At 60.5% G+C, this 57,671-nt stretch carries 47 protein-coding genes (2 of these 47 cut by a window edge); 24 read left to right on the top strand and 23 right to left on the bottom strand.

The genetic code is table 11. The features are described 5' to 3' along the window. The 4 genes in view from FW756_RS00490 to FW756_RS00475 are tightly spaced (each overlapping or abutting the next) and all read left to right on the top strand, a layout consistent with a single transcriptional unit that may run on beyond the window. A protein-coding gene (locus FW756_RS00490; protein WP_446428225.1) for a glutamine synthetase family protein crosses the window boundary here: on the top strand, nt 1-830 show its 3' portion. Its footprint begins 607 nt before the window's first position; only the last 830 of its 1,437 coding nucleotides appear in the window; its start codon lies beyond the left edge, outside the window; it ends in the stop codon at nt 828-830. Beyond that, on the top strand, nt 827-1,555 hold the full coding sequence (locus tag FW756_RS00485; protein WP_446428224.1) for a substrate-binding periplasmic protein: 729 nt from the start codon (nt 827-829) through the stop codon (nt 1,553-1,555). The genes FW756_RS00490 and FW756_RS00485 overlap by 4 nt, the downstream gene beginning before the upstream one ends. Next, complete coding sequence (locus tag FW756_RS00480; protein ID WP_446428223.1) at nt 1,555-2,286, top strand: gamma-glutamyl-gamma-aminobutyrate hydrolase family protein; 732 nt, start codon at nt 1,555-1,557, stop codon at nt 2,284-2,286. The genes FW756_RS00485 and FW756_RS00480 overlap by 1 nt, the downstream gene beginning before the upstream one ends. Next, nucleotides 2,283-3,008 (top strand): type 1 glutamine amidotransferase, encoded by a 726-nt coding sequence (locus FW756_RS00475; RefSeq protein WP_446428222.1) that lies wholly within the window; start codon nt 2,283-2,285, stop codon nt 3,006-3,008. The genes FW756_RS00480 and FW756_RS00475 overlap by 4 nt, the downstream gene beginning before the upstream one ends. 44 nt (nt 3,009-3,052) lie before the next feature. On the opposite strand, the gene FW756_RS00470 is transcribed toward FW756_RS00475, so the two are convergent. The 3 genes from FW756_RS00470 to FW756_RS00460 are packed head-to-tail and all read right to left on the bottom strand — an operon-like array spanning nt 3,053 to nt 8,299. Beyond that, nucleotides 3,053-3,760 (bottom strand): cache domain-containing protein, encoded by a 708-nt coding sequence (locus FW756_RS00470; RefSeq protein WP_446428221.1) that lies wholly within the window; start codon nt 3,758-3,760, stop codon nt 3,053-3,055. Then, entirely contained in the window at nt 3,757-4,608 is an 852-nt protein-coding gene (locus FW756_RS00465) for a FadR/GntR family transcriptional regulator (protein ID WP_446428220.1), read from the bottom strand. The genes FW756_RS00470 and FW756_RS00465 overlap by 4 nt, the downstream gene beginning before the upstream one ends. After that, nucleotides 4,580-8,299, bottom strand: a complete 3,720-nt coding sequence (locus FW756_RS00460; RefSeq protein WP_446428219.1) for a multifunctional oxoglutarate decarboxylase/oxoglutarate dehydrogenase thiamine pyrophosphate-binding subunit/dihydrolipoyllysine-residue succinyltransferase subunit — start codon at nt 8,297-8,299, stop codon at nt 4,580-4,582. The genes FW756_RS00465 and FW756_RS00460 overlap by 29 nt, the downstream gene beginning before the upstream one ends. Before the next feature lie 248 nt (nt 8,300-8,547). Between FW756_RS00460 and FW756_RS00455 the strand changes: the two genes are divergently transcribed. Further along, nucleotides 8,548-9,897, top strand: a complete 1,350-nt coding sequence (locus FW756_RS00455) for a hemolysin family protein (protein ID WP_446428218.1) — start codon at nt 8,548-8,550, stop codon at nt 9,895-9,897. Further along, nucleotides 9,894-10,946 carry a hemolysin family protein gene (locus FW756_RS00450; RefSeq protein WP_446428217.1) on the top strand — a complete coding sequence of 351 codons (1,053 nt, stop codon included), beginning with the start codon at nt 9,894-9,896 and terminating at the stop codon, nt 10,944-10,946. Before FW756_RS00455 ends, FW756_RS00450 begins: the two co-directional genes overlap by 4 nt. A 262-nt stretch (nt 10,947-11,208) precedes the next feature. On the opposite strand, the gene metX is transcribed toward FW756_RS00450, so the two are convergent. Both metX and FW756_RS00440 read right to left on the bottom strand, forming a co-directional pair. Beyond that, nucleotides 11,209-12,420 carry a homoserine O-acetyltransferase MetX gene (metX, locus tag FW756_RS00445; RefSeq protein ID WP_446428216.1) on the bottom strand — a complete coding sequence of 404 codons (1,212 nt, stop codon included), beginning with the start codon at nt 12,418-12,420 and terminating at the stop codon, nt 11,209-11,211. A gap of 188 nt (nt 12,421-12,608) precedes the next feature. Further along, a complete protein-coding gene (locus FW756_RS00440; RefSeq protein ID WP_446428215.1) occupies nt 12,609-13,928 on the bottom strand; it encodes a bifunctional o-acetylhomoserine/o-acetylserine sulfhydrylase in 1,320 nt (439 codons plus the stop codon). A gap of 151 nt (nt 13,929-14,079) precedes the next feature. Between FW756_RS00440 and FW756_RS00435 the strand changes: the two genes are divergently transcribed. Both FW756_RS00435 and FW756_RS00430 read left to right on the top strand, forming a co-directional pair. Next, the gene (locus FW756_RS00435) at nt 14,080-14,901 is read left to right on the top strand and encodes an SDR family NAD(P)-dependent oxidoreductase (RefSeq protein ID WP_446428214.1); all 822 of its coding nucleotides are present in this window, start codon (nt 14,080-14,082) and stop codon (nt 14,899-14,901) included. A gap of 5 nt (nt 14,902-14,906) precedes the next feature. Continuing rightward, entirely contained in the window at nt 14,907-15,614 is a 708-nt protein-coding gene (locus FW756_RS00430) for a uracil-DNA glycosylase (RefSeq protein WP_446428213.1), read from the top strand. A 69-nt stretch (nt 15,615-15,683) separates the two neighbouring features. Here the strand turns inward: FW756_RS00430 and FW756_RS00425 are convergent, their stop codons facing one another. Continuing rightward, nucleotides 15,684-16,148: an Lrp/AsnC family transcriptional regulator gene (locus FW756_RS00425; protein WP_446428212.1), complete on the bottom strand. Its 465-nt coding sequence runs from the start codon at nt 16,146-16,148 to the stop codon at nt 15,684-15,686. Nucleotides 16,149-16,289: 141 nt separating this feature from the next. Between FW756_RS00425 and FW756_RS00420 the strand changes: the two genes are divergently transcribed. The 3 genes from FW756_RS00420 (at nt 16,290) to FW756_RS00410 (ending at nt 19,786) form a co-directional block, all read left to right on the top strand. After that, nucleotides 16,290-16,982, top strand: a complete 693-nt coding sequence (locus tag FW756_RS00420) for a cyclase family protein (RefSeq protein ID WP_446428211.1) — start codon at nt 16,290-16,292, stop codon at nt 16,980-16,982. 65 nt (nt 16,983-17,047) lie between these two features. Beyond that, nucleotides 17,048-18,313 carry a kynureninase gene (gene kynU / locus FW756_RS00415; protein WP_446428210.1) on the top strand — a complete coding sequence of 422 codons (1,266 nt, stop codon included), beginning with the start codon at nt 17,048-17,050 and terminating at the stop codon, nt 18,311-18,313. A gap of 63 nt (nt 18,314-18,376) precedes the next feature. Further along, nucleotides 18,377-19,786, top strand: coding sequence for an amino acid permease (locus FW756_RS00410; protein ID WP_446428209.1), 1,410 nt, complete (start codon nt 18,377-18,379; stop codon nt 19,784-19,786). Between the two features lie 107 nt (nt 19,787-19,893). On the opposite strand, the gene FW756_RS00405 is transcribed toward FW756_RS00410, so the two are convergent. Both FW756_RS00405 and FW756_RS00400 read right to left on the bottom strand, forming a co-directional pair. Next, the gene (locus FW756_RS00405) at nt 19,894-21,348 is read right to left on the bottom strand and encodes an amino acid permease (RefSeq protein WP_446428208.1); all 1,455 of its coding nucleotides are present in this window, start codon (nt 21,346-21,348) and stop codon (nt 19,894-19,896) included. A gap of 12 nt (nt 21,349-21,360) precedes the next feature. Beyond that, nucleotides 21,361-22,320, bottom strand: a complete 960-nt coding sequence (locus FW756_RS00400; protein WP_446428207.1) for an arginase family protein — start codon at nt 22,318-22,320, stop codon at nt 21,361-21,363. 202 nt (nt 22,321-22,522) lie between these two features. Between FW756_RS00400 and hutH the strand changes: the two genes are divergently transcribed. Then, nucleotides 22,523-24,097 (top strand): histidine ammonia-lyase, encoded by a 1,575-nt coding sequence (gene hutH, locus FW756_RS00395; RefSeq protein ID WP_446428206.1) that lies wholly within the window; start codon nt 22,523-22,525, stop codon nt 24,095-24,097. 78 nt (nt 24,098-24,175) lie between these two features. Then, the gene (locus FW756_RS00390; protein ID WP_446428205.1) at nt 24,176-25,018 is read left to right on the top strand and encodes an IclR family transcriptional regulator; all 843 of its coding nucleotides are present in this window, start codon (nt 24,176-24,178) and stop codon (nt 25,016-25,018) included. 34 nt (nt 25,019-25,052) lie between these two features. Here FW756_RS00390 and hutI read toward each other — a convergent pair whose 3' ends face one another. Beyond that, nucleotides 25,053-26,264 carry an imidazolonepropionase gene (gene hutI, locus FW756_RS00385; RefSeq protein WP_446428204.1) on the bottom strand — a complete coding sequence of 404 codons (1,212 nt, stop codon included), beginning with the start codon at nt 26,262-26,264 and terminating at the stop codon, nt 25,053-25,055. Nucleotides 26,265-26,282: 18 nt separating this feature from the next. After that, on the bottom strand, nt 26,283-27,980 hold the full coding sequence (gene hutU / locus FW756_RS00380) for a urocanate hydratase (protein WP_446428203.1): 1,698 nt from the start codon (nt 27,978-27,980) through the stop codon (nt 26,283-26,285). Between the two features lie 200 nt (nt 27,981-28,180). Here hutU and FW756_RS00375 point away from each other — a divergent pair, with 200 nt between their 5' ends. After that, a complete protein-coding gene (locus tag FW756_RS00375; protein WP_446428202.1) occupies nt 28,181-30,235 on the top strand; it encodes a DEAD/DEAH box helicase in 2,055 nt (684 codons plus the stop codon). Nucleotides 30,236-30,307: 72 nt separating this feature from the next. On the opposite strand, the gene FW756_RS00370 is transcribed toward FW756_RS00375, so the two are convergent. Next, nucleotides 30,308-31,003, bottom strand: coding sequence for a TetR/AcrR family transcriptional regulator (locus FW756_RS00370; RefSeq protein ID WP_446428201.1), 696 nt, complete (start codon nt 31,001-31,003; stop codon nt 30,308-30,310). A 150-nt stretch (nt 31,004-31,153) separates the two neighbouring features. Here FW756_RS00370 and FW756_RS00365 point away from each other — a divergent pair, with 150 nt between their 5' ends. Genes FW756_RS00365 through FW756_RS00345 form a run of 5 tightly spaced genes read left to right on the top strand, consistent with a single transcriptional unit; the run spans nt 31,154 to nt 38,032 of the window. Continuing rightward, nucleotides 31,154-32,809, top strand: a complete 1,656-nt coding sequence (locus FW756_RS00365) for an amidohydrolase (protein ID WP_446428200.1) — start codon at nt 31,154-31,156, stop codon at nt 32,807-32,809. A gap of 59 nt (nt 32,810-32,868) precedes the next feature. Then, the gene (locus tag FW756_RS00360) at nt 32,869-34,545 is read left to right on the top strand and encodes an ABC transporter substrate-binding protein (RefSeq protein WP_446428199.1); all 1,677 of its coding nucleotides are present in this window, start codon (nt 32,869-32,871) and stop codon (nt 34,543-34,545) included. Between the two features lie 12 nt (nt 34,546-34,557). Beyond that, a complete protein-coding gene (locus tag FW756_RS00355; RefSeq protein WP_446428198.1) occupies nt 34,558-35,514 on the top strand; it encodes an ABC transporter permease in 957 nt (318 codons plus the stop codon). After that, the gene (locus FW756_RS00350; protein WP_446428197.1) at nt 35,511-36,377 is read left to right on the top strand and encodes an ABC transporter permease; all 867 of its coding nucleotides are present in this window, start codon (nt 35,511-35,513) and stop codon (nt 36,375-36,377) included. Before FW756_RS00355 ends, FW756_RS00350 begins: the two co-directional genes overlap by 4 nt. After that, nucleotides 36,374-38,032, top strand: coding sequence for a dipeptide ABC transporter ATP-binding protein (locus FW756_RS00345; RefSeq protein WP_446428196.1), 1,659 nt, complete (start codon nt 36,374-36,376; stop codon nt 38,030-38,032). The genes FW756_RS00350 and FW756_RS00345 overlap by 4 nt, the downstream gene beginning before the upstream one ends. Before the next feature lie 590 nt (nt 38,033-38,622). Here the strand turns inward: FW756_RS00345 and FW756_RS00340 are convergent. The 4 genes from FW756_RS00340 to hrpA form a co-directional block, all read right to left on the bottom strand. Continuing rightward, nucleotides 38,623-40,392 (bottom strand): thiamine pyrophosphate-binding protein, encoded by a 1,770-nt coding sequence (locus FW756_RS00340; protein ID WP_446428195.1) that lies wholly within the window; start codon nt 40,390-40,392, stop codon nt 38,623-38,625. 116 nt (nt 40,393-40,508) lie between these two features. After that, nucleotides 40,509-41,867, bottom strand: coding sequence for an NAD-dependent succinate-semialdehyde dehydrogenase (locus tag FW756_RS00335; RefSeq protein ID WP_446428194.1), 1,359 nt, complete (start codon nt 41,865-41,867; stop codon nt 40,509-40,511). A 200-nt stretch (nt 41,868-42,067) separates the two neighbouring features. Beyond that, nucleotides 42,068-43,306, bottom strand: coding sequence for an MFS transporter (locus FW756_RS00330; protein WP_446428193.1), 1,239 nt, complete (start codon nt 43,304-43,306; stop codon nt 42,068-42,070). Between the two features lie 38 nt (nt 43,307-43,344). Further along, nucleotides 43,345-47,265 carry an ATP-dependent RNA helicase HrpA gene (hrpA, locus tag FW756_RS00325; protein ID WP_446428192.1) on the bottom strand — a complete coding sequence of 1,307 codons (3,921 nt, stop codon included), beginning with the start codon at nt 47,263-47,265 and terminating at the stop codon, nt 43,345-43,347. Nucleotides 47,266-47,364: 99 nt separating this feature from the next. Between hrpA and argG the strand changes: the two genes are divergently transcribed. Then, nucleotides 47,365-48,786 carry an argininosuccinate synthase gene (gene argG, locus FW756_RS00320; protein ID WP_446428191.1) on the top strand — a complete coding sequence of 474 codons (1,422 nt, stop codon included), beginning with the start codon at nt 47,365-47,367 and terminating at the stop codon, nt 48,784-48,786. Between the two features lie 346 nt (nt 48,787-49,132). Here argG and FW756_RS00315 read toward each other — a convergent pair whose 3' ends face one another. Further along, the gene (locus tag FW756_RS00315) at nt 49,133-49,381 is read right to left on the bottom strand and encodes a WhiB family transcriptional regulator (RefSeq protein ID WP_188022561.1); all 249 of its coding nucleotides are present in this window, start codon (nt 49,379-49,381) and stop codon (nt 49,133-49,135) included. A 202-nt stretch (nt 49,382-49,583) separates the two neighbouring features. Here FW756_RS00315 and FW756_RS00310 point away from each other — a divergent pair, with 202 nt between their 5' ends. Next, nucleotides 49,584-50,027 carry a hypothetical protein gene (locus FW756_RS00310; RefSeq protein ID WP_446428190.1) on the top strand — a complete coding sequence of 148 codons (444 nt, stop codon included), beginning with the start codon at nt 49,584-49,586 and terminating at the stop codon, nt 50,025-50,027. Nucleotides 50,028-50,124: 97 nt separating this feature from the next. Here the strand turns inward: FW756_RS00310 and bcp are convergent, their stop codons facing one another. From bcp to aroA, 3 genes are read right to left on the bottom strand one after another with little or no spacing between them, the layout of a single operon-like run. Continuing rightward, entirely contained in the window at nt 50,125-50,598 is a 474-nt protein-coding gene (bcp, locus tag FW756_RS00305) for a thioredoxin-dependent thiol peroxidase (RefSeq protein ID WP_446428189.1), read from the bottom strand. A gap of 10 nt (nt 50,599-50,608) precedes the next feature. Further along, a complete protein-coding gene (rsgA, locus tag FW756_RS00300) occupies nt 50,609-51,703 on the bottom strand; it encodes a ribosome small subunit-dependent GTPase A (RefSeq protein WP_446428188.1) in 1,095 nt (364 codons plus the stop codon). Beyond that, a complete protein-coding gene (gene aroA / locus FW756_RS00295) occupies nt 51,700-53,130 on the bottom strand; it encodes a 3-phosphoshikimate 1-carboxyvinyltransferase (RefSeq protein WP_446428723.1) in 1,431 nt (476 codons plus the stop codon). The genes rsgA and aroA overlap by 4 nt, the downstream gene beginning before the upstream one ends. 156 nt (nt 53,131-53,286) lie before the next feature. On the opposite strand from aroA, the gene FW756_RS00290 reads away from it, so the two are divergent. Genes FW756_RS00290 through FW756_RS00280 form a run of 3 tightly spaced genes read left to right on the top strand, consistent with a single transcriptional unit; the run spans nt 53,287 to nt 54,775 of the window. Next, nucleotides 53,287-53,892: a sigma-70 family RNA polymerase sigma factor gene (locus FW756_RS00290; protein WP_446428187.1), complete on the top strand. Its 606-nt coding sequence runs from the start codon at nt 53,287-53,289 to the stop codon at nt 53,890-53,892. A 2-nt stretch (nt 53,893-53,894) separates the two neighbouring features. Continuing rightward, nucleotides 53,895-54,194 carry a zf-HC2 domain-containing protein gene (locus FW756_RS00285; RefSeq protein ID WP_446428186.1) on the top strand — a complete coding sequence of 100 codons (300 nt, stop codon included), beginning with the start codon at nt 53,895-53,897 and terminating at the stop codon, nt 54,192-54,194. Continuing rightward, complete coding sequence (locus tag FW756_RS00280; protein WP_446428185.1) at nt 54,191-54,775, top strand: histidine phosphatase family protein; 585 nt, start codon at nt 54,191-54,193, stop codon at nt 54,773-54,775. The genes FW756_RS00285 and FW756_RS00280 overlap by 4 nt, the downstream gene beginning before the upstream one ends. Here FW756_RS00280 and FW756_RS00275 read toward each other — a convergent pair. The 4 genes in view from FW756_RS00275 to FW756_RS00260 are tightly spaced (each overlapping or abutting the next) and all read right to left on the bottom strand, a layout consistent with a single transcriptional unit that may run on beyond the window. Beyond that, nucleotides 54,772-55,593 (bottom strand): ABC transporter ATP-binding protein, encoded by an 822-nt coding sequence (locus FW756_RS00275; protein WP_446428184.1) that lies wholly within the window; start codon nt 55,591-55,593, stop codon nt 54,772-54,774. The genes FW756_RS00280 and FW756_RS00275 overlap by 4 nt on opposite strands. Next, complete coding sequence (locus tag FW756_RS00270; protein ID WP_446428183.1) at nt 55,590-56,387, bottom strand: ATP-binding cassette domain-containing protein; 798 nt, start codon at nt 56,385-56,387, stop codon at nt 55,590-55,592. Before FW756_RS00270 ends, FW756_RS00275 begins: the two co-directional genes overlap by 4 nt. After that, complete coding sequence (locus tag FW756_RS00265) at nt 56,384-57,244, bottom strand: ABC transporter permease (protein WP_446428182.1); 861 nt, start codon at nt 57,242-57,244, stop codon at nt 56,384-56,386. Before FW756_RS00265 ends, FW756_RS00270 begins: the two co-directional genes overlap by 4 nt. Continuing rightward, nucleotides 57,241-57,671 carry the final stretch of an ABC transporter permease gene (locus FW756_RS00260; RefSeq protein WP_446428181.1) on the bottom strand. It continues 523 nt past the right edge of the window, so 431 of the gene's 954 nt are visible here — the last part of the coding sequence; the start codon falls outside the window, past its right edge — the gene reads right to left on this strand; its stop codon occupies nt 57,241-57,243. Before FW756_RS00260 ends, FW756_RS00265 begins: the two co-directional genes overlap by 4 nt.

Raw genomic sequence — 57,671 nt, 5'->3', positions numbered from 1 at the left:
TCGAAAAGATGCGACCGGTGTTTAAGAAGGTCTATGGCTACGGTCAAGCGCTCGACTTCAAGATGATTCAGGGCGACTATGAGGACGATGGTCAAATTGAGCTCAATTGGGACTATGACCGTGCGGACCTCACTGCGGAGCGAATGACGACCTATCGCCAGATTTGCAAGCAGACCGCGCGTGAGCTTGGGCTTCAGGCGAGCTTTATGGCCAAGCCGTACAACGGCAAAATGGGCAACGGCTGCCATCACAACCTCAGCCTGTGGAAGGTCGATGGCGACGGTCCCGCCGAGAACGTTGTCGAGGATGGCCGCGTCGAGCTTCATGCAACCACACTCGCGCGTCACGCCATGGGTGGCATGCTCAGGCACACGCCAGGCTCCATGCTGGTGATGGCGTCGACGGTCAATTCCTACAAGCGGTTCTGGGATGCCGGACAGTTTGCGCCATCGGGTGCCGACTGGGGCCTCGACACTCGTGGGGTTGCGATCCGCATCTCTGCAAACGGACGCATGGAATACCGCTTGCCAGATGCGAGTGTGAACCCTTACCTGTCGCACCTGTACCTGCTTGCAGCGATCGAGCACGGGCTTGAGTCCGAGATCGATCCAGGCGAACCCGGACAGCTCAGCGAAGAAGCAAATGGTGGCTTGGTACCGAACACCCTCGGTATGGCTATCGAAGCGTTCGAGGCAGATGAGTACCTCATGAACGCAATGCCGGAAGAGCTGACGCGAATCTTCGTGCAGCTGAAGCGTGACGAATGGGCACGTTACTGCGGCGTCATTACACAGTGGGAATTTGATCAGTACTGGGAGGCAATTCCGTGAGCAACAACAACGAACGAATCATCAAGCTGGCCTGCATCGACTCAGAGGCGCTGCCGCTGTTCTCGAAGAGCGCGGACGGCAAGACGCGCGGCGGTTACGAACCAGAAGCTGCTGCGCTCGTGATGTCCCGCCTCGCTGGTGGCGCGGCGAACATCGAGTGGATCATGGTTCCCTGGGACGACATGATCCCGACCGTTCGCGCGGGCGGGGCTGACGCGGTGTGGTGCGGACAGGGGATGACCCCAGAACGGGCAGCACTCGTTGACTTCACCCACCCGTACGCAGTGTTCAACGAGACACTCATCGTGCGTGCTGATGATCCAGCGCGGTCCGCTGATGATCTCGCCGGGTACAAGATCGGTGCGATTACCGGCTCAACCAATATGAAACTCGCTGAGACGTTCCCCGGCGTCGAACTCGTGCACTTTGGTGCGAGTGATGACGTGTTCAAGGACATGATCGAGGCGACACGGTCTGGTGAAGTCGATGGCTTCGTCGATGATGACGTCGTCATGATTCCGCTCGGGCAGGAAGATCCCGACTTCGTTGAAGCATTTACGGTGCTCACCGGAAACCGGTGGGGAATCGGCGTTGCACCGGGGAACGATGCGCTGCGGGCCGAGATCAACGCCGCGATCGAATCAGTGATCGCGGATGGTTCGCTTGCAGCTGTGTGGAAGAAGTGGATGCCGCTCCTTCCATTCCCGCTGAAGAACGTGGCGTAATGTCGACCAACATGCAGGCGCAGGCGGTGCCGCGGATCGGTGTCACAGGCATGTGGTCTCAGCAAGTCCACGGTCTCCGGTTCGACGGCAGCGCCGTCGCCGGCGCGGTCCTGAAATCAGTGATCCGCGCCGGCGGTGAGCCGCATACGCTTTTCGCCCTCAGCCGCCTTGAGCCTGCTGAACGTCTCATCGGACTCGACGCATTACTGGTGCCTGGCGGCGCAGACGTCGATCCGGCCCGCTATGGAGAACAGCGAGGCGACGCGACACGCACAGCCGACTTCGCCGCCCAAGACGAGTTCGAAGCCGGGTTGATCGCTGCCGCAATCGAAGCTGACCTTCCTGTGCTCGCAATCTGCCGCGGGTTCCAACTCCTCAACGTCGAACAGGGCGGAAGCCTCATTCAAGACCTCGCGCCTGACAGCGTCCATCGCAACTCGGTGCATGACGTGAGCCTTGAGCGCGACTCGCGCATGGCAGAGGTACTCGGCACGACCCAGCTCCCAGTGTCCTCCTACCACCACCAAGCGATCGGGCGGATCGGGTCGGACTTGCGCGTGGTCGGTCGTTCTCCTGACGGCGTTGTTGAAGCGCTTGAGCATGTGACTGCTCCGCTCCTTGCGATGCAGTGGCATCCTGAGGATACGGCCGCGGAGGACGAACGCCAGCAGGCACTGTTTGACTGGCTGGTGACCAATGCAAAGCGATATCGAAAGGAACAAGGACGATGACGGCTCGGGTACTTGTCGTAGAGCACCAGAAGAATGCTGGCCTTGGGCAGCTCGCACCTCGCCTTCGAACGAACGGTCTCGAACTCGTGACGGTTGGTCCCGACACGGGGGAGTCAGTACCTGATTCGTTACAGGGATTCGACGCGCTGATCGTGCTTGGCGGAGCGATGGGGCCAACAGAGGATGAGCGGGCGCCTTGGCTTCCCGCGACTCGCAGCCTGATCACCCAGGCGATTGACGAAGAAACTCCCATGCTCGGCATCTGCCTCGGGGCGCAGCTGCTCGCAACGGCAGCCGGCGGCCACGTCCGCACGATGCCAGCGGGTCCCGAGGTGGGCCTGTGCAAGGTCGAATTTGCCGAGTCTGCAGGCGCGGATCCCGTCTTCGGGGGGATCGCGAGTGCGTCGTTGCCAGTCGTGCAATGGCACTGGCTTGAGGCAGATACGTTGCCGCCGAACTCCGAGGTTCTGGCTTCGAGTGAGACGTGCTCGAATCAGGCCTTCCGTGTTGGGGCCGCGGCGTGGGGCGTCCAGTTCCACCCAGAAGCGCTTGGCCCCACCGCAAGTGATTGGGTCGACGAAGACCCCGACAGCCTCGATGAGCTGGGGCTCGATCCGCGCCGCATCATCGCTGAGGTGACGGAAGCTGAGCCTCAGCTCGGAGAGGTCTGGCTACCGATCGCGGATCGTTTCGCCGCGATCGTGGCTCAGTCGAGAGCGTAAGCACTCGACGACGGAGTCACTCCAACACCACACGTGCTCATCAGTTATTCGGCGATCAAAAGCTCGAGTCCGATACTCGGCGGTTCCACTGCAATGCGACGGAACCCTGTGAGATCGGAAGGAACTTGCTCACCTGGCAGGTAGCTCGCCGAATTGCTGATGAGCACGTTGTTGTGCGTGCCGATAAGAATTGCGTCAGCAGGGCAACCGAGTAACAACGGAAGCATGCTCTTCTCAAGGTCAGCGAGTTGAATATCGTTGCCGATGACGCCAATGCGGGTGCCGTCGAGAGTTGCGGGGACGGTCAGCGTGGTGACGTATGCCTCGACGCCAAGGTAGTCCAGGTACGGTCCAACAAACACTGGAACATCCTCGTGGAATGCCCGAATGAACCACTCGTGGTGTTCGTAGTCGTAGTATCGGTCGCCCCCGGGAACAACACCGAACGAATAGCGAGCAAATCGCTGTTCGTCCTCGCGGACCCACCATTCGAGGTGCCCGTTTTCTGTGCCCATCGTCGAGCGCGAGAAGATGAGACCGCAACCGTCAACAGCGAGGTTGTCTTCGAGATACTGCTCAGCAATCTGGCGGAGCTGGCGCTGTGTGCTCGCAGCGACCTCAATCTGACCGTTGGAGTTCAACTCGATTCTTGCGAGGAACTGTGCAGACAGCTCTGTCAGCCGCGAGAATCGCTCAGTGAACCACTCGTTGACTGCGTCGACGGTTCCCTGTGTGCGCGATGGGTTGGTCATTGCGTCCCCTTCGTGCCGGTGCTGTGCGAGGGCGGGGTGTCTGGCTCCCCAACGTCGAGTTGCTTACGGTTGAGCGCGAGTTTTCCGTTGATAATCAGACGCATATTGCCGTGCACGTGCTCGATAGCGAGACGCTCTGCCGTGTGCGCATCGCGCTGTTCAATGGCCATCACCATTGCGAGGTGCTCAGTGAACGCCAAATGAGTTGAAGCGCTGCAGACCTCGTCGCACCAGAGGAACGGCGAGAGCTCAGACTGTAGTCGCTGCTCTGAAGCGAGCAAGCGAGCAGACTGGCTGAGGACGGCTATCTCGAAATGGAACCTGCTATCGGCCATCGCCCGATCCCGCATGGTTCGAGCATCCCGTGCTTGGAACGCAAACTCTGCGAGGCGTGTGCGTTGTCCGAGCTGGGTGCGCTCTGCGGCGAGCCGTGCGGCCATCCCTGAGACTGCAGCATGTTCGTCAAAGAAGTCGCGGAGCGCGATGACGCTTGTCTGTACGAGCGATGCACACAGCTCTTCTGGCTTCGGGAAGGGCGTTTGTACGATGAAGGTGCCGCCACTGCGCCCGCGCCGTGTTTCGACAACGCCCTGTTCGCGTAGCTGTGCGAGTGCCTTGCGCAGGGTCGCCACGGCAATCCCGAACTGATGAGCGAGATCAATCTCAGGTGGTAACCGTTCTCCAACGCTGAGCATGCCCATCGAAATAGCCGACGAAATGCTTTGTGCCACACCGGCAACGCTCGACGACTGCGAGTCAGCGTCGAGCGTTGCCGGTGAGTGACCGAGCGACGGAAGGCCCCAAGCGTTCAAGAGCGAATCAGTCCTCGAAGAGCGTTGCCTGCTCAATGATCTGCGCCTGTTCAAGGGCGTGGATCTTCGCAGAGCCGGTTGACGGTGCAGCCGAAGCGCGACGGGAAACTACCGAGAAGGAACGGTTATCGCTGATGTACCGCGGGTACCATTGCGAGATAAACGGCCATGCGCCCTGGTTCTGCGGCTCATCCTGTACCCACACGAGTTCGGCGTTCGGGTACTTCGCGAGTACCTGTGACAGCTCGTCGCCAGGAATGGGGAAGAACTGCTCAAGGCGAACCACCGCAATCCGCGAATCCGGATGCTTCTCAAGCTCGCCGAGAATATCGTAGGTGATCTTGCCAGAAGTGAGGATCACGCGTTCGACCGCTGCGGGGTCGGTGATCCGCGCATCGTCAATCACCGGCTGGAAAGCGCCAGAGGTGAAGTCTTCGACGCTCGATGTTGCGTTCCGCAGGCGAAGCATTGACTTCGGTGTGAAGACGACGAGCGGCTTGCGGGGACGTGCGTATGCCTGACGACGCAACAGGTGGAAGTAGTTTGCCGGCGTCGACGGATGGCACACGGTCATGTTGTCCTCAGCGCAGAGCTGGAGGAAACGTTCGATGCGACCTGACGAGTGGTCAGGGCCCTGGCCTTCGAAACCATGCGGAAGCAGCATCACTACTGAGGAACGCTGACCCCACTTCTGCTCTGCAGACGAGATGAACTCATCGACAACGGACTGCGCACCGTTGACGAAGTCACCGAACTGTGCCTCCCACACGACGAGCGCATCTTCACGCTGCAGCGAGTACCCGTACTCGTACGCGAGTGCGGCATATTCAGAGAGCAGCGAGTCGTAGATCCAGAAGCGTGCCTGTTCTTCTGCGAGGTTGAGCAGGGGGATCCACTCCTGGCCATTCGCGCGGTCATGGAAGACCGCATGACGCTGGGCGAAGGTGCCGCGACGTGCATCTTGACCAGCAAATCGCACCGGCGTGCCTTCGATGAGCAAAGAACCTAGTGCAAGCAGCTCGCCGAAGCCCCAGTCGATACCGCCCGCGCGACTCATCTCGTGGCGCTTCGTCAACAGGCGCTGAAGCTTCTTGTGTACCGTGAAGCCCTGCGGCGGGTTGATATGTGCGTCACCGATTCGCTCAATGACGGAACGATCAACGGCCGTGTCGAGAACGACCGGGGGAGTGACAGGCTCAGGCGTGAGGTTCGTCTCGGGAACGATCGTCTCAATGATCGGGATTGAGCCGGTCTGCGCTGCGTGCGTTTCCATAAACGCGAGCTCAAGCCGACTCTGGAAGTCCTGCTTTGCCTTTTCGTACTCTTCTTCGGTGATGTCACCTCGGCCAACCAGGCCAGCGGTGTACAACCGACGGGTCGAGCGCTTCGCCTCAATGAGGTCGGTCATGAGTGGCTGCGTCATCGACGGGTCATCGCCCTCGTTGTGGCCGCGTCGGCGGTAGCAAATGAGGTCGATGATGACGTCAACGTGGAACCGCTGACGGAACTCGTAAGCGAGTCGAGCCACTCGGACAACCGACTCAGGGTCGTCGCCGTTCACATGGAAGATTGGCGACTGCACAACCTTGCCAACGTCTGACGCGTACACTGCGGAACGAGAATCGCTCGGCAACGTGGTGAAACCGACCTGGTTGTTGATGATGATGTGGATCGTGCCACCGGTGCGGTACCCGCGCAGCTGCGACATCTGCAGAGTTTCGTAGACCACACCCTGGCCCGCCATTGCGGCGTCACCATGAATAAGAATGGGAAGCGTCGTAAACGAGCCGATGGGCTTCAGGTCTTGCTTCGCACGCACGATGCCCTCAAGCACACCATTGACGGTCTCAAGGTGTGACGGGTTTGCTGCGAGGTGAATCGGGACCTGGGTGCCGTTTGGCGCGGTGAAGACACCGGTTGTGCCGAGGTGGTACTTGACGTCACCTGAACCAGTTGATGCCTGCGCGCCTTCGAACTCGCGGAAGATCTGACCGTAGGTCTTGCCCGCAATGTTCGAGAGCACGTTCAAACGGCCGCGGTGTGCCATGCCGATATCGACACTGTCAACGCCGTCTTCTGCTGCATCGATCAGCATTGCGTCGAGGAACGGAATAACCGACTCGCCGCCCTCAAGGCTGAATCGCTTCTGCCCGACATACTTCGTCTGCAAGAAGGTTTCAAAGGCCTCAGCCTCATTGAGCTTCTCAAGGATGCGCATCTGCTCATCGCGATCTGGCTTCGCGTACGGGACCTCGAGCTGTTCGCGGATCCACAAGCGCTGCGCAGGATCTTGAATGTGCATGTACTCGACACCGATCTTGCGGCAGTACGAGTCACGCAGCACGCCCAGAATGTCGCGAAGCTTCATTGACCGCTTGCCGCCGATGCCACCTGTGACGAACTCTCGATCGAGATCCCAGAACGTCAGGCCATGGGACTCAATTTCAAGGTCGGGGTGGGTGCGCTGCACATACTCAAGCGGATCGGTGTCAGCCATAAGGTGGCCGCGAACGCGGAACGAGTTAATGAGCTCCTGCACGCGGGCGGACTTGTCGACGGCGCCGGAAATGTCGACGTGGATGTCTTGGCCCCACTGCACAGGCTTGTAGGGGATGCGGAGTGCAGCAAAGATCTCTTCGTAGAACTCGTGCCCGCCAGTCAGACGCTCGTGGATGAGCTTCAAGAACTCGCCTGACCCAGCGCCCTGGATGACTCGGTGGTCGTAAGTACTGGTCAGGGTGATCGTCTTGCCAATACCGAGATTGTTGAGGATCTCAGGTGAGGAGCCTTGGAACTCGGCAGGGTACTCGAGTGCACCTGCGCCGATGATGCTGCCTTGGCCAGGCATGAGTCGCGGCACGGAATGGACCGTGCCGATGCCGCCAGGGTTCGTGAGCGAGATGGTGGTGCCCTGGAAGTCAGCTGCGCCGAGTTTGCCACCACGGGCGCGCTGCACGAGGTCTTCGTACGCGTCGAGGAAAGCGTTGAACGTGAGCGTCTCAGCACGTTTGATGGAGGGAACGAGCAGTGCGCGGTCGCCGTTTGCCTGTGGCACATCGATGGCGATACCAAGACCGATATGGGCGGGGGAGATGACTGCAGGCTTGCCGTCGACCTCACCATACGCAACGTTCTGCGCAGGGAAGTTCTTGAGTGACTGGATGATTGCCCAGCCGATGAGGTGTGTGAACGAGACCTTGCCGCCGCGGCTTCGGCGCATGTGGTTGTTAATCACGATGCGGTTGTCGATAAGCAGCTTCGCTGGAACCGTGCGCACACTTGTTGCTGTGGGTACAGAAAGGCTCTGGTCCATGTTCTTCGCGAGTGTGCGGGCCATGCCGCGCAACGGAGTCGTCGAAGGTGCTGACTCCTCAGCTGGGTCTGCAGGTGTCGCCTGGACTGCGCCGCGATGGGGTGCGTCAGCCGGGATTGGGGTGAGGCGAGGGGCGGTGTTCGTCGTACGAGCTGGCGTCGCCTGCTGCGTTGGGATCGGCGTTGTTGCCGGGGGAGTCACTGTGGCAGGAGTGACTGGCGCGGCCGGGGTCGCGGGGGATCCGGTTGCCTGCGTGGCTTCGGAGTTGAGCGCTTCAAGGACGGGCCACCACGATGCATCAACGGAATGCTTGTCGACGATGAACTTCTTGTACATCTCATCAACAAGCCAAGCGTTTGCGCCGAAGTCCTCGGCGGACCCGTCGTGATCAGTAGTGCCAGTGCGATCCGCCACAGCTACTTCCTCTCATGTCACGCCCCGCATAGGGTGCGTCTTTGATGCCACAGAAGGAGCTACGGCGCTCCTTCGCGTCTCTAGCCTACGGGGTTTTGGGGCGGAAAAAGTTTGGAAACACCCATCTATCTTCAGGTTCTGACTGGTATTGTTAGGGGAATCATGGACGCAGGCCCTCGAAGATCGTCAGACCCCCCGAGTAGTAGCCGTGCATTTGCGCGGCACCAGTTCCCCCACTGGGGGTGGCGATGAACGAGTGGTGGCTCCTTTTCGTCGGAATTCTCCTCACCCTCGGCACAGGCGTATTTGTCGCAGCCGAGTTCGCGATGGTCGGGCTCGACCGTCATGACCTTGAACGTCGGCGTGACGCAGGTGAGACCGGTCTAGACAGAGTCATTCGTGCGCTCTCGCACACCTCAACAAATCTCTCTGCAGCGCAGCTCGGTATTACGCTGACCACGCTGCTTGCTGGGTACACGCTTGAGCCAGCAGTGAGTACGTTGCTCCAGGCTCCTTTGACGGCGCTTGGTGTCTCTGCGTCGTTCCAGGGCGTGATTACGGTGCCGATTTCGGTGGCGTTTGCGACGGTGTTCTCGATGATCATCGGTGAACTCGTTCCCAAGAACTTTGCGATTGCGATGCCACTCGCGACTGCACGTCTCGTTGTGCCGTTGCAAAGCGCGTTTACTGCAGTCTTCAAGCCAGCCATCGCTGTCTTGAATGGCAGCGCGAATGCGCTGTTGCGATCGGTCGGCATTGAGCCAGTTGAAGAGCTGAGCGGGAGTCGCAGTGCCGAAGAGCTGTCTTCACTCGTGCGTCACTCTGCGAGTGCAGGCCTGCTTGAGGCTGATACTGCCACACTGCTGGATCGCACCCTGAGGTTCTCCGAGCTGACCGCGGCAGACGTGATGACGCCACGACTGAAAATGGAAAGCATTCAGCGTCTTGAGCCTGCGAGTGCAGTGCTTGAACTCTCTGGGCGCACTGGCTTCTCACGCTTCCCCGTCATCGATGAAGATCGCGACGACGTCGTCGGAATCGTGCACGTGAAGCAGGCGGTTGCAGTGCCGCGCGAAAAGCGCGCAGATGTGCCGGTTGCCGCACTAGCTGAAGACGAATTGCGTGTGCCAGAAACGATGCGCCTCGACCAACTGCTTGGTGAGCTTCGTGAGCAGGGCTACCAAACCGCGATCGTTGTTGACGAATATGGCGGTACGGCTGGGCTCGTGACGCTGGAGGACCTCGTCGAAGAGATCATTGGCGAAGTCGCTGACGAACATGACCGTGCTTCTGCGGGAGTCGTCGGATCCGCAGAGGAGATGACCTTCCCTGCTGATTTGCGTCCTGATGAGGTGCTTGCGCAAACCGGCATAGAGATCCCTGACGACGGTGAGTACGACACCGCAGCAGGGTGGGTGCTGCAAGAGCTGGGGCGGATCCCCGAAGCCGGGGCCGAGGTTGAACTGCCGAGCGGTGCCACGCTCCGTGTCGAACGCATGGATGGCCACCGCATTGCGCGGCTGCGTTACATCGCAGCTCCGCTGCCAAAGGAATATGAAGAAGAGCTTGTTGCTGAGCGAGAGGAGGAGCGTCGATGAGTGACTGGGCCGGAATCATGTGGCTCGTTGTGCTGCTCGCCGCGAACGCGTTCTTTGTCGCTGCGGAGTTCGCAGTGATCTCAGCTCGCCGCTCTCAGATTGAGCCAAAGGCCGAGGCTGGCTCAAAGCGGGCAGCGACCGCGCTGTATGCAATGGAACATGCAACGCTCATGCTCGCAACGAGTCAGCTTGGCATTACCGTCTGCTCGCTTCTCATTCTGAACGTGTCAGAACCTGCGATCCACCATCTGTTGCAGGGGCCTCTCGCCTGGACAGGGATGTCAGTAGCAGCGGTGAACATCGTTGCGTTTGTGCTCACGCTCACGCTCGTGTCGTACCTGCACGTCGTGCTCGGCGAGATGGTGCCGAAGAACGCTGCGTTCTCGGTACCCGATCGCGCGGTGCTCCTTCTTGCGCCCCCGCTCGTGTTGGTCTCGAAGGTGTTCAAGCCGCTCATCGCTGGCCTGAACGCGATTGCGAACGGCGTGCTGCGCCTGTTCCGTGTTGAACCGAAGTCCGAAACCAACAGCACGTTCACACTTGAAGAAGTGGCGAGTATCGTCAGCCACTCCACCCGCGAAGGTGTGCTTGAGGACCGCAGCGGTGCCCTCACAGCGGCGTTTGAGTTCACTGCAAAGCATGCGGGTGATGTGCTTGTCCCGCGCGACAAGCTGGTCACTCTGCGTATGGATGCAACGCCGGCAGACGTTGAAGCCGCGGTCGTGAAGCAAGGCTTCTCGCGGTATCCCATCGCGGACGATCACGGTACGCTACACGGATACGTGCACATCAAGGACCTCGTTCGTATCCAAGAATCGCGTATTCACGATCCAATTCCGGCAAAGCGGATCCGCGACATGATGCGCGTGCCGGCCTCGATGGATCTTGAAGATCTGCTCGCCCAGATGCAAGAGAGCGGCATCCACGTGGCCCGCGTAATCGATGACGCGACCGCGGCAGATCTCGGTATCGTCTTCCTCGAAGATGTGATCGAGGAACTCGTCGGCGAGGTTCACGACGCAACGCGACGTCAGAAGTACGACGCCTAGCCCGAAGCTCGGTGGGCTTGAAGGTCTCCCCGTGAAGGTGCCCGGACCCCGCGAAAGGGCCCCGACCCCGCGAAAGGGCCCTGACCCCGCGAAAGGGCCTGTTTCCTGCGAAACAGGCCCTTTCTTGCGCATGAAACGCACGTTTTCGGCAAAAGGGCCCAGTCTCGCGGGTGTGAGCTGTGGCCCTGAGTGAGCGGTGGCCCGGTGTGAGCTGTGGCCCAGAGTCAGCTATGGCCCAGAGCCAGCTGTGGCCCAGAGCCAGCTAGAGCGCGGTCTCGAGAAGTCGAGTGAGCTGCGCACCAACGAAATCAAACTCGATCAAGAAAGCATCGTGGCCAAATGGTGAGTCAAGCCGGACCGCTTGATCGCCATCGAGTGAACCCGGTACGTGCAGCGCAATCTCGTCTTGACCGTCGAGTGTGAACAGGCGGTCACTGGGAATTCCGATGATGAGTGTCGGCATTGTGACGGTCGTGAGTGCCGCGCGCACGCCACCGCGCCCGCGGCCGACGTCGTGAGAACTCATCGCTTGGACGAGTGTGACGTAGCTGTTGGCGTCGAAACGGCGGGTGAACTTGTTGCCATGGAAGTCGAGGTACGACTCCACAGCGAAGCGGCCTCCTTTGCCGAGTGGGCTGACGGCAGACTGCCATGAGCGACCGAATCGCTCATCGAGTTCACGATTGCTTCGATAGTTGAGGAGGGCGAGGCGACGAGCGGTCGCGAGGCCGTGGTGCGGGCCAATCCCGTCTGGGGCGTCGTAGTAGTTGCCGCCACGGTAGGCAGGGTCGGAACGGATGGCTTCCAGCTGCACGAGGTTCAGGCCGATCTGATCCGCGGTGGTGACCGGAGGGGAAGCGATGACCGCGAGTCGATCGGTGCGTTCCGGGTACATGATTGCCCACTCGAGGGCGTGCATGCCGCCCATCGATCCGCCAATCACTGCCGTGAATCGTGAGACTCCGAGCGCCTCTGTAAAGCGGGCTGCTGCCTGCACCTGGTCACGGATGGTGAGGTAGGGGAAGCGTCCGCCCCACTCGCGGTTGTCTGGAGCGAGCGATCCTGGCCCTGTCGATCCTTGGCACCCGCCGAGCACGTTGGGTGCAATGATGCAGTACTTGTCCGTGTCGAGGTGCTTGCCCGGGCCGACGATCTCTTCCCACCAGCCGCTGGTCGCGTGACCTGCGCTTGCCGGGCCGACCAGGTGGCTGTCGCCTGTCAGCGCATGGAAGACGAGGATCGCATTGTCGCCGGTGTCGTTGAGCTCGCCGAAGGTCTCGTAGGCGATACGTACGTGAGGGAGGTGTTCGCCTGCCTCCGTGTCGAGTGAGCCGATGTTGAGGAACTTTCGGTCCCCAACGGGATCGCCATCACGCCATCCGCCAGAGATCGGCGGCCGGCCCATGAGCGCGCGCAACTGTGCGTCGGTGATGAAATCGGTGGGAAATGAATCCTCGGGCGTCTGCCAATCCATAGTTCCATTGTGGCCTGGTTCTGAGAGCCGTGCGGCATTGTTACGAAACCGGCGATGGTGGTGGGTGCGGATCCGCCCCACTACGCAAAACGACGGTGCGGGCAATGCTTACGAACCGGGAGGTTCTCCAGCATTGCCCGCACCGTCGTGTGTGACAGCGATGAGCTGTCCTTGAGCGGAGCTCGAGACTACGCGTTGCTTGCGACGACTGCGCGTGCCGCTGCGAAGCCCTTCTCGAGATCTGCCTTGATGTCGTCGATGTGCTCGAGACCGACCGAGAGGCGGATCAGGCCGGGCGTCACGCCACCGGTGAGCTGCTGCTCAGGGGTGAGCTGCGAGTGGGTCGTCGACGCAGGGTGAATGACGAGTGAGCGCACATCGCCGATGTTTGCGACGTGGCTAAACAGATCGAGCGAGTTCACGAACGCCTTGCCAGCGTCAACGCCGCCCTTGAGCTCGAACGAGAGCACAGCACCGACACCCTTGGGTGCGTAGGTGTTTGCGGCCGCGTAGCTCGGGTCGGTCGGGAGACCCGCGTAGTAGACGGTTGCAACGTCTGCGTGGGTGTCGAGCCACTCCGCGGTGTCCTGCGCGTTCTGCGTGTGACGCTCCATGCGGAGTGACAGGGTCTCAACGCCCTGCAGCAGCTGCCATGCGCTGAGTGGCGCAATCGCCGAGCCGAGGTCGCGAAGCAGCTGCACGCGTGCCTTGATGATGTACGCGATGCCGTCACCGACTGCTCCCGTGTAGCTCACACCGTTGTATGAAGCGTCGGGCTCGGTGAGGTCGGGGAAGCGGTCAACGTGCTGCGACCAGGGGAACTTGCCGCCATCGATGATCGCGCCGCCGAGGGTGGTGCCGTGACCACCAAGGAACTTGGTTACCGAGTGCACCACGATGTCTGCGCCGTGCTCGATCGGGCGAACGAGGAAGGGGCTCGCGACGGTGTTGTCGACAATGAGCGGGACGCTGTTCTCGTGCGCAACATCTGCGACGGTACGAATGTCGAGCACCTTGGTACGCGGGTTTGCGATCGACTCAGCGAAGAACAGCTTGGTGTTCGGGCGAACAGCGCGCTGCCACTCTGCGGGGTCATCCTGGTTCTCAACAAAGGTGACCTCGATGCCGAGCTTTCCGAGGGTGTACTTGAAGAGGTTGTAGGTGCCGCCGTAGATCGAAGCTGACGAGACAATGTGGTCGCCCGAGCTTGCGATGTTCAGAACCGCGAAGGTCGATGCTGCCTGGCCGCTCGACAGCAGGAGTGCCGCAGTGCCGCCTTCAAGAGCCGCGAGGCGCTGCTCTGCGACGTCCTGAGTCGGGTTGGTGATACGGGTGTAGATCGGACCGAACTCGGCGAGTGCAAAGCGGTTCGCTGCCTGTTCGGTGCTGTCGAAGACGAACGCGGTCGTCTGATGGATCGGGAGCGCGCGCGAACCCGTCGTTGGGTCGGGCTGCTGACCGGCGTGAATCTGCTTGGTCTCAAAGCTCCAGGCGGTCTGTTCAGTCATGTTGGATCCCCCGATAGTTGAAAAGAAGTGTGGGTGGTAGGTCTGATTAGACATTAAGAGGTTATCGATACCAGTGGCAATCTCTCGCGACACGAAGTGTAACCTTGACCCACAATCCCAACCGGGTGCGGATCGCACGAATGGAGGAGCCATGCGCAGGCGTGTTGTTGTGACTGGGGCGAGTTCAGGAATTGGCGCTGCAACCGTGCGCCAGTTTGCCGAATCAGGGTGGGAGACCGTTGCGGTTGCGCGTCGTGCGGATCGCCTTGCTGCACTTGCTGCTGAAACTGGTGCGCATGTCATCGTGTGTGATGTGACTGATGAAGCGCAGGTTGCCGCCATGGCTGCGGAAGTTGCACGTACCGGTGGCGCGGATGCGCTGGTAAACAACGCTGGTGGCGCTCTCGGGACCGAACGCGTGGAAGACGCATCAAACGATGATTGGCGCGCAATGTTTGAGGTGAACGTCATTGGTTTGCGGACGGTGACCGCCGCGATGCTGCCCATCTTGCGAGCTGCAACGCAGGAGGCGGCCTCTGGCGCAGGCACCGCGGTTACTGGCATCGATGCCGGGCATGGTTGGGCTGCAATCTTGAATCTCACCTCAACGGCCGGTCACAGTGCATATCCGGGTGGCGGTGGGTATAACGCCGCAAAGTATGCAGCGCACGCCGTCACTGAGGTGCTGCGATTGGAGCTCGCTGGTGAGCCAATCCGGGTTATGGAACTTGCGCCTGGGCTCGTGCACACCGAAGAATTCACTCTCAACCGGTTGCGCGGTGACGCTGTTGCAGCTGAGAAGCCCTACGCTGATGTGACTCCGCTGCAACCGGAGGACGTTGCCAAGGTGATTGTGCATGCGTTCGAGCAGCCGCCGCACGTCAACCAGGACCTCATTGTGATCCGCCCGGTAGCGCAGTCAAGCGTCTTTCACACGCATCGCGGTTCGCTTGCCGCGCGTGAGGCAGAGTGAGCCAGGTGCCGACAACGATCGCTGATCTGGTTCGTAGCGGCCGCATGGCTGCTGATTGGGGTGTTGCGCTGGCCCCGGTTGAAGCCGAGCTGACTGCTGCGCTCGAGTTCCAAGTTGCCGAGCGTGCAGCCGGCGTTGTCGTCTTGCCAGACGAGACGCGGATCCTCGCTGCGTTTGAGCACCCCCTTGCTGACGTGCGAGTGCTCATCGTCGGGCAGGATCCCTACCCGACTCCTGGCCACGCCATTGGCTTTTCTTTTTCGACAGCGGAGGATGTGCGCCCGCTGCCGCGGAGCCTTGCGAACATCTACCGTGAGCTCGCAGCAGACCTTGAGATTGCCCCGGCGGATCACGGCAACCTGACGGCGTGGGTCGATCAGGGGGTGCTGCTCCTGAACCGGGTGCTCACGGTGCGTGCTGGCGAAGCTGGGTCGCACCGCGGGCATGGCTGGGAAGCCGTGACGGAGGCCGCGATCCGCGCCCTTGCCGCACGTGGCGGACCGCTCGTCGCCGTGCTCTGGGGCGCAGACGCCCGGAAGCTCGCTCCGATGCTCGACGGTGTGCACTGCATCGAGAGCGCGCACCCGTCACCGCTGTCTGCATCTCGTGGATTCTTTGGCTCGCGGCCTTTTAGTCGCGTGAACGATGCGTTGATTGCGCAGGGGAGTGCGCCAGTTGATTGGCGGGTTCCGCAGGCGACACTCTGGGACTAGCGAGCACGGGCCCGGCCGCGCCGGTGGTGCTGAGCGGTACTGCCGAGGGGTGGTGCTGAGCGGTGCTGCTTAGGGAACCGGCTGCAGCCCAGACAGGTGTTCAAAGACGATTTGGGTTTGCGTTTGTGCGAGCGCAGGGCGGTTGCTGAGATGCTCGGCGATCAGCATGCGCAGGGCCGAGACGCTTTCGCACGCGACGTGCAGGACGAGGTCCTTCTCGCCGCCGATGAGGAACACCTGCTGCACGCCAGGGACTGACCGCAATTCCTCTGCGAGCACCGGCACCTGATCCCGCTGGTCGGCACGCACGGCGACGAGGATGAGCGCGCTCACCGCTTGCCCGAGCGCTTCGGCATCGATATCGGCCTGATACCCGCGGATCACGCCGCGCTCCTCAAGCGCCTGCACGCGGCCATGGCAAGTAGATGTGGGGATCCCCACTTGCGTCGCAAGCTCCTTGTAGGGGAGCCGTCCGTGGCGGGCGAGCGCGGTGACGATCTTGCGATCGATGTCGGTGAGGTGAACTGAACTCAAAATGGCTCCTAAATCTCGCAAGATGCTGAAACATTTACGACTATTGAACAGTTTCTCGGAACTCATCCGAAAGATCCAGAACTTACTCGGACATAGTGGCAAACTAGGCGCACCTACTCGAATCGCGACGAAGGGAATTCGGTGCCGCTCTACGATCTCAGTCCAATGGTGACCCCTGAGACCCCACATTGGCCAGGCGACCAGGACTTCACGCAGGTGCAGCGTTGGCGCATCGCCGATGGCTCATCAGTCAACGTGGCAACGATGACCACCAGCGCGCACATCGGGTCACACATCGATGCACCCGCCCACGTGATTGATGGCGGACCCACCATCGACTCGATTCCGCTCGACGCGTGCATTGGCGCTTGCCTACTCGTCGACGTTACAGACCTCATCGACCGGACGCTGTCCCCGCACGCGCCAGCGCCAGCATCGGCAATCAGAGCGCGGATCGCGACGCTCCCTGCGGCGAGCGCAGCAACGCGCCAAGATGATGCTGCAAGCGTAGGTGGGATCGAACGCATCCTCCTGCGGCATCGATCCGCACCCGGAAGCGCGTGGCTCACTGACTCTCCTGGGATCGACCCGGAATTCGTGACATGGTTCGCTGAGCAGGGCGGGCGCCTGCTGGGCATCGACCTTGATTCGTTCGATCCGCTCACGTCCCAGGCGCTCCCTGCACATCACGCGGCAATCTCGGGCGGCGTTGTCATGCTCGAGGGGCTTGCGCTCGCCGCAGTGCCTGAGGGAATCGGTGATCTCGCGGCGCTACCAATCGCATGGGCCGGTGCCGATGCGGCCCCTGTGCGTGCGGTGCTTCGCACGACGTAGGCCTGGCCTGAGTGCCATACGCGCATAGACGTTCTTTCTTTTCCATTCAGACGAAGGAGTCAACAATGACCGTTTCGACCGGCATCACCCGCCAGGATTGCGTCACTTTGGACGCTGCAGATCCGCTTGCGCATTACCGCAGCAAATTTGAGCTCCCAAGCGGCGTTATTTACCTTGATGGCAATTCGCTCGGCGTGCTGCCGAAAGATGCTGTTGCCCGCGCAAATGATGTCATTTCGCGCGAGTGGGGGACCGACCTCATCGCGAGCTGGAATACCAATGACTGGTTCGATCTTCCGGTGCGTATCGGCGGCAAGCTCGCGCGTCTGCTCGGCGGCAGCGCTGGCGCGTGCGTCGCGACCGATACGACCTCCATTAACGTGTTCAAGGCTGTTGGTGCCGCGCTCGATATTCAGGCGCAGGACGCACCGTCGCGCAAGGTGATCATCTCGGAACGCGAGAACTTCCCGACAGATCTCTACATGGTTGAGGGGCTGATGAAGTTCCTCGATCGTGGCTACGAGCTACGACTCATCGATGATGAAGATTCGCTCGACGCTGCGTTGGATGCTGATGTCGCTGTGGTGCTGCTGACCCAGGTGAACTATCGCTCGGGTCGTCTGTGGGACATGGCACGTGTGACACGAAAGATTCAAGACGCTGGTGCCCTTTCCATCTGGGATCTCTGCCACTCGGCTGGTGCGGTTCCGATTAACCTCGATGACGCGAACGCCGACTTTGTGGTGGGTTGTACCTACAAGTACCTCAATGGCGGTCCAGGCTCACCCGCCTTCATCTGGGTGGCGGATCGCCACGTGAATCGAGCGTGGCAGCCGCTTGCCGGTTGGTGGGGACACGCCAATCCCTTCGACATGTCGGTTTCCTACGAGCCGAGCCAGGGGATTCGTCGGTTCCTCGTGGGCACTCAGCCGATCATCTCGCTTGCAACCATGGAAGTTGGCGTAGATATCGCATTGAGCGTGGACGAATCGGAGCTGCGGAAGAAGTCGCTCGCGCTGACTTCGCTCTTCATGCAGCTAGTTGAGGAACGCATCCCGAATCATCCGTTGACGCTGGTGACGCCGCTTGACGAGAAAGAACGTGGAAGTCACGTGAGCTTGCGGCACCCCGATGGGTTTGCTGTCATGAAGGCGCTTATCGCGCACGGCGTTATTGGCGACTACCGCGAGCCCGAGGTGTTGCGGTTTGGCATCACCCCGCTGTACATCGGCTATGCCGACGTGTGGGATGCCGTTGAGACGCTTCGCCGCGTACTCGACGAAGAGCTGTGGCGTGCCCCAGAATTCCAGATCCGCGGCGCCGTTACGTAGGCGTCGAGAACACACCTGTGAGTCCGACCGCAATGGCGCGGATCGGCAACGAACGGAGACACAATGCAAGAGTTTAAAGACATTCAGACGCGTGAGGTTGGGCTTACGAAGAGCCTGACTTCAGGGCAGCTCGGCATGATTGCGCTTGGCGGCGCGATCGGCACCGGACTGTTCCTCGGGAGCAAATTTGCGATCGGCTTTGCCGGACCGAGCGTCATTATCAGTTACCTCATCGGCGGTTTCATTGCGCTCATGCTGATGGGCGTGCTTGCTGAAATGACGGTGAAGCACCCGACCTCGGGATCATTCGGCGCGTATGCCGAGTACTACCTTGGACCGATCTGGGGCTTCCTCACCCGCTACATGTACTGGCTGTGTATCGTGCTCGCTGTGGGCACCGAGGTCACCGCGATCGGTGAGTACATGCAGCTGTGGTTCCCCGGAGTGCCACCGTGGATCTGGGTCGTCATTTTCTCTGCCGCGCTCATCCTCGTGAACGCGATGAACGTGAAGAGTTTCGGCACTCTCGAGTACTGGTTCTCGACGATCAAGGTGTTCGCAATTCTCGCCTTCATTATTATCGGTGTCTGGCTCGTGTTCTTCGCAGGGAAGCAAGAAGAGTACGGTTTCCAGAACTGGACCGCAGACGGCGGCTTCATGCCAAACGGTTTCACTGGCACCTGGTTTGCAGTCATCGTGGCGATCTTTAGCTACCTGAGCATTGAAATGATCGCGGTTGCAGCTGGTGAAGCGAAAGAACCTGAGAAGGCAGTGAAGAAGGCGTTCCGCTCGACGATCTTCCGTCTCGTGATTTTCTACTTCCTCACCCTGTCGCTCATTGTGTCGATTGCTCCAATGAGCGACATTCTCGAGGGCGGGAGTCCCTTCGTCACGGTGATGCAAGTCGTCGGCATCCCGTTTGCTGACTCGATCCTCAACTTCGTCGTCATCGTTGCCGCCCTCTCTGCAATGAACAGTCAGCTGTACATTTCAACTCGCATGATGTTCTCGCTCGCGCGAGCTGGCGAGGCACCGAAGGCGTTCGGCAAGGTCGCGAAGAATGGTAGCCCGCTCAACGCGCTTGCGCTCTCGACGGCGGGCATTGCTGTCGCCACGATCATTTACGTTCTCGTACCCGAACAAGCGTTCACGCTCATGTTTGCGATCTCGATGTTTGGCGCGATGTTTACCTGGTGCCTGATCTTCATTACGCACATCGCATTCCGCCGCTACTACGCAAAGCGCGGTGAGACGCTTGACTACAAGATGAGCTTCACCAGGATCGGTGCCTGGGTAGGAGCGCTCATGATGATTGCGGTGGCGGTCTCGACTGCCTTTACGCAGGAATTCTGGGCGACATTGCCATTTGGTGCAGGCAGTCTCGCGCTCACGGTCGTCGCGTACTTCGTACTCCGTAAGAACCGAAAGACGACACCTATTACGGTGGCACGCGGATCGGCTTCGACAGACTAAGCGCCGGTCACCGGAGAAGCGTGTTCTCCGGTGACCGTGCAACGTCGATACTGACGCGAAAGGTGCGGCCTCGAACAAATTCGAGGCCGCACCTTTCGCGTGTGTGATTAGTTTTTCGTCGTGTCAGCGTCGTGTGCTTCGACCACGTCGATCCGCTCTGTTTGGTCGATAAGCTGGAAAGGCTTGCGGCCACGCTCTGGCACGAGCAGGAGGTAGCAGATTGCAAGCAGCACGATCCAAATGAGACCAACCCAAAGTGCCGGGCGTGACTCAGGCACGATACCGACCATCACAATCACGAAGAGAATGAACGCGACTGCAAGGTAAGAACCGACGGGCCAGAGCGGCACGGGAAATTCACTTGGCAGTCGATGTTCGCGTTCGACCTCGCGCTTCATACGTATGTGAGCAATGAGGATGACCAGCCAGACGAGCACGGTTGCAAATGTTGCGAGCGCCCCGAGAAGGAAGAGCACTTGATCGGGATACAGATAGTTGAGCACGACGCCAACCAGCAGGGCAACGACCATTGCGAGCACCGTCATGATAGGAACACCATTCCGCGTGGTGCGCATGAATGCACGGGGCGCGTGACCCTGCTCTGCAAGGCCGTGGATCATGCGACCGGCACCATAGACGTCAGCATTCATCGCTGACAGTGCTGCGGTGATGAGGATCACGTTGAAGACTGCGGCGGCAGCCTGGAAACCGATTGACTCAAAAATGGAGACGAACGGGCTCGTGTCGCCGGTGATAGCGACCCACGGCTGAATGCACATGATGACGCCAAGCGTGAGCACGTAGAACAGCAGAATACGCACTGGCACAGAATTGATGGCCTTCGGGAGAACCTGTTTCGGGTTCTGTGCTTCACCAGCGGTAATGCCAATGATTTCAATGCCACCGAACGCGAACATGACGATCGTGAAAGAGGCGAGGAAACCACTGAAGCCATTCGGCATGAACCCACCGTGATCAACGAGGTTCTGTAACCCCATTGTGGAGTGGTCTGCCGTGCCGAAGCCGAACAGAATGATGCCAATACCTGCGACGATAAAGACGACAATGGCGGTCACTTTGAGGAGCGAGAACCAAAACTCGAGTTCGCCAAAGACTTTGACACCGACGAGGTTAATTGCCGCAAGGAAGAAAATGACCGCGAGGACCCAGACCCACTGTGAGACATCTGGGAACCAGAACTTCATGTAGACGCCAACCGCGGTTGCGTCGAACACGGCCACGAGGAACATTTCAAACGCGAAGCTCCACCCAACAAGGAACCCAGCGAACGGGTGAATGTACCGTGAAGCATACTGCCCGAATGAACCTGATACGGGGTAGCGGACGACCATTTCGCCGAGGGCTCGCATCACCATGAATACTGCTGCGCCACCGATGATGTAAGCGAGCAGGACGGAAGGCCCAGCGGTTTGAATTGCGCTCGACGAACCCATAAACAGGCCCGTACCGATCGCAGAGCCGAGCGCCATAAAACGAATATGGCGTGCCGTAAGGCCGCGTTGCAGGTGTGCTCCCGAAGTCGGGATGTCTGTCTGACCCATGTTTCTTCCTGCTTATTTGCCGAGACGTTCGGCAAGGCCTGCTGCTGCTTCAAGGACGCACAGCGCAGCGAGCCGTACCGTGCGTTGGTCTGCACTATCGGCGGTGGCATCAACCTCAGCGATATCGATGCCACACACCCGAGGATCCGCGGCGAGGAGCCGGGTGATACGGCGCAATTCGTGCGCTTGGATTCCGCCAGGGATCGAGGCCGGGCAGCCGGGTGCGACTGACCGGTCACATACATCGACGTCGAGGTCGACGTGAATTGGACCACCTGCCGAGCCCGCGATGTTGAGAGCCTCTTCGACGATAGCCGAGAGCGGGCGTTCGAGGAGCTCGGTGCGGTGAATGACGGTGATGCCGAGCTGCTTGGCCCGCTCGCGATATGTACGTGAGTTCGCGAAATCGGCGATACCAATTTGCACAATTCGGGACGGGTCGAGTCCTGCTTCGACGAGTCGACGGACGGGAGACCCGTTTGATCTGCCATCACGAAGATCATGGTGGGCATCGAGGGTAATGAGACCAGAGGTTGCCAGACGATCGCCTGCAACACCGAGCGCGGCTGGCACGGTGAGTGCATTGTCTCCACCGAGCGCAACCACGAGTGGTGCCCGTGCGGCGAGCGCTTTCACAACTGCAGTAGCTGCGACTTCGCCAGCTTCGGTGTCAGGTGAAGTGACGTCGCCCGCGTCAAGAATATGGAGGGCCTCATCGAGAACGAGTTCGTGTTCGCTTCCACGTGTGCTTGGCGTACCTGGCGCGACGGTATGACTTGAGTATCGCTGCAGGGCTGCCCGAATGGCGGCAGGTGTCGTATGGGCGTTTGTCGGCGAAAGCGAAGTCTCTGAGGTGGGGATGCCGACAACAATGAGGTCAGCAGCTTCGTGTTCATCGGCTGCCCAACTGCCCGTGCGTGGCCAAGCAGGATCGTGAGAGAGGGGCATCTGGGGTGCAGCGTCGTTGCTCATGATTGTGACGGTAGCAGCGAGGCACTGTGGTTGAGCAAGGGGCCCGAGCCCGGCATGGTCTGGTATCCCAGACGAACGCGTGCGGCGAGGGCGTGGCTCATGTCGACCATTCTATGGCGTGCTGAGGGTTGTGTCTGGGATACCAGACGCAAGGCGGGTGTTTCGTGTGGCGACAGGCCATGTCCGAGTTCACAATCGGAGCATGAGCACTCACTCCGCAGCCGTCACCCTCGGCGCCGACCCATTGACCATTGCAGACGTTGTCAACGTCGCCCGAGCAGATGCACGGGTTGAGATCTCGGTTGCGGGACTTGTACGCGTTGCCGCAAGTCGCCAGGTCGTCGAAGAACTCGCCAACGACAGCCGCCCACACTATGGCATCTCCACAGGCTTCGGAGCGCTCGCAAAGGTGCAGATTCCGGTAGCGAAGCGCCAGCAGCTTCAGCGCAGCCTCATTCGCTCACACGCGGCCGGAACCGGCGCTGAGGTAGAGCGAGAGGTCGTTCGTGCGCTCATGCTGCTCCGCCTCAACACGCTTGCCTCAGGTCGCACCGGTGTGCGACCGATCGTGGTGGAGACATACGCTGCAATTCTCAACGCTGGCATTACTCCAGTCGTTCATGAGTACGGGTCACTCGGTTGCTCGGGTGACCTTAGCCCGCTTGCTCATTGCGCGCTCACACTCATGGGGGAGGGCAAGGTTCGCGTGAGCCGCGATCCGCACACCGCGCCCATTGCAGCAGCCGAGGCACTCGCCGCAGCTGGCATCGAGCCCCTCGTGCTCGCAGAGAAAGAGGGCCTCGCACTGATCAACGGCACAGACGGCATGCTCGGTATGCTGTGTCTCGCCCTCCATGACCTCTCGTCACTGCTCGTCACCGCCGACATCGCAGCAGCAGCAAGCGTCGAAGCATTGACTGGTACAGACGCTGTCTTCGCGGCGGATCTGCAGGAGCTGCGACCACACCCCGGTCAGGGGCGAGCAGCAGCAAACATGCTTCGTGTTCTTGAGGGGTCAACGCTCGTGCAGCGCCCGACTGAAGGCGAATTCACCCGTGTGCAAGATGCCTACTCGCTTCGTTGTTCACCGCAGGTGCATGGCGCTGCACGCGACACGGCTGAGCATGCTGCACGCGTTGCATCGATTGAGCTCCGCTCAGCGATCGATAATCCCCTGGTGCTTTCCGACGGTCGTGTGGAATCGAACGGCAACTTCCACGGTGCCCCGGTTGCCTACGTACTCGATTTTCTTGCGATCGCGGTGGCAGATGTCGCGAGTATTTCCGAACGTCGCACCGACCGATTCCTTGACGTTGCGCGAAACCACGGTCTGCCCCCGTTCCTCGCGGCCGACGCAGGCCTTGATTCCGGGCTCATGATTGCGCAGTACACGGCAGCCGGTATCGTGTCCGAACTGAAGCGCCTCGCTGTCCCCGCATCAGTTGACTCGATTCCGTCGTCTGCAATGCAAGAGGATCATGTGTCGATGGGCTGGCACGCTGCGCGCAAGTTGCGTCGCGGAATCGACGGGCTCTCCCGCGTCCTTGGCATCGAGCTGCTTGCCTCAACGCGTGCACTCGACTTCCGCGCTGCTGCAGAGGGCTCGGGAGAGCCTGCAGCCGTGACGCGAGCGATCCACTCACTATTCCGCAGCGAGATCAGCGCTCCAGACACTGACTCGTTCCTGTCGCCCACGATCGAGTCCGCATACAACTTCGTTGCATCGGGTTCGGTGCGTGTCACCGCAGAACAGGTCACCGGTCGACAGTTCGCGTAACTGCCTGGTTACCGATGGGTGCCCTGTGATTAACTCACAGGGCACCCATCGCATTCACCGCCGAAGTAAAGCGAGAGTATGAACGAGTACCACCGACAGGCATCGACCAGACCGGTCGTAGAGCCTGCGCTGCCCGAATCTGCCGCCGCAAAGGTTCCGGCTGCTGACCAAACTCTGCGTATTCTCAGCCTGCTCGCAACCTCACGCGGGCCGATGGCTGCGACCATGATTGCTGCTCAGCTCGATATCCCGCGTTCGAGTGTCTACCACTTGCTCACCACGCTGCAGGAGCACGGCTATGTCATGCACCTTCCTGAGGAGCGACGTTACGGCCTCGGCATCGCCGCTGTCGCGCTCAGTTCAGCGTACGAGCGGCAAGAACCGCTCACGCGTATCGGTAGGCCGCTGCTCGCCGCGCTCGTTGATCGAGTGGGCGTTAGCGGGCATCTCGCAGTCCCACACGGTCGTGACGTCCTCTACGTGATTGAGGAACGGTCAGCAGGATCACCTCCACTCGTCACCGATGTTGACGTTCGACTGCCGATGCACCTCACCGCAAGCGGGCGTGCGATCCTCGCAATGATGTCAAAGGCTCAGGTGCGAGCGCTCTACCCGAGTAGCGATGCTTTCGTGCATCGCACTGCGGCCGCTGAGCAGATCGACCGCTACTCCAAGCTGCGATCGGTCCTTGACGACACACTGAACCGTGGGTATGCACTGGAACGTGGATCAGTCACGGACGGGCTCGCCTCGGTCGGCACAGCCGTGCTCGACCATCGTGGGTGGCCGGTTGCGGCGATCGCAGTCACCTTCCCCGAGCAACGATTCAGCGACACGCAAGTAGCCGCGCTCGCCGCAGACGTGCAAACGACCGCGGAGGCGCTGTCCTCGCGCATCCACGGTCGTCGCGTGGCTTCTTAAGCAGAGTCCCAGAGGTCGTCTGCGGCAATCTCGCTTAGACGATCCGCTCGCCTGCCCGCCAGACGCCAGCGGTGAGGGGCATCCCAGGACGATATGCAAGGTGGGTTACTGACGGAGCATTGATGAGGTGCACGTCAGCTCGGGCCCCGGGCTCGAGAACACCGACTCGTGGCTGTGCGACGCCGCGTGGGTCGACCCAGCCGTCCCGGTGCATGCCGAGCGCGATGGCGCCGCCGAGTGTTGCAGCGCGAACTGCTTCCTGCACGCTGAGGCGCATCTGGAGTACTGCGGTGGTCACGCAGAATGCCATGGAGCTTGTGTAGGAAGTGCCGGGGTTGCAATTGGAAGCGAGTGCAATGACTGCGCCAGCGTCAACGAGTTCACGCGCGGGGGTAAGCGGCATCCGCGTTGAGAGATCGCACGCGGGAAGCACTGTTGCGACGGTCCCTCGCTGACCGTCGCTCCACGAGTCCGCGAGTGCAGCGATGTCCGCGGGGGAGAGGAACGCGACGTGATCAACGCTGAGTGAACCGTGTTCGACAGCAAGCTGCACGCCGGGACCATGTCCGAGTTGATTGCCGTGAACACGCGTCGCAAGGCCGTGCCTTTGTGCAGCTTCGAGTACCTGTCTCGAAGCGTCTCCGTCAAATGCGCCGGTCTCGCAAAAAACGTCGACCGCGCTCACGTATGGAGCAACCGCAGTGAGCATTTCGCCGGTGACGAGATCGAGGTAATCGTGCGGATCCGCCCCCGCCGGCACCAGGTGCGCACCCAAGAAGGTCACCGCATCGGCAACCGTGCGTGCGACGCGGGCAGACCGTGTTTCATCAGCGACAGTGAGGCCATAGCCGGTCTTTGTCTCAATCGTTGTTGTACCGCCGCGTCGCGCTTCGTCGACGAGACGACCGAGATTCGCTGTCAGCTCGGCGTCGCTTGCGGCGCGGGTGGCATCGACAGTGACGTTGATGCCACCCGCAGCGTAAGACTCACCTGCCATTCGAGCTTCAAACTCGGCCGTTCGATCGCCTGCAAAGACCATATGGGTATGCGAATCCACCCAGCCTGGCAGCACGGCGCGACCAGCTGCGTCAACCTTCGTATCGGCAGCTGGCGCATGTGAACTGTGACCGGTCCAGGCGATCCGATCGCCCTCGATGACCATGGCCGCGTTCTGGAGGCGGCCACCGTGCGAATCGTCGTTTGTGGTCAGCTCGTTGATGTTCGTAATAAGGATGGATTCAGACATTGTGCCCTCTTCTGGGAGTTACCAGCTCTGATCAGTGTTGCGGATGACTGGCTCCATGGGAACCCTGACTCCACGTTCACGCGCGACATCTACTGCGCGCTGATAGCCAGCATCCACGTGGCGGATCACTCCCATGCCGGGGTCGTTTGTGAGGAGGCGTTCGAGCTTTTGCGCGGCGAGCTCGGTGCCATCAGCAACCGAAACCTGACCCGAGTGGATCGAACGACCGATGCCGACGCCGCCACCGTGATGGAGCGACACCCAGGTCGCGCCCGAGGACGTCGCAGTGAGGGCGTTGAGCAATGGCCAGTCAGCAATCGCATCGGAGCCATCAGCCATCGCCTCAGTTTCGCGATAGGGCGAGGCGACGGACCCTGAATCGAGATGGTCACGGCCGATGACAATTGGTGCCTTGAGTTTGCCCTCTGCTACGAGCTCGTTAAAGCGAACTGCCGCACGCGCACGGTCGCCGTACCCGAGCCAGCAGATGCGCGCGGGAAGTCCCTCGAACTCGACGCGTTCTTGCGCGGCGCGGATCCAGCGGTGCAGGTGCTCGTCTTCGGGGAAGAGCTCGAGGATAGCCTCATCGGTCACGCGAATATCTTCGGGGTCTCCCGAGAGTGCAGCCCAGCGGAAGGGGCCGAGGCCCTCGCAGAACAATGGGCGGATGTACGCGGGAACAAAACCTGGGAATTCAAACGCTCGCTCGTAGCCGCCTTTGCGCGCCTCATCGCGGATGGAATTGCCGTAATCGAATACTTCGGAACCCGCATCTTGGAATTCAACCATTGCCCGAACGTGCGCTGCCATGGCAGCCTGTGCGTCTCGCGTGAAGGTCTCTGGATCTGCCGCAGCTCGTGCTTGCCAGGTTGCCACGTCATACCCGAGTGGCAGATATGACAGCGGATCGTGTGCCGAAGTCTGGTCCGTCACAATATCAATGGTGATCTCACCCGCGCGATGACGGCGGAGGATCTCCGGGAAGACCTCGGCGGCGTTCCCAACGAGGCCTACTGACCAGCCGCGCTGCTCATCTTTTGCCTGCTGCACCTTGGCGAGCGCTTCATCGAGATCAGTGACGACCTCGTCAAGGTAGCGCTTGCCTGCACGCCGCTGCAGGCGCGTTTCGTCGACATCGACGATCAGACATGCGCCATCGTTGAGTGTGACGGAGAGCGGCTGTGCGCCTCCCATGCCACCGCATCCGCCGGTGAGCGTGATGGTACCAGCGAGGGTGCCGCCGAACTTCTTGCGTGCAATCGCGGCGAAAGTTTCGAATGTGCCCTGCAGAATGCCCTGCGTGCCAATGTAGATCCAAGACCCAGCGGTCATCTGGCCGTACATCATGAGGCCTTCAGCCTCGAGCTTGCGGAACTCGGGCCAGGTCGCCCAGTCGCCAACCAAGTTGGAATTCGCGAGGATGACGCGGGGTGCCCACACATTAGTGCGGAACACGCCGACCGGTTTGCCTGACTGAACAAGAAGAGTTTCGTCTTCTTCGAGGTCGCGGAGCGTTTCGACGATGGCGTCGAACGCCTCCCAGCTGCGGGCCGCACGACCGGTGCCGCCGTAGACCACAAGGTCATCAGGTCGTTCTGCCACCTCGGGATCAAGATTGTTCATGAGCATGCGAAGTGGAGCCTCTGTTTGCCAGCTCTTCGCGCTGATGTCGGTACCTCGCGGGCTCTTCACTGAGCGTGCGCCGGGGAGTGTCATGGTGGTCCTTTCCTAGGAATGTGACTGCTTCCATGACACCGTGCCGAGGTGCGCCAAACAACGGGGAAGAGGCGGCTGTTGTCTGTAATCCCAGACTCGCGAATCGCCGTGGAATCTGAATTCGGACCGAATTTTCCCTGACAGGTGGCCGAATTTAATACTGACATGCGGAATGCTCGATTTTTTCGCGGTAAGCTAATATGATGACCTCTTCTGAGAACGCCGCGACTGAAGCCGGCGAAACTGCTGCTGCCCCCGAGAGCGAGCGCACGACCTTCGCAGATCTGGGCCTTGAGCCCTCTGTTCTGCAGGCCATTACCGAGGTGGGATACGAGACTCCCTCCGCAATTCAGGCCGCGACGATTCCAGTGCTCCTTGAAGGACGCGATGTTGTTGGACTTGCCCAGACTGGTACTGGCAAGACCGCTGCATTCGCGCTCCCCATCCTTTCCCGCATTAAGCCCGGCGCTGGCGCGCCGCAGGCGATTGTTCTTGCGCCGACCCGTGAGCTTGCGCTCCAGGTATGTGAGGCGTTCGAAAGCTACGCAACTCATCTCCCCGAGGTGAAGCTCCTTCCCGTATACGGCGGCCAGGCATATGGCCAGCAGCTTTCGGCACTGCGCCGTGGCGTTGACATCGTCGTGGGTACTCCCGGCCGTGTCATGGACCACATGAAGCGCGGATCGCTTGACCTCTCGCAGATCAAGTACCTCGTGCTTGACGAGGCCGATGAGATGCTCAAGATGGGCTTCGCTGAGGACGTCGAGACGATCCTTGCTGACACCCCTGACGAGAAGCAGGTTGCACTGTTCTCGGCGACCATGCCTTCGCAGATCCGCCGTATCTCGCAGCAGTACTTGAATGACCCGCAAGAGGTCAAGATTGCTGGCAAGACCCAGACAAGCTCGAACATCACGCAGCGGTACACCGTTGTGTCGTACATGCAGAAGCTTGACGCGCTGACCCGCGTGCTTGAGGTTGAGAACTTCGACGGCCTCATCGTCTTCACCCGTACCCGTGGTGACTCGGAGCAGGTTGCTGAAAAGCTGCGCGCTCGCGGGTACTCAGCAGCGGCCATCAACGGTGACATTCAGCAGGCTCAGCGTGAGCGCACTGTGCAGGCGCTCAAGGATGGCAAGCTCGACATTCTTGTTGCGACCGACGTTGCTGCTCGTGGTCTTGACGTTGAGCGCATCAGCCACGTCATCAACTACGACCTGCCGATTGACACCGAGTCATACGTGCACCGTATCGGCCGTACCGGTCGTGCGGGCCGTACCGGTGACGCGATCAGCTTCGTTACTCCTCGTGAGCAGCGCATGCTGAAGGCGATCGAGCGCGCTACGAAGCAGCCGCTCACCCAGATGCCGCTTCCCCGCATTGAAGAGGTCAACGCTACGCGTCTGACCCGCTTCGATGACGAGATCACGACCGCACTTGGTGAGACTGCTCGCATTAGCCGCTTCCGTGAGATTATCGATCACTACGTTCGCAACCACGATGTTGCAGAAGCAGACGTTGCTGCTGCACTCGCAATTGTCGCCCAGGGTGACACCCCACTCCTCCTTACCGAGGCAGACGACGCGAAATTCGATCGTGACCGCAAGCAGGCCAGCCGCTTCCTCGAAGACTCGGGCCGCGATGACAACCGTGCACCGCGTCAGGACCGTGGTCCTCGCCAGCGTCGTGACGATCTCAAGACCTACCGCATTGAGGTCGGCCGTCGTCAGCGCGTACAGCCTGGCCAGATCGTTGGTGCTATTGCGAATGAGGGCGGTCTGAGCCGCGACGACTTCGGTCGTATCCAGGTTCGTGACGATTTCTCGCTCGTCGAGCTTCCCGCGACGCTGTCGGCAAGCGCACTTGAATCACTCAAGTCAACGAAGATCGGTGGCAAGGCCATCGAGATCACCGAAGACACCGGCCCCAGCCCCCGTGGCAAGGGTTGGGACTTCCGCAGCGACCGTGAGCGTAACGATCGCGGTGGGTACCGCGGTGATCGTGGCGGCGACCGCGGTGGTTACCGTGGTGACCGTGGTGGCGACCGCGGTGACCGCGGTGGATACCGTGGTGGCGATCGCAACGATCGCGGCGGTGACCGCGGTGGATACCGTGGCGGCGATCGCAATGACCGCGGCGGCTTCCGTGGCGGCGACCGTGATAACCGCGGTGGCGGCTGGGATCGCGACAACCGTGGTGGCGGTCGTGACTTCGGCGAGGGCCGTGCAGACGGCAAGCGCAAGCCACGTTGGTAAGACGTTCCCCAATGCCTCATAGGCGTTGATAGCATAGGCGGCGGGTGAGCTTCGGCTCCCCGCCGCTGGTGTTTACCGGGTCTTGTGTGCGTCGCGCTCGGCCGCATCGAGCAGGGCATTCATGCCTGCCAGGTAGATTGCGTGGTCGTCGAGCTCGACAAGCCTCGAAGAATAGTGGGCAATCTGCGGGTATGTGCGCGGATCGACGTGCAGCGGTCCTTCGACCCAGCGTTCCGGGCCGCGTTGCTCGCCAGCCGGCTCGCCGTCCTCCGCGCGCGCTCGCGCGATGCCCGACGACATTGAGAGCGTGTACGCGGAAATGAGTGAGTAATGCTGGAGGACGCCAGCTTCGTCAAGACCGCAGGTGGTGAGCGAGCTGAGGAGCAGCTCCATGGCTCCCAACTCGCCAGGACCGTGGGTAGTAAGTGTCATCGCCTCTGCAGCGATGGATGGGTGAGCGCAGTACTCGCGGAGGGTCCCGTCTGCGAGCCCTTGGATCCGCCCTCTCCAGTCATCGTGTGAAGCGGTAATGCCGTGCAGCGCCCGGGCGTGGAGCTCATCGAGCAGGGCCTCCATCAGGTGACTCTTGCTTCGGAAATGACGATAGACCGCAGACGGATCGACGCCGAGTTCGACACCGAGAAGCTTGGCTGAAAATGCTGAGCTGGGGTGCTCAGCTGCGACCTTGAGGCCCGCAGCGATGATTTTCTGTGTATCGAGGCGCACCTTGCGAGGCCCGGTGCGCGCGGTTCGATTTGCGGTCTTCATGTCACCCCTTTGTCTCTCTGCCAGCGTAGGGCATCTGGCGTGTGCTCCCTAAACCTACCAATGTCAGAAATGTTGTCAAAGCCTTTGACAAAGTCTTGGTTTCACGAATAGGCTCCGAAACAACCTGTTTTCAGAGTCGAAAGAGGAAGCATGAACGTTGATGTTCTGTTCACTGGCGGAGCCGTCTTTGTTGGCGAAGGCGATCCGCGCACGGATCTCGCAGTCGGCGTGACCGATGGTCGTATCACCGCGGTTGTCGCCGCGAGCGAGGCCGAACGTCTGTGCGGTCCCACGACCACCACGGTTGATCTTGCGGGTGCGCTTCTCTCGCCTGGCTTCCAGGACGCGCATATTCACCCAATTGGTGGTGGCGTTGAAGCGTTGCAGTGCGATCTCACTGCAGCGGAAAGCGCTGAAGACGCGGTGCGCACCATCGCTGCATATGCGGCTGCGAATCCTGATGAGGAATGGATCCTCGGAGGCGGTTGGTCCATGGATCATTTTGTCGGTGGCGCACCGACGCGTGACCTCATTGACGCGGTCGTAGGTGATCGTCCCGTTGTCCTGTCGAGCCGTGACCATCACAGTGCCTGGGCAAACACCCGCGCGATCGAGCTCGCCGGGCTCTCGGCTGACTCGGTTGACCCGGAAGACGGGCGGATGGAGCGGGACGCGGAAGGCTTCCCAGCTGGCACCTTCCATGAAGGCGCGATGAACCTCTTCGACGAGGTGAAGCCAGTCCCAACACCTGAGTTGACCTATCGCGGACTCATGCACGCTCAGTCGCTGCTCATTGCGCAGGGTGTGACGGGGTGGCAGGACGCATGGGTCGGAGCAGATGGTCCAGGTACCGGCACGCTTGAGGCCTACGAACGTGCTGTCGATGAGGGAACGCTGCGCGTACACGTGACCGGATCGCAGTGGTGGGAGCGCGACCGGGGGCTGGAACAGATCCCCGCGATCATTGCCCGCCGCGACGCACGCCTGTCGAGTGGGACGGCAGACCGTTTTCAGCTTGGCACCGTGAAGATGATGGTCGATGGCGTTGCAGAAAACTTCACTGCTGCCATGCTCGACCCCTACCTTGATGCGCAGGGCGAGCACACTTGCAATCACGGCATTGAATTCATCGAACCTGAGATCTTGAACGAGGCAGTGCGGCAGATCGATGCGGCAGGGATGCAAGTGCACTTCCACGCTCTCGGTGACCGTGCGGTGCGCAGCGCCCTCGACGCCGTTGAGGCTGCTCGTAACGCAAACGGACCGAGTGATGGACGCCATCATCTTGCCCATCTGCAGGTGGTTGCTGCTGAAGACACTGGGCGCTTCGCCGAGATTGACGCGGTAGCAAACCTGCAAATGCTGTGGGCAACTCATGAGGAACAGCTCGACACCCTGACACTCCCATTCATGAGTGCGCGCGCCGCGACCCGACAGTATCCGTTCGGTGACCTGGTGCGAGACGGGGCACGGATTGCTGCGGGGAGTGATTGGCCGGTCTCGACGGCGGATCCGCTTGCCGCGATCCACATCGGTGTGACCCGTGTCGGCCCAGAAACTCATGCTGGCCCGCTCGGCGGCGAAGAACAACGCCTGAACCTGTCAACTGCATTCGCGGCCTACACTTCCGGCACCGCGTACGTGAACCACCGTGACCATGACACCGGCTGGATTCGGGAAGGCTACCTCGCCAATCTCGTGGTGATCGAACCCAATCCGTTCGCACTCGCGCCGGAAGATCTCGCACACGCGGCTGTCGCGCAAACCTGGATCGAGGGCTCACGGGTGTACACCCGCGGCTCCTAACGGTCACCAACCCTTGTACTTCGGCACACTGCAGTGCCGCGTTTTCGAAGGAGAAAACAATGTCTCAATTACGTCGGTCTCGCGGGTCTCGCGATACCCAGAGGAATGTTGTACGTCGAGGCGCAGCAGTGTTTGGCGCTGCGCTCACGGTTGTCGCACTCACCGCGTGCGCTGGCTCAGGAGCCGGTGGCGGCAGCGGAGAAGCGATCGAATGGAAGATCACTGATCAGACTGCCGCGCCATCTGGTGACATCGGCAAGATCACATGGGCGAGCTATGCCGAGCCGTTCTCGCTCGACAATGCATACGCATTTGACTACGCAGATAACCAGGTTCTGGCAAATGTGTGTGAATCACTGCTTCGCCTCAACGCTGACTTCACGCTGTCGCCTGGCCTTGCCGAGTCATATGCCAACCCCGAACCGACCAAGTGGGTGTATCAGATTCGTCAGGGCGTGAAATTCCATGATGGCAGCGAGATGACCGCAGACGATGTTGTGGCGACGATGTCACGCCACCTTGACCCCGAGGTCGGCTCGTCGTGGTTCAGCGTGTACCAGTACGTCACCTCGATTGAGAAAACTGGAGACTGGGAAGTAACGGTCACCACCTCGATTCCCGATTCTCAGTTCAATCTGGGCATGGGCGGATCAGCCGGCGTCGTGGAGTCTGCAGCAACGCTTGCCGAGCTTGGCAGCGACTACGGTAACTCGTCTGGCGGCGTGAACTGCACCGGCCCGTTCAAGTTTGACAGCTGGAAGTCGGGTGAGAAGATCACGCTCAGCCGGTTTGACGACTACTGGAACGACGAGCTGAAAGCGAAGTCGGAGACATTCGAGTTTGTTTTCATGGGTGACGCGAACGCGCGCACGAACGCGTTGAAGGCGGGAGACGTTGACGGGACTTGGCTCCTGCCGATGGACTCGATCCGCGAATTGCAGGCAAAAGGCTCAGGCGATGTGCTCTTCGGGCTGAACACCTCAGTTGCCAACATGGTGGTCTCAAACCTCGACGGGCCGCTCGGAGATGTGAACGTGCGCAAAGCATTGCTCATGGCGCTTGATCGTCAGGGCATCCTCGACGCTGCCTACAGCGGGGTTGGCAAAGTGACTGACGTCTACACCACGGAATCGGTGTGGGCCGACGCAGATCCGGCTGCCAAGGAACGCGCCTTTACCGACATCGAGTCGTATGATTTTGACCCCGAAGCTGCAAAGCAGCTGGTTGCAGACGCCGGTTTTGCTGGTGCAGAGCTCACCATTGTGAGTGCGCCAATTAGCCAGGAGTTCACGGTGATCTCGCAGGCCACCGTCGCGGCGGCAAAGTCGATCGGGCTCAACGCCAAGATCGAGACCGTGACGCCTGCAGCGTACACCACGTTGTTCGCTGACCCAGCGGCACGTGAGGGCGTGGATCTGTTCTATACGAACTGGTATCTCTCGAGCCCGGACCCCTTCGAAATGTACGGCATCCTCCGCACTGACGAGTTCAGCAACTATGGCAACTGGTCTAATCCAGAATTTGATGCTCTGGTCAAGACGTCGATTTCGACGATGGATGCAGCCGAGCGCAGCGAGGTGAACGCTGATATGCAGCAGCTGGCAAACGCTGAGCTACCGTGGCTGCCACTCGTCGAAGTGCCCAACGCCATGTACATGGGCGAACGCGTCACCGGGCTCTCGCCGTCGATCAACTTCCTGTACTACCCCTGGGCGGCAACGCTCGGCGCACGGTAACGAGGAAGACGCATGGCATACGCACGCCGCATCGCCTCGAAACTCGGGGCGTTGCTCTTGACGCTCTTTCTCGCGTCGCTCTTGGTCTTTTTCTCGAGATTTCTCGTGCCGGGTGACCCGGTTCGCTTCCTCCTCCGCGGACGTAAACCCAGCCCAGAAGCGGTTGCCGCGGTGACCGAACAGTTCGGCTTGAATCTGCCACCGTGGCAGCAGTACCTCAACTGGGTGTTTGGAATGTTCAGAGGAGACTTCGGACGGTCTCTGCAGTTCCGTCAGGACGTTGCAGTCGTTGTCGGTGACAGGCTCCCGGTCACCCTCGGTCTCGTCGCGATGTCAGCGATCATGATCGCCCTGATCGGCATTACCGCCGGAATCATCGCGGCCCTGAACAAGGGAAAGTTTGCGGATCGCGCAACGCTGATCTTCCTGACAGTACTTGGCGCGATCCCATCGTTCGTCGGTTCGATCGTGCTCATTGCCGTCTTCGCGGTGACGCTCGGTTGGTTCCCAACATTTGGGTCTGGAACCGGGTTCTGGGACACGATCTATCACCTCATTCTGCCCTCCCTCGCGCTCGCGATCACCTTTGTGGTGCTCGTTGGCAAGGTCACGCGATCCTCAATGATCGAGCAGGTTGGGAAAGAACACGTCGAGGTCGCAACGAGTCGCGGTCTGACACGGGGCGTCGTGATCCGCCGCCATGTGTTCAGAAACTCCATCGGACCGATCGTGACGGTGAGCGGCCTGCTCGTCGCCGGACTGCTGGTTGCCAGCACAATTGTCGAGACCGCATTTGGTATTGCCGGGCTCGGCTCGCTGCTCGTCCAGTCGGTCGATCGACTTGATTTCCCGGTCGTGCAGGCGATCACGCTCTTTGTCGTGACTGCGTTTGTGGTCGTGAACGCTGTTGTCGACCTCTGCGAGCCCCTCATTGACCCTCGAGCTGCGGCGGGAGCTGATGCACGATGACCGTTCCCAATGCAACAACGGCCGTTCGTGTGATGCGCGCCCCGCGTGCACGTCGTGCGAACTGGCTCTTTACCGGTAGCGTTGCAGTTCTCGGCATCTTCACGCTCGCAGCGATCTTTGCGCCGCTTGTGGCTCCGTATGATCCTGATGCCGTCGACTTCCTCGCCTTTTATTCAGGGCCGACAGCCGCACACTGGCTCGGAACCGATGGGCTCGGTCGTGACATGCTCAGTCGTCTCGTGTTTGGTGCGCGAACTGCTCTGCTCGGTCCACTCCTCGTCGTTATTTTCTCGACGATCTTTGGAATCTTGCTCGGCCTGCTTGCAGGCTGGCGCGGAGGTTGGGTTGACGCAGTGCTTGGTCGCATCTTCGATGTGATCTTCGCCTTCCCAGCGCTCCTCATCGCAATCATGGCTGTGGCCTTGTTTGGTAAAGGATTCGTCGCGCCAGTGATCGCCATGGTGATCGCGTACATTCCGTACGTTGCTCGGCTGACACGTTCGCTGATCACCGCAGAACGCCACCGTCCCTACGTGGCTGCGTATCGCGTCGCTGGCTTCGGCGGTGCGTGGATCGCGTTGCGCAGGGTACTCCCAAACATCACCCCAATCGTCGGTGCCCAGTCGACCTTGAACTTTGGGTACGTGCTTGCGGAACTTGCCGGGCTTTCGTTCCTCGGTCTCGGCGTACAAGCACCGATGTCTGACTGGGGCGCGATGATCAACGAGGCACAGGCCGGAATTGTGGGCGGGCACTTCCTTCCCGCGATCGTTCCCGCGATTGCGGTGGTGCTTGTTGTGGTCGCAGTCAACGTTATTGGTGAAGAACTTTCCGAACGTATCGGAGGAGGTGTAGTCGCATGACCCTACTCGAAATCTCAGAGCTCACGCTCGACCTGCCAAACGGCAAGCGCCTGCTTGATGACATTTCAATCTCTGTGGCGCCCGGTGAGACCGTCGGACTTGTCGGAGAGTCAGGCTCGGGGAAATCACTCACCGCTCGTTCCGTGCTTGGATTGCTTCCGCAGAACGCGCGTCTCAGCGGGAGTGTGCGGATCGATGACCACGAGGTGCTCGGATCGTCACGTTCGACTCTGCTTGACGTGCGCAGACACAGCGCATCGATGGTGTTTCAAGATCCGCGCTCGGGGATCAACCCCATGCGCACGATCGGCGACTTCATGACCGAATCTCTACGGCTGTGCCAAGGTGTATCGGCCGCAGCCGCGCGTGCGCAAGCGATCGAGCTGCTGCAAGCTGTGCGCTTACCCAGGCCGGCGGAACATCTCTCTCAGTATCCGCACGAGTTCTCTGGCGGCATGCTGCAGCGCGTGATGATTGCGGGCGCGCTCACGAGTTCGCCGAAGCTGCTGATCTGTGACGAGCCGACAACTGCCCTTGATGTGACGACCCAAGCCGAGATCATTCAGGTACTGCGTGAGCAGCGTGATGCGCGGGGGATGGGGATGCTCTTCATCACACACGACCTCAACCTCGCTGCCTCCATTTGTGATCGGGTGACGGTCATGCAAAAGGGGCGGATCGAGGAGCGCGGGACCGCACGCCACATCTTCCTCAGTCCCACGACGGAGTACACGAAACGTTTGATCGCTGCGACACCGAGCATCGCCGTCGACCCTGCTGGGTTGCCAGACTCAACCCGGAGGGCTGCCGATCGAGTACCGGGCGTTGGTGGAGAACCGAACGTTGGTCTCGAACGGGCCGCCGCCGATGACGAAGCAATGGTGTTCGCAGACAAGCTCACGAAGACCTACTTTCCTCGCGGAAAGGCACCAGTAGTCGCGGTTGCCGAAGCGTCAATCTCGATCCCACGCGGTGGCTCACTTGGCGTCGTGGGGGAGTCAGGTTCTGGCAAGTCCACGCTTGCCAGAATGATCATTGGGCTCGAACAACCTGACGGTGGTGAACTCCGGATCGCAGGCGCATCACGCATGGCGGTGCCTCGCAACCGGCAAGAGCGGCTGCAACGGGCGCGGAGCGCGCAGATGGTGTTCCAAGATCCGTACTTGTCGCTTGATCCGCGGATCCCGGCTGGCCGAGCGGTCGAAGACGCGATCACCCTCCATACCGGGGTGAAGGGCGCTGCCGCTCGCGCTCGCGCCATTGAGCTGCTTGACTCTGTTGGGCTTGGCGAAGAATTCGCGTCGGCTCACCCGCGGACGCTTTCCGGCGGACAACGCCAACGCGTCGCCATTGCGCGTGCAATTGCCATCGATCCAGATGTACTCGTTCTCGACGAGGCAACGAGCGCGCTCGATGTGTCGGTACAGGCACAAGTGCTGGATCTGCTCGCACGCGTGCGGGAGGAACGCGGACTCACGATTCTGTTCATCAGCCACGACCTTGGGGTGGTGCGACGTGTATGCGACGAAACTGTGGTCATGCGGCGCGGTGAAATTGTTGAATATGGTGCGACGGAGGGAATTCTCACGGCACCACAGCACGAATACACGCGGTCACTGCTCGCCTCGGTGCCGCAGCCGGTGTGGGAAGAGTGATGAGGCTGGGCTGGGCAGCGCTGGGCTGGGGCCGCCGGGCTGGCCAGCGCTGGCCAAGGTCCACCGGGCTGGGCTGAAGGCTACACATGGAGAACTCGTGGGTGGCCAAAGGGTTCGTGCTGAACATTGGGTAACTCATTGAGCATTGAACGATGACAGATGCAATGCCCAGGCGTTGTATGAAGCCGGAGGCAGGCTTACCCATAGGCGCACGTGAAATGACGAGGAATGTCGCGGCGTTGAGTCATTCTGGCTGAACGGTACGCCGAGCGCAGCCCTCACCACGGCGAAACAGGGTCTTTCTTACACAGGTGGCACTTTCATGCGACAGAAAGTGCCACCTGTGTAAGAAACGCCCCTTTTGAGCGGGTTGGGCGGATCCGCGGTGCGCAAACTCCGGCGAACTGACCGCTCGCCCGACCAGGACCAGACTCAACCAACCAGGCCATGGGCAAGACCAGCCCAAGGCCAGCCTAAGACCAGGCCAGCCCCAGCCCAAGGCAGGGCCAGCCCAAGGCAGGGCCAGCCCAAGGACCAGGCCAGACCAGCCCCAGCCACCAGGCCCAGCCCCGGCCGCAGAAACTACAGCGCTACAGCGCAGTAAACCGTGACTGGGGAACGATGCCGCGTGAGATGCGGCAATCCAGGAGAATCGTGCCAGCCGCACCGGCGGCGATCCAGTGTTCAAGAGCAGTCAGATCAAGCATGGTTCGCACCGTGACACCACGCGCGCCGAACGCGGTTGCAATGCTCGCGAAATCAACATCTGGAATGAGCATCGGTGCCTCATCGAGACCGAGGGCACCATAGTGCGCAACCTCGGCGCCATACGCGCCGTCGTTCCAGACCACAATGATCGAGCTCTGGGAGTTGCGCACGGCAGTCTCGAGGTCTGCGAGCGCCATGAGGCCGCCGCCGTCACCGGTGCTCAATACGGTTGTTGTGCCTGGCGCGGCAGCCGCCACACCCGCAATCGTCGAGATGCCGAGACCAATCGTGTGGAACGACGAGCCGACCATCGTGAGTCGTTCGGGTGCTCGTACCGGCCAGTACATATTTGGCCAGGTCGATGAACGGTTGCCATCGACGGTGATGTGGATGTCTTCAGGAAGGATCTCGCCGATACGAGCCGCAACGGTGCGCGGATCGAGCTTTCCGTCAGCGCAGATACCATCGGGGTGTTCTTCGAGGCCGTTCTCACGAACCCGGAGTACACCGCCAGGCTCGAGTCCTTCCACTTGCTCACGCCACGACGTGGAGCGGCCACCAGCGGTCGCGTAGGCTCCCGTGAGTGTCTGCAGGGTGGCCTTGGCATCGCCCTGCAGCATGATGTGTCGCTGCTCGTGTACGCCAGGGGGAGCTTCGAGCTGCTGCTCATCGACGCGGATGATTTTGGTGTCGGCGCCAAAGATCGATCGGAAGCGTGCGGAGACCCGTTCAAAGCTTGCGCCGACAATGAGAACAACATCCGCAGCCGCAATGTACTCTCCGGCTGCAGGCTGAGCGAAGCCGCCCGAGACACCGAGGTCGAACTCTGGGCGGGGGAAGACGTTTCGAGCGAGTGCGGTCGTTGCGGTGAGTGCGCCAAGGCGGTCCGCGATCACGCCGAGCTCCTGCTGTGCGCAGGCGAGTACTGCGCCGTGGCCAGCGAGCACGAGTGGTCGCTCTGCTGAAAGCAGCACGGCGACAGCATTGTCAATCTGCAGCTTGGTTGGCGCGATTTTCGTTGGCACTGTTGAGACAGATGGCTTCGTCGGGGCGGCAGCAACTGATGCGAGCAAGGTCGCGAGTACTGCAGGGTCGTTTGCGTCAATGGCTTCAGACGGGGTGCGCTGAATGTCGACAGGACCCGTTGCGCTCCTGGTCGGAGCGGTAACCAGGTCACACGGTACAGCGAGCACGACTGGTCGACGCGCACGCAACGCGTAAGACACTGCGCGATCAACGACCTCGTCGATCCCGCGAACGGTGACCTCATACGTGCGCACGCCCAGAGCAGCTGCCAACATCTCCTGGTCGACGTCCCAAGGTCGACGCCCGTCGGTTGGCGCATCGCCTACGACCATGAGGAGTGGCGTGCGCGCGTGTGCGGCCTCTGCGAGCGGCGTAAGAGCATTGGTGAAGCTCGGTCCATACGCGGTTGTCGCAATTGCGAGCCGCCCACTGATACGTGTGAAGGCGTCTGCAGCGGCAACGGCGCCGGCTTCATGCCTGACAGCTGTGTATGGAACACCGAGGTCAACCAGACCCTGGATGAGATGAGCGTTGCCGTTCCCCATGAGGCCAAAGCTGCGTCCAGCATGCCGCGCAAGAGCGGCCGCGAGGGCGTTGGAGAGGGAAACTGAAGAGGAATGCGTCATCGTCATCCTTTGTGAAGCAGTGGGGCGTTGCAAGATGCAACGAGGGGGGATATGCGTAGGAGGAGCTCAAAATCCGTAGTGGATCTCGAGCCCCTCCTCGCTATGCGGTAATACGCTTACTTTGCTGCGAAGCGGAAGAGCTTCTTGTTTGCAAACTCAAGCATGCCAACGCGGCCAAGCTCGCGGCCGTAGCCCGACTTCTTGACGCCACCGAAGGGAACATCTGCACCCTCGAGGCCTGCACCGCCGATGAAGACCATGCCTACATCGAGCTGGTTACCAACCTGCTCAGCGCGGTCGAGGTCATCACAGATGATGACCGAACCGAGGCCGTAAGGCGACGAGTTCGCGAGCTCGATTGCCTCAGCATCGCTCGATACGCGGTAGAGCTGTGCAACTGGGCCGAAGAGCTCCTGGCTGTACACGTCCATCGCGGGAGTGATGTTGGTGAGAACGGTCGGGGTGTAGACGTTGCCCTCGGGGGTGTTGTCGCCAACGAGTACTTCTGCACCCTGGTCGATTGCGCCCTGAACCTGTGCGGTGAGACCCTTGGTTGCAGCTGCCGACGACATGGGACCGAAGTCGCCTGCCGAGTAAGACTGGCCTGCGATTGCAGCCTTGAACTTCTCGGTGAACTCGTCGAAGTACTTGTCCATGACGACGATACGCTTCGAGCCGTTGCATGCCTGGCCGGTGTTCTCCATGCGGCCACCAACTGCGTGCTCAACTGCGTGATCGAGATCATCGGTGTCGAGAACGAGGAAGACGTCCGAACCACCGAGCTCGAGAACACACTTCTTGAGCTCGCGGCCTGCCTGCTCAGCAACGATTGCGCCAGCGCGCTCCGAGCCGGTCAGCGAAATGCCCTGCACGCGATCGTCTGCAATGATGTCAGCGATCTGGTCGTGGGTAGCGAATACGTTGACGTATGCGCCCTTAGGGAAACCAGCGTCAAGGAAGAGCTGCTCGAGCGCGAGAGCCGACTCAGGGCACTGTGCCGCGTGCTTGAGCACGATGGTGTTGCCGAGGATCAGGTTCGGCACTGCGAAGCGCGCAACCTGGTAGTACGGGTAGTTCCAGGGCATGATGCCCAGGATGACGCCGGTGCCCTGGAATCGGAAGAAGGTCTTCAGGCCGTCTTCGACCTGGAGCTCTTCGTCAGCGAGCCATGCCTCTGCGTTGTCTGCGAATGCAGCGGTGATTGCGCCCGAGAACTCAGCCTCGCCAACAGCCTGCTCGAGGGGCTTGCCCATCTCGCGGTTGATGATTGCGCCGAGCTCGTCCTTGCGCTCGTCGAACAGTTCTGCTGCGCGCTTAGCGAGTGCTGCACGTTCTGCAACAGTCGTCTTGCGTGCCCAGTTCTGGTACGCGTCCTGTGCCGAGGCGAGAGCTGCCTCGATCTCGACTGCGGTTGCTTCTGGGTATTCCGAAATGGTTTCGCCCGTGGCCGGGTTAATGACGGCAAAAGTGCCCATACTTGACTCACTCCTTAGTGACTCGTCGGTGGCTTCGGTGAAGCAAGTCTCCCATACTTCGAAGTGCGATGCCAGGCACCGCGCCTTGCCTTTTCAGGGAGGATCAAGCTTGTGACTGGATGTTATCAGTCGAAACGATGACGTTTTACAACTGAATCCGAAGATGGCGACCAAATCTGATGATTTGATCGCCATCAGGCCTAATTCAGGGGGATTGGAATGGTGAGTGTTCCGGTCTCTGCAGGCGGCTCGATGTCCTTGCCGAGCATGTCGGGAATCCACTTCATTGTTGCGGCAGCAAGGATGGCGCTGATCAGGAGAAGTCCTCCTGAGACCATAATTGCGCCAGGTGCGCCGCTGAGATCGATGGCCATACCTGCGAGGGCAGATCCAATGGCGACACCAACGAGCTGTCCGGTACCAACCCAACCGTAAGCCTCAGCGGTTTCTGAGAATTTGACGGTCGAGCCAATGATGCTGGAAATGGCTGCGAACACGGGCGCGGTGCCCATGCCGCCAAGGAACAGGACGACGCACAAGAACCACATCTCTTGGCTGATGAGGCACGCCAGGGTGCCAGTCAGCACGATTGAGATACGGAGCAGCATTGACCACGGGCGCATCTGGCGATGTCCGAAGAGCAGGCCACCCACGAGCGAGCCGCCAGCGAAGCACGCGAGCACAACGCCAGATTCGAAGCTGCTGCCGTGTGCGCCGCCTTCGCTGGGGTCGGTGAATGCCGCGATAATGCCTGCTTCGATCGCTGCGAATGACGCGACAAAGAAGAAGCCAATCACCGTGGTAATGACCACGGTTGGACGACGCAACACTGCGCCAAATCCGCGCCGCGCACGCGGCAGCTTCACCGTGCCGAGTGCTGGGCTCAAGATGAACCATGCCCCGCCGACCACCATAAAGGCAGCAGCAGTGCAGAGGCCGATCGTGGTTCCGAACTGGGAAGTAATGAGTACAGCAACGACTGGACCAAGTACCCAGATCAGTTCTTGTGCTGCTGCGTCGAGTGAGAACAAGCCAGCGATCTGATTGTTCGGCACGAGCTTGGGGTAGATCGTGCGTACTGCAGGGGTCACCGGTGGCGTGAACAGGCCTGCGAGAATCGCGAGCGCGGTAAGCACCAACAGCGGCAAATGCACGAAAGCAATGATGACGAGCACCGTTGCGCAGAGTATTGAGGTGACGCTCAGTACCTGACGCATGCCCAGTCGACCCATGAGTCGGCTCGCGAGCGGACCAGAAACGGCCTGCCCCACGCTCTGCGCAGCCAACACGATGCCCGCAGACGTGTAGTCACCATACATCTGCTGCACATGCAGCAGCATGATGATCGACAGCATTCCGAAAGGGAACCTCGCGGTGAGCTGGGAAACGATCACACGGAAGACTCCCGGATTGCGTCCGAGATCGCGATAGATGCCCATCAGAGAATTCTATAGCTCCGTGGCAGCAATTTACGCCACTATGCCGATTCGTTGAGCACCTTTCTGATGCGCTGTAGCGAAACTGACTCAGAAGTGCGAAGTTGCTGAGCGAAAAGGCTAATTCTGAGTTCTTCGATCAACCAGCGAGTGTGCACAATTTGGGGGAGTGCCCCTGGATTGAGAGGGAGCGTTCCGCCGGCCTCGGAGAACATTGCCAGTGCCCGATCCACGTCGTTTTGCCAGCTTCGATCTCGACCCGGATTCTCACGAAGTCCCTGCATGCGAATTTGCACGCCCTCCAAATACACTGGCAAGCGTTCCAGCTGCGTGAGGCCGGTCTGCGAGACGAAGCCATCATAGACAAGCGCATCGACTTGCTTTGCTGCGTCGGCAACCTGGCTCAGCACCTGAATTGACTTTGCGCTGTCGATCGCCTTTCGTGCGAGACGAGCGCCGTCAAGTACCCGGGCAGTCAGCGCGATCGCGCCATAGATCTCGTCGAGCAAACTGCGTGCGTAGTCATTTGCAATTGCGTCGAAGTCGGCTGCTCGCCAGACAAGGCCATCTGGACAATGACGGCGGATCACACGGTCAGCAACCGCGAGTGAAACATCGGCGATTGCTGCGTCGAGTGTGCGGTAGGGCCCTGCGCCGAGCAGAAGCTTCTCCTGGTTCGAGAGATGATCGCGAACGTAGCTTGCTGGTGACGGTGAGCTGAGTACGAGTAGACGGCGAATTCCGCGACGTGAGAGTCGCAGCTGCTCCGACTCGTCAGCAACGAGACCGAGATCGACGCTCGATTTGCGGTCAACGATTGCGGGGTAGGCCCTGACAACGCCTGCGCCTGATCCGCGCCCCTTGGCGAACCCAGTATCGACGTACTTTGGGAGGTCGCCAAAGTCCCAGGTCGTCGCCCCACGCTTATCGAGTGAGCTCGTTGGCATCGCTGCTGCCGCAACTTTGGCAACTCCCTGCGTTGCTTGCTGCTTGTGAGCTGCCTTGAGTTCAGCAAGGTTTTTGCCGGAGCCAATGGTGCGACCACGTCCATCGATAACTCGGAACGTGGGGGTGAGGTGCGCGGGGAGACGATCGGTATCGAAGTCTGTCGGCGACACCTGCATACTCGCGCGTCGGCGAATCTCGTCGGCGAGGAGCTGCGTGAGTGATCCCTCACCGCGATCAAGCTTGGGGCCGACAGATTCGAGCAGGGTCCGAGCCCAGTCGGCTGCTGGTACGACGTGGCGGCGGATCCCCTTCGGGAGCGTTTTGATGAGCGCGGTGACAAGTTCATGCCGGAGCCCAGGTACGAGCTTCTCGAAATCCTCGCCGTCGAGACGTGGCAGGAGCGGTAGTGGCACATTCACCGTCACGCCGTCATCATCGGCAGTCGGATCAAAGCGGTACTTGAGCTTGAGTGTCTGGTCGCCGTGACGCCATTGGCGCGGGAACTCGGTTTCGTCGACATCCTCTGCGTCATCCTCAACGAGATCTTCACGGCGCAGGTGGAGGAAGTTCGGGTCGGTTGCCCGTTTCTTCTTCCACCACCCCTCAAAACTGCGGGTTGACGTGACGTCAGCAGGGACACGGGAGTCATAGAACTCAAAGATGGTTTCGTCATCGGTGACGATGTCGCGGCGTCGTGAGCGCTCCTCGAGCTGCTCAAGTTCACGGCGCAGCTGTCGGTTTGCGCGGTCAAACGCCTGGGGGGAGTCCCACTCGCCTTCGACGAGGGCGTGTCGAATGAAGAGTTCACGCGCGTGTTCCTGGTCGAATCGAGCCAGCTGGACGCGGCGACGATCCACAATCGGTACGCCAAAGAGGGTGACGCGTTCGTATGCGACTGCTGCGCCCTGGTTTTTCTCCCAGTGCGGCTCTGACAGGCTTCGCTTGGCCAGTGGTCCAGCAAGTTCCTCTGCCCATGCGGGGTCGACGACTGCGTTTGAGCGCGCAAACAAGCGTGAAGTCTCGACGAGTTCGACGCTCATGATGACCTCTGGTGGGTTCTTCGCGAGCACCGAACCCGGGTAGAGCACAAACTTCGTGCCACGTGAGCCGAGGTACTCCTGCGCGGGCTTGCGTTTCCCTGTGCCTGCGACATTCCTGCCGCGGCCTGGAACGCTGCGATCCTGTTTGTCGTCTCGTACGCCGAGCTGTGAAAGCAGACCGGCAAGGACAGAACGGTGGATTGCCTCTCCTGATCCGCCCTCGGTCTGCGCAGCGGGCGAGAGCTTGCCTCGCGGGACGCCAGCAATTCGGGCGATCTGACGATACAGGTCCATCCACTCGCGAACGCGCAGGAAGTTGAAGAACTCAGCTTTACACAGGCGCCGGAAAGCGCTTGAGGACAGCTTTTCCTGCTGTTCGAGAAGGTAATTCCATACGTTCAAGAGCGTCATGAGGTCGCCCTGCGGATCCGCGAAGCGACCGTGCAACTCGTCGGCCTTGCCACGCTGTTCCTGTGGTCGCTCCCGTACATCTTGAATAGTAAGCCCGGCGACAATCGCAAGGACAGCAGGAACTACCTCGTGCTTGCGGGCCTCAACTACCATTCGAGCAAACCGCGGCTCAATAGGAAGACGTGAGAGTTCGCGGCCGATGTGTGTGATCTTGTGTGAGGCGCCACCGCGTCCGCGTCCTCGCGCGCCCTTGCCGATCGCTTCAACCGCACCAAGCTCGGCAAGGAGGCCAAGACCGTCGGCAATGCCGCGCTGGTCTGGCGGAGTCAGGAATGGGAATTTCGCAATATCACCGAGACCAAGCGACAACATCTGCAGAATGACCGATGCAAGACCGGTACGGCGGATCTCTGGCTCGGTGTACTCAGGACGTCCGAGGAAGTCTTCCTCTGCATACAGGCGGATCGCAATACCAGCGCTCGTACGGCCCGAACGTCCGGATCGCTGGTTTGCGCTCGCCTGCGAGATCGCCTCGATCGGGAGGCGCTGGACCTTGCTGCGCGCGGAATACCGGGAGATACGCGCGGTACCCGCATCGATGACATAGCGGATACCGGGAACCGTGAGCGAGGTTTCTGCGACGTTGGTCGCGAGCACAATGCGGCGAGTGCCGCCTTGCCCCCGCTCGAAGACGCGGTGCTGCTCTGCTGCAGATAGTCGGCCATATAGGGGGAGAATTTCACTCGGCCGGGCGCGATTGTTGCCGATTCGACCGCGAAGAGCGTCACTGGCATCGCGGATCTCAGCTTCACCGGAGAGGAAGACAAGGACGTCGCCGGGTGCTTCTTTGCTGAGCTCGTCAACGGCGTCGCCAATTGCGTCAAACATGTCGCGTTCAACGGTGACGACCGTGGGAGCGCCGCCCTTTGGATTTGGGCGTTCGATCTTCTCGACCAGCGGGCGGTACCGCAATTCGACTGGAAAAGTACGACCAGAGACCTCAATAATTGGCGCGGGTTCGCCGGTCTTGACATCTGCGAAGTGCTTCGCAAACGACTCAGGATCAATCGTTGCCGAGGTGATGATGACTTTCAGATCGGGGCGACGGGGGAGCAGCGTCTTCAAATACCCGAGGAGAAAGTCGATATTCAGTGAGCGCTCATGAGCCTCATCAATGATGATCGTGTCGTACGCTTTGAGGTCTCGATCACGGTGGATTGCATTCAGCAAGATGCCGTCGGTCATGAGACGAATCTTGGTGTCGGCTGACACCTGATCTGTAAAGCGGACCTGATAGCCGACGAGGCCGCCAAGATCGGAGCCAAGTTCTTCTGCAATGCGCTCAGCGATGGTGCGTGCTGCGATTCGTCGAGGCTGGGTGTGGGCAATGCGGTCACGTCCGAGCGAAAGTGCAATCTTCGGAAGCTGTGTGGTCTTCCCTGAACCGGTCTCGCCAGCGACAATGACGACCTGGTGGTCGCGAATGGCGTCGGCGATCTCGTCTCGCATCTGCGATACGGGAAGCTCGGATGGAAACTCAATGCGAGGCGCGGGAAGTGTCATGACATCGACCATTATCCCAGGTGTCGTGCGATCGCGGAGGGGCACAAATATTACAGAGAGGCGCAAAGAGGTCCTGAGGAATCCAATAGGATAGGTTTCATGTCCAAGGTTCTTTCATCTCTTCCCGTAGGCGAGCGCGTCGGCATCGCCTTCTCCGGTGGTCTCGATACATCGTGTGCGGTTGCATGGATGCGCGAAAACGGCGCGATCCCCTGCACCTACACCGCTGACATTGGTCAGTATGACGAGCCCGATCTTGATGGCGTTGCAGCGCGCGCCAAGGAGTACGGTGCAGAGATTGCCCGACACGTTGACGCAAAGCGTGCGCTCGTTGAAGAGGGCTTTGTAGCACTCCAGACCGGTGCATTCAACGTGCGTTCTGGCGGCAAGACCTACTTCAACACTACGCCGCTCGGTCGTGCCGTTACTGGCACGCTGCTTGTGCGCGCAATGAAGGAAGACAGCGTCGATATCTGGGGCGACGGTTCAACCTACAAGGGCAACGATATCGAGCGCTTCTACCGCTACGGTCTCATGGCAAACCCGAGCCTGCGTATCTACAAGCCTTGGCTGGACAGCCAGTTCGTTGAAGAACTCGGCGGCCGTGCAGAGATGAGCGAGTGGCTCGTTGCGAATGGTTACCCGTACCGTGACTCCACTGAGAAGGCATACTCAACCGACGCGAATATCTGGGGCGCAAGCCACGAGGCAAAGCACCTTGAGTTCCTCAACAACGGCTTGGACATTGTCGAGCCCATCATGGGTGTTGCAGCATGGCGTGAAGACGTCGAGGTTGCGACTGAAGAGGTCTCAGTTCGATTCGAAGCTGGTCGCCCGGTTGCGATCAACGGTGTTGAGTACGACGATCCCGTAGCGCTCGTGTACGAGGCAAACGCTATCGGTGGCCGTCACGGTCTCGGTATCTCGGATCAGATCGAGAACCGTATCATCGAGGCGAAGTCACGTGGCATCTACGAGGCTCCCGGTATGGCACTCTTGCACATTACCTACGAACGCCTCGTCAACGCGATCCACAACGAGAACACCCTCGCTTCGTACCACAACGACGGTCGCAAGCTTGGCCGCCTCATGTACGAGGGCCGTTGGCTCGACCCCGAGTCGCTCATGCTCCGCGAGGCACTGCAGCGCTGGGTTGGCTCGGCTGTGACCGGTGAGGTTACTCTCCGCCTCCGCCGTGGTGACGACTACACGATCCTCAACACTGAGGGCCCGAACCTGAGCTACCACCCCGAAAAGCTTTCGATGGAGCGTACGGTTGGTGCGGCATTCGGTCCTCAGGACCGCATCGGCCAGCTCACCATGCGTAACCTCGATATCGCTGACTCGCGTCAGCGCCTCGAGCAGTACGCGGCGCTCGGCCTTGTTGGTGGAGCAACCGCGGCACTCGTTGGCAAGCTTGAGGCTGGCGGAGCATCGGAGATCGCAAACGCAGTTGGTGGCATCGACCAGGACGCCGACGAGCTTGGGCTTTCGGCGGCATTCGACACCGGCACAGACTAAGTAGTTGAAGCCCGCCAGTAGGCAGGCTTCACTGAGCTCCATGTGTGAGTAAACCCCTCGAAAACGGGCCGTTCTCCCGAACGAGATAGTTTCCATCAGCTGAAACGTGTCTTTTCGGCAGAAGCGGTCGTTTTCGAGGGGTTCACTCATTCCAGTCGAGGATCCGACGTGCTCCGAGTACTCGACGTGCTCCGAGGATCAGATGTGCGCTCCGTGCAGTCGGTGTGCTCGGCCACCCTGCCTCTGCGCCGCATGTCGGCACAAAAAAGTATTCGCAATAGCCCCCGGCTATTGCGAATACTTTTTCCCCGTAACGACGGGGTGAGTTCCTACGAAAGGAAGCAGGTTAGGACGCGCGGCGTGCACGAGCAGCACGGCGCTTCAATGCGCGGCGCTCGTCCTCGCTCAGGCCGCCCCAAACACCAGAATCCTGACCGGTGTCCATTGCGTACTGGAGGCACATCTCAGTGACCGAGCAGCGTGCGCAAACTGCCTTTGCGCGCTCAATCTGATCTACTGCCGGTCCGGTGTTACCGACCGGGAAGAACAGCTCGGGGTCCACGGTGAGACAAGCGGCCTTCTCGCGCCAATCCATACTTCTATTTCCTCCTACTAGGTTTCGTACAGACACGAGACAGTAGAGGCCGATAGCCTTACAGTAGCGCGCTACACGTAAACACGTGATTGAGTATGCTCACGTCAGTGTGCGCGGAACTCGATGATGTATATATCGTTGCATGTAAATGAACAGTAATCAATAGTTTATTTCTCGTAATTTTCGCTAGGAGTAATTTTCGATGTCCGAAGGCCACACACCCAGCGACTATGAGGTCGCTTTGCAGGCTGCAAAGTCGCCAAAATCTCAGCTCGGCTGGGTGATTCTGCGACTTATTCTCATTCTTGAGGCGCTTGCCGGTCTCGTGGTGGTCTGGCAAACCTTCAGCGGAGTCCTTGGCGACCAGGAAGCCCCAGCTGGCCTCCGCGCAAGCATCATCATTTCCGTCGTCCTGTGCTGGATCTGGGTAGCCATCACCGCCTTCGGTGCGGCACGAGGGATGCCAAGCTGGGCGCGCGGATCGGCAATCACCATGCATGTGCTGATGTTCTCGGCAGCCGTGGGTATTTTGCAGGGCATCCTCGGCACTGTCGCCATCGGTGTGGCACTGTTGCTGGTCTCAATTGTGGCGATCGTAGGTGCGGTCATCGCCCGCCCGATGCCACCAGAGCCACTTGAGGCGTAGGCTGACCAAAGTCTGACTCGACCAAGACCAAAACGTATGGGTCCCGCAGAAGATATCTGCGGGACCCATACGTTTGTCTCCGTGAGGGAAAAGTCGATTAGACCTCAACGATCTTACGGATACGTGCAACATGGCCTGTGGCCTTGACGTTGTAAAGTGCCTGCTCGATCTTGCCGTCCGCATCGATGATGAAGGTCGAACGGATGACTCCCTTGAGAAGGCGCCCGTAGGAGTTCTTCTCACCGTACGCGCCATACGCAACGAGGGTTTCCTTTGACGGGTCGCTCAGCAGCGGGTAGGTGAGCTCGTCGCGCTCGGCAAACTTTGCTTGCTTCTCGACGGTGTCAGGTGACAAGCCGAGAATCTGGAAGCCCGCTGCCTCAAGTGGTGCAGTTGAGTCACGGAAGTCACACGCCTCCTTCGTGCAGCCCGGGGTCATCGCTGCTGGGTACACGAAGATGATGACGCGCTTGCCTCGGAACTCAGCGAGGGTTCGAACCTTGCCGTCCTGATCCTGCAGCGAGAAGTTGGGGGCCGCTTGGCCTGGCTCAAGAATGATGCGTTCGGTCATGCGTTCCACCCTATGGCAAAAGACGGCGGAGCGACTCGACGCGAAGTGCTCCCATGTCATCGAGACGCCCGTCTGCGACGGCAAGATCAAGCTCGCAGTCTGGGGCATCCTCGCGGTGTGTGCAGCCGCGTGGGCAACCGTCGATGAGTGTGGCGAGGTCGACAAAGCCTCGCAGGATCCCCTCGGCCGTCACATGGCCAAGACCAAACGAACGGACACCGGGGGTGTCAATCACCCATCCCGGGTCGACATCTGCATCACTGCTGGACCCGGCTTCACCGCGCGGCATCCGGAAGGCCACCGATGATGAAGAGGTGTGTCGACCACGGCCGGTCACTTCATTCACGTGACCGGTTGCGCGATCCGCTTCGGGCACGAGCGCGTTGATGAGCGTAGATTTGCCGACACCTGAGTGGCCGACAAACACGGTGGTCTTGTCTTCAAGCTGGGCGCGGATCGCTGCGAGCACCCCGTCAGGCGTGTCCTGTTCCCAGTCAGCCGGCGAACTCTTGAAGACGGGCACCTCAAGACCAGCGAAGTGCGCGAGGAACGGCTCAGGATCCGCGAGATCACACTTGGTAATGCACAGAATCGGTGAGATTCCTGCGTCGTACGCCGCGACCAGGTACCGATCGACGAGTCGTACCCGCGGTTCAGGGTTTGCGGCGGCGATGACAATGAGCATCTGGTCGACGTTTGCGACCATGACTCGTTCGACGGTATCGCTGTCATCCGCGCTTCGTCGGAGGAGTGTCTTGCGATCTTCAAGTCCAACGATGCGGGAGAGCGATCCTTCGTCACCCGAAATATCGCCGACGAGCTGCACGCGGTCGCCAATCACGATCGGGGTGCGGCGCAGCTCACGAGCGCGCGCTGCGGTAATTGAGCGCTCGGTAGGGTCGTGCGGATCCGCGCCCTTCGGCACGAGCGTCGTGTATCGACCGCGGTCTACCGCTGTCACCATGCCGATGACAGCGTCTGCGTGTTCGGGGCGACGCTTCGTCCGCGGGCGATTTGCCTTTGGATTTGGGCGGCTGCGGACGCGGTGATCTGCGTACTCTGCGTACGGGCCGTCGAGGTCGTCGTCTGGTGCCAACCAACTCACTCGTTTAGCCCCTTGCTGAGATCAAAAAAGAACGGTTCTGAGGGGGAATCCTCTGCGTGCTCAGCGGCGGCACCCGTTGCGAGGCTCGTCCACAGTTCAGGGAATTCTGGCAGCGTTTTCGACGTACATGCGATGTCATCAATCATGACGCCAGGCACCCGAAGGCCGATGAGCGCACCTGTTGTTGCCATGCGATGGTCGGCGTATGCGCGCCACGGTCCACCGTGCAGTGGTGCAGGGGTGATTGCGATGCCATCCTCGAGTTCTTCGGCATCGCCACCGAGTGCGCGGATATCTGCGACCAGGGCGGCGATCCGGTCAGTCTCATGGTGGCGGATGTGCCCAATGCCGGTAATCGTGCTGGGGGAGTCAGCGAGCGCCGCAAGGCCAACGAGGGTGGGGGCGAGCTCACCTGCCTCAGGCACGTGTAGCTTGACGCCGGAGATGACACCGGTGCCAGAAACCGTGAGGCGATCGCCGTCGAGGCTGACCTCTGCGCCGAACTTCGGGAGGAGTTCGCGCAGGTGGTCACCAACCTGCGTCGTCACTGTTGGCCAATGGGGGATGGTCACCGATCCGCCGACGACGAGTGCTGCTGCGAGGAATGGGGCTGCATTCGAAAGATCGGGCTCGATCGTGAGATCGAGGGCGCTGATCGGGCCTGGCGAAACTCGCCATTCTCCTGTCGCGGGTGAGTCTGCATCGACGCCTCGTGCGCGTAGCGCCTCGAGCGTCATCTCGATGTGCGGAACACTCGGGAGACGTTCGCCGGTGTGTACGACGTGGACGCCCTCGTCGAAACGAGCTCCAGACAGCAGTATCCCTGAAACGAACTGGCTCGAGAGTGATGCATCAAGCTCAACGCGGCCACCGCGAAGGCTGCCTGCACCGTGCACTGTGAAGGGGAGTGCGCCGCGGCCATCGTCTGCAATGTCTGCTCCGAGAGCGCGCAGCGCCTCGAGGATTGCACGCATAGGCCGCTTGCGTGCGTATGGATCGCCGTCAAATGAGGTGGGGCCAAGAGCGAGTGCCGCGACTGCAGGTACGAAGCGCATGACGGTTCCGGCGAGGCCACATTCGACCGAAGTTGAACCGCGAAGTTCAGGTGCAGGAGTGATACGAAGGTCAGGGCCGTAGGGGCCACTGCCTGGCAGCTCCTCAATCAGCGTCCCAAACGAACGAAGCGCGTCAACCATGAGGTTGGTGTCACGCGAATGCAGCGGCGCGCGCAGCGTGCCAGCACCGTCTGCAAGCGCAGAAAGAATGAGCTCGCGGCCTGTCAACGACTTCGAACCGGGGAGCGGAACTGTTGTCGCGAGCTCGTGAGCAGCGACTGGTGCCGCCCATGACTGATCATCGGCACCGAGGCCATCGCCTGAGCGTGTCTCGTTGCCGTCATTGCCTGAGTGCATTTTTCCCACCAACATCACTGCCGAGTCTATCCCGACGGGCTGTTCTGGAGCCATTGCTCCTGTCAGCGACGCATGCCCGTGCGCTGGCGCGCACTGTATTGAGGAGTACTTGCGGCGAGGCGCGTTGGAGTTTGCAGCGAGAAACCGGGAAGGGACGAATAGGATCGGGGTGTGAGTGATACCGAGACCCTCAAGGCGCGATTTGCGGAAGACGCACTTCCGCTGCTCGACCAGCTCTATGGCGCAGCAATGAAGATGACGCGAAATCCTGCAGATGCGCAGGATCTGGTTCAGGAAACGTATCTCAAAGCGTTTGCCGCATTCGAGAGATTTGAGCAGGGGACGAACCTCAAAGCCTGGCTCTATCGAATCATGACAAACACCTACATCAACACCTATCGCAAGAAGCAGCGAGAGCCGCATCTTGGAGTGGTGGAAGAGCTCGAAGAATGGCAGCTCGGTGGCGCTGAATCGACGACTGCCGCCCCAACTTCGACCCAGTCAGCTGAGGCAGAAGCGATTGATCGTACGCCTGCGAGCGTGGTGACTGACGCGCTTGCCTCGCTCAAGGAAGACTTCCGCATCGCTGTGTATCTCGCAGACGTTGAAGGCTTCAGCTACCAAGAGATCGCCGAGATTGTCGGTGTTCCGATCGGCACCGTCATGAGTCGCCTGCATCGAGGGCGCGCGAAGCTTCGCCAGTTGCTTGGGGAATACGCGAGCGAGCAAGGCGTTGGACTCAGTAGGAACGAAAACGAATCAGCGAAGGGAGTATGACGATGTTGAACGAAGCAACACAGAATGACGCCGTGCAGAGTGATGCAACGCCGACTGAAGTCGTCAGCGACTGCGGCTGTGAGTCAGCTCGCGCCAAACTCTATGAGTGGCTGCGTGGTGAACTGTGCTCTGAAGAGTCGGCACCGATCCGTGAACACCTCTCGAACTGCGCGAATTGTCAGGGCGAAAAGTCGGTGTGTGAGAGTCTCACTGAAGTCGTCAAGCGCGTGTGTGAAGACGAGCGTGCAGATTGCGCACCAGCCGATCTCCGCGATGCAATCCTGCGAGGGCTCCAGGGTTGACCCTCTTGCGCCTTGTGCGCCACGGTGAGACGGACTGGAATCTGGCAGGCCGTATTCAGGGTCAGACAGACGTGCCGCTCAACGACACCGGCCGCCTACAAGCCTTGGCTACTGCTGAACAGCTCGCCGGCGTTACATGCGACCGCATAATCTCAAGCACACTTGGACGTGCGATCGAAACGGCGCGGATCATCTCTGCACACCTTGAGCTCACCGTGTCAGAAGTGCCACCAGTGGAGACCGAAGCGGCACTGTGTGAGCAAAGTTGGGGAGACGCTGAAGGCTGCTTGTGGGACGCTGTCGAAGCGAGGTTTCCTGACGGCTTGATTCCTGGTCGCGAGTCTCACGTAATTTTTATGGAGCGAGCGACTGCTGCCCTTCGCCGGATTTCATATGAGAACGCAGCGGCCGTCAGCGACGGGGCGAGCGAAGCGTCCGTGCTCGTGGTGACACACGGCGGTGTCATCGATGCATTGTGTCGGCATGTGTCGGCGGCAGACGGGGAACCGTTCGCGAAATCCGGAAATGGGTCAATCACAGCGATTCGGGTCACGCCCGAAGGGAAGTTTTTGCGCGCTTAACCGCGCCAGGTTGTCGGCGGGAGTTCGATCCGCGCAGCAAGGAGTTCCCGTGTGTACGGGTGCTCTGGTTGCGTGAGTACCTGCTCCGTAGGCCCGTCTTCGACGATCACACCGTTGCTCATGACGACGGTGCGTTCTGCGAGCTGCGGAACGATGCTGAGGTCGTGCGTGATGGTAATCATCGTTAGCCCAAGCTCAGCGCGCAGTTGCGCGAGCAACTCGAGCACGTGTGCCCGAACGAGTACGTCGAGTGCGCTCACCGGTTCATCGCCGACGAGAAGTTCGGGGCGGTGAATGAGTGCGCGGGCAATCGCGATCCGCTGTCGCTGTCCGCCAGAAAATGCGCGTGGGAGTCGGTCGACGGCATCAGCCGGGAGACCAACTCGGACGAGCATTGCGCGTGCCATTTCGAGCTGTTCTTCACGACCGCATACCTGCGCTGCGGCGTCGAGCGACTCAGTGACGGAGTCACCGATCGTACGTCTGGGATTGAACGACGAATACGGGTCTTGAAAAACCAGCCCGGTGCGGCGCCGCAACCAGACGAGATCGTCGGTACGCGGATCGACCAGTCGTCCATCAAAGGAGACTTCGCCGGTTGTCGGCCTGCTCAGCCCAAGTAGCTGTCGTGAAAGCGTCGTTTTGCCTGATCCGGATTCACCGACAATCGCTAGGCTTTGGCCACGCGGTACTTCGAGCGTGACTCCGGCGAGGGCGTGCACACGATTGCGCTTGCCGAAAAGCGACTGCGCTGGAGTCTTGAACACTTTGGTGACGTCGCGCATCGTCACGAGTGGGTGGGAAGCTTCGTTGGTCATGCGAGTACACCTCCTGCCGCCGAAATCAGGGCGCGAGTAATGTCGTGTACAGGGCGTTCAAGGATGTCGACCACCGTGCCGGACTCGACAAGCCGGCCGCCATCAAACACGAGAATTCGGTCAGAGACGCGCTGAATCGCGGCGATGTCGTGGGAGATGCAGAGGAGAGAGCAGTCTCCCCGTGCGACGATCGTGTTAAACAAATCGAGGATTCCTCGCTGCACAGAAACATCGAGTGCCGTTGTCGGCTCGTCTGCGAGGAGAAGCCCGGGGGAGGCCGAAATTGCGGCGGCAATCGCAGCGCGCTGACGCTGTCCTCCCGACACCTCATGTGGATATGCCTTCACGATGCGCGCTGGGTCCTTGAGACTGACCTGTTCAGCGAGACGGATCGCCGCTGCCTTCCGCTCGCCGCGGTTCAGCTGGTAGTGCAGCGCGAGCGCATCGGTCATTTGATTGCCAAGCGTCTTGAACGGACTGAGCGCTGTCTTCGGCTCTTGGAAGACCATGCCGATGTGGTCTCCACGGAGCTTTGCGAATGCGGACTCTGAAAGCGAGAGGAGTTCAGTCGTCTCGCCATTGGGCGACCCCACCTTGATCGAGCCGGTCGCGGACGCCTCCTCGGGGAGGAGACCGGCGATTGCGAGCGCCGTGAGGGTTTTCCCCGATCCTGATCCGCCGATGATGCCGACTCGCTCACCCGCTGCCACATCAAAAGAGACATCATGCACAACGGGGACTCCGTCAAATGCAATGGTGAGATTGCGCACTTGCAGCGTCAGTGACTGGCTCATCGGAGGGACTCCTGTCGCTGTACGGATTCGGCTCTGCCACCCTTTTCGAGTGCGTCGCGCAGTGCGTCACCCAATAGGAAAAACGCGAGGACGGTGAGCGAGATAGCGAGCCCTGGCCAGAGTGCGGAGAGCGGGTGCACTGAGATGTATCGTTCCATATCGGCTAGCATGCGGCCCCATGAGGGGACGTGGTTTGGGGCTCCGAATCCGAGGAACGAGAGACTTGACTCGGCGAGCACAGCGAGGCCCATTGAGAGCGAAAGCTGTACGAGGAAGACCGGACGCACGCCAGGCAGGAGATGGCGCGTGAGAATTTTGCGACGCGGGAGTCCTGCTGCACGAGCGGCGAGCACGTAGTCTTCACGGGCAATCTGATGAAGTTCGGCACGGAGTACCCGTCCGATGGAAACGCCAAACGCGATGCCAAGCGCCGCGATGACGATCGGGATACCGCTGCCAAACACAGCGCTGAGCATTGCCGTCAAGATAATCGTCGGGAACGCGACTGCGACATCAATGAGTACTGCCACGACTTCGCGTACTGGACGTTTGCCGAGCCCACCTGGGAGCGCGAGAAGGAAGCCAATGACCGTTGCCACGGCACCGGTGCCGAGTGCAACGCCGAGCGACACCTTGCTGCCGGCCATGAGCCGGGCCAGGATATCCCGGCCGCTACCGTCTGTGCCAAGCGGGTGCTCGGCTGAGGGCTTCTGCCAAATCTGTGCGGCGCTTGCGAAGTTCGGGTCTGCTGGGAGCCAAAACACCGAGATCAGCGCCACAATCACCACGAGCGCGAGTACGAGCGCGCCAGCGAATCCTGCGGGAGAACGAAGGATCGACTTCAGGGTGCGGATCATTCGCTTGCTCCCTTCAGCCTGGGGTCGAGCAGGCGGTGCACGACGTCGACAAGTGCACCGATGACGAGGATCGTGCCAGTGAGTACGAGCAAGATGCCCTGCACCTGCGGGAAATCTCTGTCGCCGACATCGGTGAGCAGCATACTGCCGAGACCAGGGAGCGAGAAGAGCTTCTCAACGACGACCGCGCCAACGATGAGTGCTGCGACCTGCAGGCCAAGCATCGAGACCACTGAGAGGCCGACACCTGGCAATCCGTACTCCATGAGCGCACGCAGTCTGGTGCGGCCGCGAGCCATCGCGGAGCGCACGTGCTCTGCCTCAAGGGCCCGTAGCGTCGCGCTGCGAACGAAGCGGAAGAGGATCGCGCCCTCGATGAGGCCGATGGTGAGCGCGGGCAAGATGAGTGATCGGAGAGCGGCGAACG

It is taken from the genome of Leucobacter sp. 1207-22 (genome assembly GCF_052850455.1).
Note: the sequence above shows the minus strand (reverse complement) of the source record. Positions and strands in the feature narration are given on the sequence as shown.

What these genes read in the sequence shown, in the direction of transcription:
- FW756_RS00480 (WP_446428223.1), top strand. Translation starts at nt 1,555, where the DNA reads ATGTCGACCAACATGCAGGCGCAGGCGGTGCCGCGGATCGGTGTCACA.
- FW756_RS00475 (WP_446428222.1), top strand. Translation starts at nt 2,283, where the DNA reads ATGACGGCTCGGGTACTTGTCGTAGAGCACCAGAAGAATGCTGGCCTT.
- FW756_RS00470 (WP_446428221.1), bottom strand. Translation starts at nt 3,760, where the DNA reads ATGACCAACCCATCGCGCACACAGGGAACCGTCGACGCAGTCAACGAG.
- FW756_RS00455 (WP_446428218.1), top strand. Translation starts at nt 8,548, where the DNA reads ATGAACGAGTGGTGGCTCCTTTTCGTCGGAATTCTCCTCACCCTCGGC.
- FW756_RS00450 (WP_446428217.1), top strand. Translation starts at nt 9,894, where the DNA reads ATGAGTGACTGGGCCGGAATCATGTGGCTCGTTGTGCTGCTCGCCGCG.
- metX (WP_446428216.1), bottom strand. Translation starts at nt 12,420, where the DNA reads ATGGATTGGCAGACGCCCGAGGATTCATTTCCCACCGATTTCATCACC.
- FW756_RS00440 (WP_446428215.1), bottom strand. Translation starts at nt 13,928, where the DNA reads ATGACTGAACAGACCGCCTGGAGCTTTGAGACCAAGCAGATTCACGCC.
- FW756_RS00435 (WP_446428214.1), top strand. Translation starts at nt 14,080, where the DNA reads ATGCGCAGGCGTGTTGTTGTGACTGGGGCGAGTTCAGGAATTGGCGCT.
- kynU (WP_446428210.1), top strand. Translation starts at nt 17,048, where the DNA reads ATGACCGTTTCGACCGGCATCACCCGCCAGGATTGCGTCACTTTGGAC.
- FW756_RS00410 (WP_446428209.1), top strand. Translation starts at nt 18,377, where the DNA reads ATGCAAGAGTTTAAAGACATTCAGACGCGTGAGGTTGGGCTTACGAAG.
- FW756_RS00405 (WP_446428208.1), bottom strand. Translation starts at nt 21,348, where the DNA reads ATGGGTCAGACAGACATCCCGACTTCGGGAGCACACCTGCAACGCGGC.
- FW756_RS00400 (WP_446428207.1), bottom strand. Translation starts at nt 22,320, where the DNA reads ATGAGCAACGACGCTGCACCCCAGATGCCCCTCTCTCACGATCCTGCT.
- hutH (WP_446428206.1), top strand. Translation starts at nt 22,523, where the DNA reads ATGAGCACTCACTCCGCAGCCGTCACCCTCGGCGCCGACCCATTGACC.
- FW756_RS00390 (WP_446428205.1), top strand. Translation starts at nt 24,176, where the DNA reads ATGAACGAGTACCACCGACAGGCATCGACCAGACCGGTCGTAGAGCCT.
- hutI (WP_446428204.1), bottom strand. Translation starts at nt 26,264, where the DNA reads ATGTCTGAATCCATCCTTATTACGAACATCAACGAGCTGACCACAAAC.
- hutU (WP_446428203.1), bottom strand. Translation starts at nt 27,980, where the DNA reads ATGACACTCCCCGGCGCACGCTCAGTGAAGAGCCCGCGAGGTACCGAC.
- FW756_RS00375 (WP_446428202.1), top strand. Translation starts at nt 28,181, where the DNA reads ATGATGACCTCTTCTGAGAACGCCGCGACTGAAGCCGGCGAAACTGCT.
- FW756_RS00370 (WP_446428201.1), bottom strand. Translation starts at nt 31,003, where the DNA reads ATGAAGACCGCAAATCGAACCGCGCGCACCGGGCCTCGCAAGGTGCGC.
- FW756_RS00365 (WP_446428200.1), top strand. Translation starts at nt 31,154, where the DNA reads ATGAACGTTGATGTTCTGTTCACTGGCGGAGCCGTCTTTGTTGGCGAA.
- FW756_RS00360 (WP_446428199.1), top strand. Translation starts at nt 32,869, where the DNA reads ATGTCTCAATTACGTCGGTCTCGCGGGTCTCGCGATACCCAGAGGAAT.
- FW756_RS00355 (WP_446428198.1), top strand. Translation starts at nt 34,558, where the DNA reads ATGGCATACGCACGCCGCATCGCCTCGAAACTCGGGGCGTTGCTCTTG.
- FW756_RS00350 (WP_446428197.1), top strand. Translation starts at nt 35,511, where the DNA reads ATGACCGTTCCCAATGCAACAACGGCCGTTCGTGTGATGCGCGCCCCG.
- FW756_RS00345 (WP_446428196.1), top strand. Translation starts at nt 36,374, where the DNA reads ATGACCCTACTCGAAATCTCAGAGCTCACGCTCGACCTGCCAAACGGC.
- FW756_RS00340 (WP_446428195.1), bottom strand. Translation starts at nt 40,392, where the DNA reads ATGACGCATTCCTCTTCAGTTTCCCTCTCCAACGCCCTCGCGGCCGCT.
- FW756_RS00335 (WP_446428194.1), bottom strand. Translation starts at nt 41,867, where the DNA reads ATGGGCACTTTTGCCGTCATTAACCCGGCCACGGGCGAAACCATTTCG.
- FW756_RS00330 (WP_446428193.1), bottom strand. Translation starts at nt 43,306, where the DNA reads ATGGGCATCTATCGCGATCTCGGACGCAATCCGGGAGTCTTCCGTGTG.
- hrpA (WP_446428192.1), bottom strand. Translation starts at nt 47,265, where the DNA reads ATGACACTTCCCGCGCCTCGCATTGAGTTTCCATCCGAGCTTCCCGTA.
- argG (WP_446428191.1), top strand. Translation starts at nt 47,365, where the DNA reads ATGTCCAAGGTTCTTTCATCTCTTCCCGTAGGCGAGCGCGTCGGCATC.
- FW756_RS00315 (WP_188022561.1), bottom strand. Translation starts at nt 49,381, where the DNA reads ATGGATTGGCGCGAGAAGGCCGCTTGTCTCACCGTGGACCCCGAGCTG.
- FW756_RS00310 (WP_446428190.1), top strand. Translation starts at nt 49,584, where the DNA reads ATGTCCGAAGGCCACACACCCAGCGACTATGAGGTCGCTTTGCAGGCT.
- bcp (WP_446428189.1), bottom strand. Translation starts at nt 50,598, where the DNA reads ATGACCGAACGCATCATTCTTGAGCCAGGCCAAGCGGCCCCCAACTTC.
- aroA (WP_446428723.1), bottom strand. Translation starts at nt 53,130, where the DNA reads ATGTTGGTGGGAAAAATGCACTCAGGCAATGACGGCAACGAGACACGC.
- FW756_RS00285 (WP_446428186.1), top strand. Translation starts at nt 53,895, where the DNA reads ATGTTGAACGAAGCAACACAGAATGACGCCGTGCAGAGTGATGCAACG.
- FW756_RS00275 (WP_446428184.1), bottom strand. Translation starts at nt 55,593, where the DNA reads ATGACCAACGAAGCTTCCCACCCACTCGTGACGATGCGCGACGTCACC.
- FW756_RS00270 (WP_446428183.1), bottom strand. Translation starts at nt 56,387, where the DNA reads ATGAGCCAGTCACTGACGCTGCAAGTGCGCAATCTCACCATTGCATTT.
- FW756_RS00265 (WP_446428182.1), bottom strand. Translation starts at nt 57,244, where the DNA reads ATGATCCGCACCCTGAAGTCGATCCTTCGTTCTCCCGCAGGATTCGCT.